This window comes from Campylobacter sp. 19-13652, assembly GCF_019702925.1.
Classification (GTDB): domain Bacteria; phylum Campylobacterota; class Campylobacteria; order Campylobacterales; family Campylobacteraceae; genus Campylobacter_A.
In genome coordinates, this window is record NZ_AP024713.1 from 1,033,084 (window position 1) to 1,090,754 (window position 57,671).

The following is a 57,671-nucleotide window of genomic DNA, read 5'->3' on the forward strand; positions in this document are numbered from 1 at the left end:
ATGGGTTTTGTGGGATTTTATCTGCTAACACGAGGGATTAGGATTTTAAGCTTTGAGCTATTTTTTGTCTGCGTTTGTGCGCTTGTGGCTTTAAATTTAAAGCTTATTTTTAATGTTGGATTTTTATTCTCTTGCTTTGGAGTGTGGTTTATCTACCTCTATCTGCACCATTTTAAGCCAAAAAATAGGCTCGTTTTTGCCGTTAATCTAAACATATATATCGCTTTTTGTATGACTATAATCACTGGATATTTTTTTGATTTTGCTAGCATTTGGCAGCTAAGCGGACTTTTATTAAATTTTATCTTTATACTATTTTATCCGTTAGCTGCGCTACTTCATATGCTGGGCTTTGGCGGTATGCTTGATTTTGCAATAGAGCCACTTTTAGAGTTTAAATCAACCAATATAAAAAGCCTAGATATACCACTTTGGCTGCTTATTTTTTACTCATTTTTAGCCCTCATTGCCCCAAAGTATAAACCCATAGCCCTGTTTTTGCCATCTCTCGGGTTTGGTGTATGGCTTAAGGCACTCTTAATTTAAAGCCACTCATAGCTAAATTTAACCGGCTCATCTCCAAAACACTACTAGGCTAAATAAAAAACTCAGGCTCTGGGAGCTTTTTGCCATTTACTCTTACTACTTTAGCTGGCACACCCACCACAGTAGCTCCGTCTGGCACATCGGCAAGTACGACTGAGTTTGCACCTATTCTAGCGTCCTTTCCCACGACTATAGCACCCAGCACCTTTGCGCCTGTGGCGATGACTACGCCGTCTTTTATAGTTGGGTGTCTTTTACCTCTTTCTTTACCAGTCCCTCCCAGCGTAACGCCGTGATACATCATCACATCATCACCTATTTCTGCGGTCTCACCTATGACTACACCCATGCCATGATCTATAAAAAATCTCTTGCCTATCTTTGCGCCAGGATGTATCTCTATGCCTGTTAAAAATCTAGCAACCTGCGACAAAAAGCGCGCCATAAAGATAAAGCCTCGCCCCCACAAAGCGTGCGTCATGCGATAAATAGCTACGGCGTGAAGCCCTGGGGTATTTAAAAGCACCGCCAAATCGCAGCACTCTCTAGCTGATGGGTCTTTTGCGCGCACTGTGGCAATGGCTTCACGTAAGCTTTTAAACATAATTTAAGCCTCGTATAGTTGTGTGCTTAGATATCTCTCACCATTGTCAGCGGCTAAAAATAGCACCTTTTTCCCCTCTCCTAGCTCCCGTGCTACTCTCCTTGCAGCCACATAAGCAGCACCAGAGCTAATGCCTAGCATAAGCCCATAGCTTTTAGCAAGCTCTCTAGCTGCTGCCATAGCTTCATCGTCTTTTACCTTTTCAATCTGATCAATCAAGCCTGTATCAGTCGTATCAGGTATAAATCCAGCACCTATGCCTTGAATTTTATGAGCTGATGGCTTTCCACCACTTAAAACAGGAGAACTTTCAGGCTCTACAGCTACCATACGTGTATTATAGCCACTTTTTCTAAGCTCTCTAGCTACACCAGTAATAGTTCCACCAGTACCCACTCCGGCTACAAACGCATCAAGAGTTGGAAAATCTGACATTATCTCAGGTGCAGTGGTAAGTTCATGAGCTTCTGGATTAAATTTATTCTCAAACTGACTAAGCATGACATATCCATCTCCTGCTGATAGCTCTTTTGCTTTTTCTATGGCGCCTTTCATTCCCTTTGCAGCTTCAGTAAGTACTAGCTGTGCGCCATAAGCAGCCAGTATGCGCCGCCTTTCTACGCTCATGCTCTCAGGCATAGTAAGTATTGCTCTAAGTCCAAAAGCAGCTGCTATTAGGGCTATTCCGATGCCTGTGTTTCCGCTTGTTGGCTCGACTATAGCATCGCCTTTTTTAATAAGCCCTTGTTTCATCATCTTATCTATCATGTTTAAGGCTATTCTGTCTTTGACTGAACCACCTGGGTTAAAATACTCGACTTTTACGTATATCTCAGCCTCTCCTGTTTGGCTTTTTAGCTTTATTACAGGCGTGTTTCCTATGGTTTGAGTGATGTTTTCATATATCATCGGCAATCCTTTTTTATTATTTTAATCATAAATTTATCAGAAAAAATATAATATTATTATTAAATTAAGGTTTAGGGGAGAGGTTATGCAAGCTATTTTAATGTCACTAAATATAGGTAAAATTTTAGAACTAGGCGATAAAAACTCAACAGATCCACTTAAAAAAGCCTACAAAAGCGCAATTATAAAAAATAGCATCAAAGGCGCACTTAGATGTGAGAGCGAGGGATTTGTGGGGGATTTTGTCGCAGATACAAAGCATCACGGTGGCAGAGATAAGGCTGTATTTGCAAATGCTTGCAGTAATTATGCTTTTTGGGAGGAGTTTTTAGGGCTTAAAAATATGCCACTTGGCGGAATGGGCGAAAACCTAAGCATAAAAGGGCTGGATGAGACTAGCGTCTATGTGGGCGACTGGCACCAAATAGGTAGCATAGTGCTTGAAGTCTCTCAGCCCAGAAAGCCATGTTTTACGCTTTGCAGACGCTGGGGTAGGGCGGATTTTGCCAAAGAGATATTTAAAAGTGGGCGTGGGGGCTGGTACTACCGCGTCGTGCAAACTGGAGAGTGCAGGGCAGGGGACGAGATAAAAATCGTAAAAAAAGCAAAAATCAGACTAAGCATAGCCCAGATAAACCGCGAATTTTATGCTCCAAGCTCCAAAGAAATCCTAGAAAAAATCCAAGCCCTAGAAGCGCAAAATATCCTAGCAGGCGAATACTCAAAAGCGATAAAAGCGAGATTAGACAATAGCTACGATGACACATATATGCACCAAGCGTAAAGCCAGCCCTAATGTAAAAATAGCTATAATTTGGGTTTTATTATCAAAATTTAAGGAAAAACAATGGCATTTGAAAAGGTAAAACAGGCCATAAACGATCTAAAAGCTGGCAAAATGGTCGTAATGGTCGATGATGAGGATAGAGAAAATGAGGGGGATATAGTCTTTGCCGCGGCGTTTAGTTCGGCTGAAAAGGTAAATTTCGCCATAACCCACGCAAAAGGCGTGCTGTGCCTAGCGATGAATGAATCAAACGCAAAAAGACTAAATTTGCCACTCATGGTAAGCGATAACACCTCAAGCCACGAAACAGCCTTTACAATCACCATAGACGCAAAAGAGGCAACCACAGGCGTGAGCGCACCAGAGCGAGATCTTACCATACGCCTAGCCGCAGACCCCACGTCAAAACCAGATGACTTCGTCCGCCCAGGGCATATATTCCCACTCATCGCTAAAAAGGGCGGCGTACTCGTACGCACAGGACATACGGAGGGCTCAGTTGATTTATGTAAGCTAGCTGGCATTGCGCCGATGGCGGCAATTTGTGAAATCGTAAAAGAGGACGGAAGTATGGCTAGGCGCGATTATTTGGAGGAATTTTGCAAAAAATTTGACCTAAATATAGTCTCAGTCTCAGACATAGTAAGCTACCGTCTATCACACGAAAGCCTAATAAACGTCTGTCCGCCAGAACCAGCCAGCCTAGCTGGGCTAAAAGCCCTAAAATACAGGATAAAAGACCACAAAGGACGCACTCACGAAGCCTACGCGTTTGGAAATATCGGCGAGAAAACGAGGGTTAAATTTCATCGCACAGCAAAGGATTTTGAGCTTTTAGAAAGTCCAAAATATAGCGAGTTTATGGCTCATCTATCGCTTTTAAGCGAGCAGGGCGGCATACTCGTATTTCTTGACACACAAGGCGCAAGCAGCGAGCTAATTAAAGACTACGGCATAGGCGCACAAATTATTAAGCACTTTGGCGTAAAACAAATCGAACTCTTAAGCTCTAGTAAAAATAGGGAATTTGTCGGAATTAGCGGCTTTGGGCTGGATATAGTCTCATATATCGGTTAAAATTTGGTTTAAATAAATTTAAAAGCTCAGCCTGAATTTTAAGCCTTGTAAAAGAAAGCCTAAAAGGCTGATGCTTTAATATTTTCTATAGCTCATTACTTGAAAACTAGGCTTAAAAAGCGGCTATAGTGTACAGCTGGGTGCGTATCGCTTTTTTGATGTAAATTTAAAGGCTAACAAATCGCCTTTTTAGACACTGTAAGCGCTAGTACCCCAAAAATTTCATCACACAGTAAAGGATTTTGAGCTTTTAGAAAGTCCAAAATATAGCGAGTTTATGGCTCATCTATCGCTTTTAAGCGAGTAGGGCGGAAACACGGGCTTAGAGCAATACTTACTATGCCTGAGAGCATGAGCGTAGAAAGGCGGCGCATACTGGCTGCTTATGGCGCACAGCTAGTACTTACTGAAGCTGCAAAGGGAATGAAAGGCGCCATAGAAAAAGCAAAAGAGCTATCAGCAGGAGATGGATATGTCATGCTTAGTCAGTTTGAGAATAAATTTAATCCAGAAGCTCATGAACTTACCACTGCACCTGAGATAATGTCAGATTTTCCAACTCTTGATGCGTTTGTAGCCGGAGTGGGTACTGGTGGAACTATTACTGGTGTAGCTAGAGAGCTTAGAAAAAGTGGCTATAATACACGTATGGTAGCTGTAGAGCCTGAAAGTTCTCCTGTTTTAAGTGGTGGAAAGCCATCAGCTCATAAAATTCAAGGCATAGGTGCTGGATTTATACCTGATACGACTGATACTAACTACTACTAACTACTCACACCTTCGTTTATCTCAGCTACAACTTCGGCAGCTATTTTTAACTTTTCATTGTTAAAGTGGGTGTAAATTCGTGAAGTATTTAGGCTAGCATGCCCAAGGGCTTCTTGTACCAAAACCAGGTCTTTTTGATTTTTATAAAGTAGGGTAGCAAAGGTGTGCCTAAGCATATGTGCGCCGTTTTTCGCCTTTCTTATGCCTGCTTTAAAAAGCACCTGTTCGACTATTCGGCTAACATATGCCTGAGTGAGTCTGCCGCCTTTTTTATTGATAAAAAGATAACCTTCTTTGTTGATATAGTTTATCGCAATGGCATCTAAATAAGGCTCTATGAGGTAGCGCTTTACCATTACGACGCGATATTTATTACCTTTGGCTCGTATTCTGATATTATAAAGCTCTCCATCTTCATATATGTCTTTGCGTTTTAAATTTAATGCCTCGCTGACCCTAATACCAGTAAAAATGATAATTTTAAGTATGAGCTTATTTCGATTAGTATTGTTTTTAAACTCCGCCTCATCTATGGCTTGCAAAAATCTCTTAACCTCGTCCTCACTCATATATTCAGGTAGCTTTGTCCCGCTATTTCCAGTGATGCCTTGCCAGTTTTTAAGCCCTATGTCAAATACGTGCGCCTTGCCATCCTCTTCGTTTTGTTTATCTAAAAATGAGAAAAAATTTATAATCGAAATGCGGTAATTTTTGCGACTTGCATCGCTTAAACCACCAGTAATGCTAGCCAAAATCTCGCTTATTAGCTCCTCGTCAATCTGCTTTAAGCTCCCAATAGGGTAGTATATGAGCGTATCATAAAACTTTCTTAACGGATTAAAGTACGTGCTTACACCAGTTAGCCCAGCATTTCTAGCCTCCTTTACCATACCATCAAGCTCATCTATACTAGGCACGCCCCTAGCTAACCTATAATTTACGCTACTTAAGGCATGCGGGTCTCTTAATTCTTTATTAGAGAGTGAATTAAGTTTAAATTTAACATATCTAGCCAACCAAAACATAAATGAGGTTTTTACATCTTCTTCACAGTCTAAAGGGTATTTCACAGAGTTCCTTGTTTTTGGCTTAATTATAACCTTTTTTTTCTAACAAGCCAATAAATAAACAAAAGACAAGTGCAGTAATTTTTGTTTTTTAAATACGTAAAATAATACATAAAATAAAAGTTAAAAACTATCATACTAAAATACAATAAATTTAATGGATAATTTCATTTCATACAAAAGGTAATATGGACAAAGGCACTATAAAATCGATACTTTAAATATGTTTATAATGACCAGAGTAGAGGTATATAAAAAAGTTTGAAAATTACAGTTTTCAATACAAAATACATAAAAAAGCCCATATTTTACCTTTTTATTTATTTTAAGCTATTTTTCCTATTTTAAAAAGCCATAATATATTTTCTTTCTCAAGATTTCTCGTAGCAAAAACAAAAGCCCTAATATTTGATATTTGTCTATGCTCTCCAGATTTTTATACTAATCCTATGTTGTAAAATGATAAAAATCGTACCGCGGCTTAAAAATGCCAATTGTGTTGTGTTTTTGGAGCAGATTTCATATATGAGCCCACTTCATCGCTACAGCTACGCCAAGAGCGACGACACTTTGAGTAATGACGTTACACCTACTATTTTCTATAATTGAAAACAGCATTATGCTTTTAAAAAGCCTAAATTTAATCGAAAGCTCGCTACATTACAAGCTACAAACAAAATGCGCCAATACAATATCATAATCAGAGTAAGATAAATTTAAAAGCTTTGCGGGGCAAATCGTATCACAACGTCCGCAAAGCCAAGAAATCAAAAGTAGAATAAGCCCTATTTCATAAGCTCTTTTGCGTATTTTAATCCTAGTACATAGGCTTTTTCATTTGCTGCTTTTACCTTTTCGGGTACAGTGCTTAGCATCTCATCACGCACTGCAGCCTCATCTATACACCCACTCATCCCTACAGCTACGCCAAGAGCGACGACACTTTGAGTAATGACGTTACCCACCTCCTCTTTAGCAATTGTGATGATGGGAATTTCATAGATTCTCCATCTCTTTCTGTCCTCTTCGCTAGCTCGCACTAGATTTGGTTCTATGACTATTATGCCACCCTCCTTTACGCCATCCTTAAACTGCTCATAGCTTATCTGAGCAGTAGCGAGCATAAAGTCTATCTCACCCTCGTTTGCGTAGGGATAGAGTATGTCTTTATCATCTAGGATAATGTCAACCTTTGTTGGACCACCGCGTACTTGTGATGTGTATGTAGACGCCTTTATGCCATATCCACCTGCTTCTATCTTTGCAGCAGCCAGTATCTCTCCAGCTAGTATAACACCCTGCCCGCCTACTCCGACAAATCTAAGCTGCGCCTTCATACTATCTCCTTAAAATCTACCTTGCCGCCACTTTGAGCCGCTTTTATCACCATATCATAGGCTTTTGTGTACTCGGTTCTTGTAGTGTCATGATGAAGCACACCCATAGGAAATAGCCCCAATTGCTCCTCGCTTGAGAGTTGGTCAAATTTTATCTTGCTCGTAGTGCGAGCTTTTATCCATTCAAGCATCTGTGTGGCTTCGCCCATTTTATTTTTACGTCCTAAATTTATATGGCAGTTTGAGAATATATCAAAAAAGCTATACCCCTCATGGCTAAAGCCCTGTTTTAAAAGCTTAGTTATGCGCTCTGGATTTATCACGCTCTCACGCCCGACAAATGTCGCTCCAGCCGCTGTTGCAAGCTTTGCAGCGTCAAAGTTATTCTCGATATTTCCCCACTGAGCCGTAACAGTCCAAAACCCACGCGGAGTGGTTGGGCTAGTCTGGGAGTTGGTAAGCCCATAGATGAAGTTATTTATCAAAATGTGGTTAATGTCTATATTTCTACGACAGCCGTGTATAGTGTGATTTCCACCTATTGCTAGTCCGTCGCCGTCGCCTGTTACGACTATTACTTTTTTGTCTGGATTTGCAAGCTTTATACCGGTGGCGTAGGCTATGGCACGTCCGTGTGTGGTGTGAACTGTATTACAGTTTACATACGAGCTAAAGCGTCCAGAGCAGCCTATGCCACTTACAACGCACACATCATTCATATCCCAACCTAGCTCGTCTATGGCGCGGATTACGCTTTTTAGTATCACTCCGTCTCCGCAGCCCCAGCACCAAAGCGTTGGCATCTTGCTAGTTCTTAAATAGTTATCATAATTAAACGCCATAGGTTTGCTCTACCTTTCTTTGTATTTCTTGTGGACTTAGTGGGCGACCGTTTGCCTTTAATAGTGTAGCAAAATCATCGCGCAAGATAGCCTTTTTAATCTCGCCGCTATACTGCCCTAAATTTAGCTCACACACTAAAAGCTTTTTAAATTTATCCCCAATAGTCTTTAGCTTTGTCTCATCAAGTGGGAAAAGCGTGATAGGCTTAAACAGCCCTACTTTCACGCCATTTTGGCGCAAATTTAGCACAGCCTCTTTTGCTGCACGAGCCACAGAGCCAAACGCCACTATGCAAATCTCAGCATCATCAAGCATAAACTCCTCGCTTAAGCTTACCTCGTCAAGATGGTGATTTACCTTATTAAATAAGCGGTTTATGTTATACTCAACTATCTTGCCATCCTCAGTCGGAAAGCCAGTTTCACCGTGGTGAAGCCCAGTGATGTGGTAGCGGTAGCCTTTAAAGAATTTATTAAGCGTAGCTGGTTCATCAGGGGCTGCGGCATATGGCTTATACTCAGATGGATCTCCATCAAACTCTCGTCTTAAGATTATCTCAAGCTCGCTTACTTCAGGTATTACAGCGCGCCCTTGCATATGCCCTATCGTCTCATCAAGCAGCAGCATAACTGGCGTCATAAAGCGCGCAGCTAAATTAAACGCGCGCACCGTCTCGGTGTAACACTCCTCTAAGCTTGCAGGAGCTAGGACTATCATATTCATATCGCCGTGGCTTGGGTTTTTAGCCTGCAACAAATCCCCCTGCGCCACACGAGTAGGCAACCCAGTACTTGGGCCTCCACGCATTACGTTTACGATTACTAGAGGGATTTCAGCGATAAAGCCTAAGCCTATCTGCTCCGCTTTTAGCGATATACCTGGTCCTGAGCTAGCAGTCATCGCTTTTGCTCCGCTCATAGCAGCTCCCAAAGCCACGCTAATGCCGCCTATCTCGTCCTCCATTTGGATAAATTTACCGCCATTTTTTGGCAAAAGCGTGCTAAGCTCGTGGGCTATTTCGCTACTTGGAGTGATAGGATACCCACCGAAAAAATTGCACCCGCACTCAATAGCCGCCTTTGCGACTAGCTCATTTCCTGTTGCTATTAGCTCTCTCATCGCCCTCTCCTAAAGCTTTACAAATTTATTAGCTTTTACAGCCGCAGCTCGCTCTTTTGCCTGAGGCGTAAGAGTGGCAAATTTAAAGCCCTTTGGCGCAACATAAATGGCAAAATCAGGGCAGTGCAACTCGCAATCCCTACACCCTATACAGGACTCAGGGTGTACGACTGTAATCATCTTACCCAGCACCGCATGCGGATCTTGGCGCATACCTAGCACACCTGCAGGACAGTAGCTCACGCAGATGTCGCAAGCCTTGCACCTGCTCTCATCAGTCCAAACAGGAACATTTTCTTTGATTATCATTTTTTTCCTTAGATATTTTGTTTTAAAAAATTTATATTTTCTCTGATTTTTGCTTCACTTTTGCTTAGTGTTTTAAGCTCATCATCACTTAGATCAAGCTTTAAAATCTCGCTAAGCCCTACTCTATCAAGCCTTACAAGCCGTCCAGAAACTAGCTCATCATCTACTAAAATACTGGCAACCACCTCTCTTTTTAGCTCGCCAGCTACGCTTTCACACATTGCGACAACACCAGCTGCTGGTGCGTAATAAGCCGACGTGCCTAAAAGCTTTACTATGCTAGCTCCGCCATTTATCGTGCTCTCACGCGCTTGATTAAACTCATCATCGCTTAAGTTTAGGCTTAAGCTACCACGCACAAGCGTCATCATATCGCTGTGTGAGCCGATGACTATGCCGCGCATCTCGCTCTCATCTGCACCAGCCACAACCGCCGCCTCATAGCGATACCTAGCACTATCAAGCTCGCCAGCCATACCCAAAACTCGCTCTTTGGCAAAGCCACTAGCCTTATAAGCCACCCAGACCATCTCATCGAGTGGATTTGTAACGACTACGATTATGGCTTTTGGAGCGTAAACCGCTATATTTTTAGCGCACTCTTTTACAACCGAGGCATTTTTAAGAAGTAAATCCTCCCTGCTTTGTCCCGCTTTTCTAGGGCTTCCAGCAGTGATAATCACCATATCACTACCAGCTAGACGCACCCACTCATCGCCGCCACTTATGCGCACCTTTGTGCCAAAAATTTGAGAAGCCTGAGCTATGTCTATGGACTTTGCCTTAGCCACATTAGCCACCACATCAAGCAGTACGATCTCCTCGCACACTTCGCGCATACAAAGCGCATAAGCGATAGAGGCGCCGACATTACCAGCGCCGATTATGGAGATTTTCATATCTGGCTCTTAATTATTGAGTTTAACGCTGGACTTGGGCTCATAACAGCCGTAGCCATCATATCATCTAAATGATAATAGCCCCCTAGCTGCACGCTAAAACCCTGCACCGCCAAAAGCCCTCCAGTGATGCTTTGTTCGTTTTTAGCCAAAGCCGTGGCTAGATCTTTAAATTTATCCCCTAGCTGCGATTTTGCAAGCTCGTTTGCCCAGTAAAGAAGTAGGTAAAAATGGCTCGAGCGATTATCCATCTCGCCCACCTTGCTCTTTGGCTCGCGCTCGTCATTTAGCCACCTAGCTATGGCAGCATCTAGGGTATTTGCTAGAATTTTAGCGGCTGGCTTTTTAGAGCTTAGATGCTCCAGGCTTGCTGCAAGAGCTAGGTACTCGCCCAGACTATTCCAGCGTAGGTGATTTTCATTTATTAGCTGCTGGGCTAGCTTTGGCGCTGAGCCACCAGCCCCTGTTTCAAACAGCCCTCCGCCATTTAGTAGCGGCACAATACTTAGCATTTTTGCACTAGTGCCAAGCTCGAGGATAGGGAAAAGATCGGTAAGATAATCACGAAGTACGTTTCCAGTTACGCCTATGACATTCTCGCCATTTCGTATCGCAGCTAGGCTCGCTCGCATCGCGCTTACATAATCAAGCACTACATAAGCGCCGAGGAATTTAAACTCCTGCATATAATAGCGCACTTTTTTAATCATATTTGCATCATGCGCCCTAGCTTCATCTAGCCAAAATATCAGCCGCTCGCCGCTTGCATTATGCCTATTTATAGCTAGCTTCACCCAGCTTTTTATAGCCTCGTCTTTGGCTATCATGGCTCTAAAAATATCCCCAGCTTTTACATTAAATTTAAGCAAACTCTCGCCATTTGAGCCAACTAGCTCGACCTCACCATCCTCTTTAACTACAAAAGTCTTATCGTGGCTTCCATACTCCTCAGCCTTTTTGGCCATTAGACCTACGTTACTCACACTTCCAGCTGTACTTACATCAAGCGCACCGTTTTCTTTCATATCGTCTATACAAGCCGCATAAAGCGTCGCATAAGTCCTATCAGGGATAACAGCAAGTGCATCCTTAAGCTCGCCATTTTTATCCCACATTTTTCCACCAGCACGTATAAGAGCTGGCATACTAGCGTCTACGATGACATCGCTTGGCACATGAAGCCCAGTGATACCAGCGTCGCTATTTACCATTGATAGGGGTGCTTTTTGGCTTATGATTTGATTAAGCTTATCAATTATCTTTTTACTTACTTCACCAGGCAGGCTTTTTACTCGCTCAAGCAAGTCCCCAAGCCCATTATCAGCCATAACACAAGCCTCAGCTAGCTCAGTTTCAAACTCGCCAAAAAGCTCGCTAAAATAGACTCTAAGAGCGCGTCCAAATATAACTGGATCAGAGACCTTCATCATCGTAGCCTTTAAATGAAGGCTAAAAAGCAACCCCTCATCTCGCGCCTCTTTCTCTGCTTTTTTAATAAATTCATCAAGCCTAGCCGCGCTTAAAAATGTAGCACTTAAAACATCGCCCTCACCTACTTTTATCCCCTCTTTTAAAAGCACGCTCTCGCCATTTTTTGAGGTAAATTTAATCGCTATCTCGTCATCTTTTTGGCATATCAAAGACTTTTCATTTTCATAAAAATCACCCTCGCTCATGCAAGAGACCCTAGCCTTACTATCCCTACTCCAAGGCGCCATTTTATGCGGATGAGTTTTAGCATAGTCTTTAACCGCTTTTGTGCTTCGTCTATCGGAGTTTCCCTCTCTTAGGACTGGATTTACCGCACTTCCTAGCACCTTTGCGTACTTTTGGGCTATATTTACAGCCTCATCACTATCTAGGCTATCTGGATACTCTGGCACGTCATAGCCATTTGCTCTAAGCTCCCTAATAGCGGCATTTAACTGTGGTAAGGAGGCTGAAATATTTGGTAATTTTATGATATTTGCCTCTGGTTTTTTCACAAGCTCAGCTAGCTCAGCCAGCCCATCACTAGCCAGCCCAAAAGCCGCCAAAATCCTGCCAGCCAGGGATATATCCACCTCTTTAATACTTATCTCAGCACGCTCGCACACAGCCTTTATACAAGGCAAAAGTAGATAGCTTGATAGTAGTGGGGATTCGTCAGTTTTTGTCCATACTATATCACTCATTTACTCTCCTTTTAAATTTTGTTTAACTCTAGCACTTTTTTGCATTATTTTTACTTATATCACGCTTAAAAATACTAATTTTGCCCTTTTATGTTTCGATTATGCTCATTTAAGCTTTTACTAAATTTATGCGCGCCAGTTTTTCTATCTAGCACAAAGTACAAAAACTCACTTTTTGCAGGCGAGACAGCCGCTCTAATAGCTGAGGTCGAGACTGCGCATACTGGATACGGCACCAGCCCTTTATTAATGTAAGTATTAAAAGCACTTCTATCGTTTCTAATACGCTCAGGGGTTATTTTCTGATGAGAGTACGCGCCATAGTTTAAAGTTCCGTCCATTTGCAAAGGCATACCAAGCTTTAGCCTATTATAAATCACGCTTGCAACAAGAGGCATTTCAGCCTCGTTTGCTGCCTCTTTTTGCACTATGCTAGCCACGGTTAGCACCCTGGCCCACTGCTTTTTGTCATACTTACCAAACGCCCTTTTTGCAAGCGCTTCATGATAGCGCGCCGAATTTCTTAAAAGATACGCCACCACGCCACGCTCGCCTATGCCCTTTGGCACGCTATAAGTCTCAGGCACGATAAAGCCATCAGCCATAGGAGCAAGCGCCTCATATTCGCTATTTAGCCTACTTTCGTTTAAGTTTAAGCTTTTGCTAAGCTCTTTAAAAAACATAACCCTAGTTTCACCAGGAATTAACGTAACGTTCACAAGCGCAGCCTTTGCCTTTGTTAGAGCGTATAAAAAATCGCCATGGGTTAAATTTATTAAGCCATTTTTAAGCTCTCCGTACCCCCTTAGCCCTATCCAACCAGACTGCGGACGCCCCAAAATTCGCAGGCTATATTTATCGATTAAGCTTAAATTTATCTGATGATTAGATAAATAGGCTATAATTTCACCCACGCCACCCTTTGGCACGTAAAGAACGGCTGGTACGCTTATGGCGCTAGAGAGATAAAAAAGGACTGATATTATCAAAATGAGAGCTAAATCGATAAAGCTAAAATATAAATTCATCTTACTTTTTTTCATTTTTTTGCTTTCTATTTTTATTATGCTTTTACGTGGCATTAATATTTCCAATTTTCAAGCTGGTAACGTAAAAATCTCGCAATTATACATAAAACTAGATAAAAAACTCATTCTCAAAGCAAAAAATATCTATCTTAAAAGCTCCAAAAATAATAGCGACAAATTTAATCCAGCCATACTTGCTGGACTTAGCACGAAAATATATTTTTTAAATTTATTATTTAAGCAAATCGAGCTAGATACCCTAAAAATAGGCGATAAAAACATACTTTTAAGCTATGATGGAAGCAGGCTTTTTGTGGATACTGATACGCTAAGAGCTAGCCTTAGCCTACAAAAGCAAGACAACGAACATATCGATTTTATCGACATCAAGAGCCTAAGCTTAAAGGATTTTGATTTAAATTTAAAGGGCACAGCAAGCATAGAAGCACTTAAGGAGAGGTTTAAATTTAACGGAGAGTTTAAAAGCTATGAGATAAGCGGCAAAATAAGCGCAGAGCTTCACTTTAGTGAGCTAAAATATAAAATTTATGACACAAGCGCAAGCGAAATAAAAGAATTTATGGATGCAATAGAGCTAAAAGCTGGGCTAAATCACGAAATAAGAGAGTGGATAGATGGTAATATAAAAGCCAAGCACTACAGCCTAGAAAGCCTAAGTGCAAGGGCAAATTTAAAGAGCAAAAATCTCTATTTAAACGAAATAAAAGCAAGGCTAAAAGCAGATAATCTAAGCGTTAAATTTAATAACTCCCTGCCTCCAGCCACCGCAAAAAGCGTGGACATAGAACTTAAAGGCGGCAAGCTTGATTTTAGCCTGCATGAGCCAAAATATCAAAGCCATGAGCTAAGCTCAAGCTCTCTTTTTATTCACGATATTTTTAATAATAAAGCCGGGCTTGTGCTAAATATCCGCACGAATGCACCCTTTAAAGATGATATAAAAAGCATACTAAAAGCGTACGATATAAACGTGCCGCTTTTTCAAAACTCTGGCAATTTAAGTACAAATTTAACCATAAAAATGGCTTTTGAGCCTTTTAATGTCGTGGCTTTTGGGGAATTTGAGGCGACAAAAAGCGAGCTAAATATAGGCAAAATGAGCCTAACTGTAAAAAAAGCGAGGGTGAGCTTAAACAAAAACTCAACACTTTTAATAAATGCAAAAGGGGCTAGCTTAGGATTTTTAGAAGCGGACATAAAAGCAGATGTGGATTTAAGGCAAGATAGAGCGAATTTAAACGCGCAGAATTTAAACCTAAACATAGCAGACATAATAATCCTAAAAGATAAGCAAGTAAGCGCCGCACTTCGATTTAGCGATGGCTTAACTAAGCTAGAAGTACCACAATATGGCGTAAAACTAGATACTGGCAAAGGGCTAAAAATAGAGCTTAATTCAAAAAACGTGCTTGAGTATTTTAGTCTTAAGGATACGCTTGGGATTCATGATTTTAAAAGCATTCATGTCGCTAGCGATAATTTAAGCAGCTACGAAATAAGAGTAAATGAGGCTGGCTTTAAGCTTCCGCTTTTGCTTAATGGTGCAGCATATGACACGGCTAGCTTTGATATTAGTCTTAAAAACGATAAAGTAAATGCAAAAACTAGCGACGGCAAACTAAGGCTAGAATACGCAAATAACACCGCTAATATATGGCTTAACGGTCTTGATGTAGATGCAAAAGAGCTGCTTAACGATAAAGAAAAATCAAACCCTAGCGATAAAGTCATGCTAAAAATAATCGGCAAAGATTCAAATTTGGTTACCAAAAATGGGACGCTAGAGTTTAGCAGCTATGAAATAATCAAAAACGGAGCGAGCATAAACCTAAACGCAAGCCCAAAATACTCAGGTAGCATAAGGCTAAACAAAAACGCTACCTCCTGGCATCTAGCTGCGAGCAATCTAACTGCGGCTAGCGTAAATAGCTTAGGCTTAAAGGATAGCTTTGACGATGGCAGCTTTGATTTAGTCGCCTCAGGCTCTAATGAGGATCATTTTAAAGGCGAGTTAAACGCCAAAAATACCTACCTAAAAGACTATGTTTTTTACCAAAAGCTCTTAAGCTTTATTGACACTATACCTTCGCTTTTAAGCCTAAAAACGCCCGATTTTAACGAAAAAGGTTTTAAGGTAAATAGCGGCAAAGTTCGCTTTAACAAAGATGGCGATGAGCTTAAATTTGATGCTATTTATCTAAGCGGCACTAGTTCGGATCTGCTGGGAAATGGAAGCATAAATCTAAAAACAGATGCACTTAATTTTACACTTGAGCTTAGGTTTTTAAAAGCGGTGAGTAACACAATCGGACAAATTCCGCTACTTGGGCATATAATCCTAGGCAAAGACCGCTCGCTCTCGACCGTGATAAAAGTATCTGGCACCACGAGCGAGCCGACTTATGAAACGCAGGTGCTTACAGATACGCTTTTAAGCCCGTTTAAGCTCATTCGCAACATCATAAGTGCGCCGTTTAATTTTTAAAAACTCCTTTAATACTACTATCACCTTACCTACAAATTTAATCCACAATAAAAGCCAAACACCACTACCTTATACGTCTAATATCACACCCAACTAGACTACATAGTAAAAACTATATGTTTGTCTACTCACACTTTATTTACAGTTATCCTGCTAAGCCACCTTATGGCCTTTATGCACTCCTATGCCGTAAGTCAAAGCTTAGCTTTTTGTACCACTTCATGGATTAAACCACTAAGTCTAAGTAAAGTAAAGCTAAACTAGATGTTAGTAAGTATATTACAATGCAATGCAAGTAAAATAAATAAGCCACTTATATATGTGACATAGGGATTGCTTTTGGAGTTTTATAAAGCGAGGTTATTGCTTAAAGGAGATTTTTTAAATTTCCAGCCATATTTTTAAATCTTTGCTCAATTTAAGCAAAAAATAAAAAAAGTGGGGGGGGTGCATAAGATTAGCTTCTATTTTACACAAGGAGACATTATGAAAAATCTTACTAAGCAGTTTTGTGATTGCTGGACTTGCTAGCCAAGCTATGACACAAGGCGCATTTGCCCAATTTGGCAGCGGATTAACACTTTTGACACAAAGATAAAGACAGCGATGGAGCAAAAACTGATTTTAAAAAGGAGAAGTTTAACTTAGGGTTAAAAGTGGATTATGATTTTGACATTGCTAGGGTTTATGGCGGCTATAAGTATGATTTTAAGGCTAAAAAATCCATCGCAGACAGCTACGGCGATGTGGAGCTTGACTTAAATCGCATAAATTTATAAGTGGTGTAGGCTCTGATAGTGGTAGCGATGGGGGGGTATTTTGGGCGCAAACTCGGCGGAGTTTATGATATAAACGAGCATAATGGGCTTGAGTTTGGCTTTAAAGCAGGCACCATACACTACGGTAAAAAACGATAAATTTGAGCCAAGCAAGGTAAAAGAGCGAAATGCTGGAGTTTATCTGGGGTATAATTATAAATTCTAAAACTTTGTTTAAAAAGAAACATCTATTTTGAAAAGGTGTTGCTTTTAAGCGTGTTGCAGTAATTTAAAAGCTTTTAATTCGTTATTGCGGCTTTGGCACTACCGCTATTATGCGTCTTTAAAATCTAAAAGCCAGCCTTTGAGCCGGCTTGAAAACCAGTAAGAGTACGGCAGTGTATGGCTTAGCAGGCGCAAAACTTGAGAAGTTTTTAAAGTGGCTAAAGTTTGGTTTTAGCAGCAGGTGCTATAAGCTAGGTAAAAAATGAAGCAAAAAATTTAATCATTACTTAAATTTTATTTTTACCGCATTACTTTCGCACTCTTTAAATGAAGGTAAAGACTTAGTCTAGCAAAACTTGCACCATTAAAGCCGCCTATACGAGATAAATTTAATCGACTGTGCGTAAAGCCCTACGCTAAATTTGTCCCCAAGCAGTCCAAATAAATCAGTATGATTTTTAGTGCTTTGCGGGTGGACTTAGCACAAAATCTATGAAGCATCAACAAAAAAAGGGGGGGCACAAGCCCAGCAAATCTACCGCTATTATGCGGCTTGCATTATGCCACGACAGACAATAAATAAGCCGCCAAAAAGTAGCTATTTTCAAATTTAAAAAGCAATATCACTATCCAAAAAAGCCCTAAAAAGCAAGCAAAGCCAAATTTCTGCGCCTATTCGTGGCTTTAGCTTGCCACTAAAGCAAAACCAAACGCAAACAATCACACAGCTTGCAATAAGACATATTTAAGGCAGCGGGATAAGTGGGGCAAGTTTGATAAATTTATGCGCTCAAAAACCCAGTTTTTACGCACGTAAATAAAACGGTTTTACCTAATCTAGCTAGTTTAATTTCGACTACAAACCAAGCAAAAACAAACCACTTGCACGCAAAAAGGGCACATAAAATCAAAGTAAGGCGGATAACCCACCCTGCCCTTAAGAAAATTTAATGCAAAAAGTGTCTAACGCCAGTAAAATAAAGCGCCATGCCATTTTCGTTTGCCGCCTCGATGACTTCGCTATCTCGTATGCTTCCGCCTGGTTCTACGATGCATTTTACGCCTACACGTGCAGCTATGTCTATGCTATCTCTAAATGGAAAAAACGCCTCGCTAGCCAGCACACATCCACTTAAGTCTATGCCCATATCAGCGGCTTTAGCGCAGGCTGCACGAGCGGCATCTACGCGAGAGGTCATGCCCATGCCTATAGCCAGCATCGCACCATCTTTTACATAGACTACACAGTTGCTTTTTGTAAGGGCAGCCACCTGCCAAGCTATCCTCATATCTGCCACCTCACTGTCGCTAGCTATGCGCGAGCTGACACATTTAGCATCATCTATCTCGCTTTGCTCTACAAAGTCGCTAGTTTGCAGGATATATCCACCCTCGATATGTTTAAAGTCGTACTTATCAATAGGCGAGACTAGGAATTTATTATCCTGAGTGAAAATTTTAATCCGCTTTTTACCCTCAAAAACGCCCAGCGCCCCATCAGTAACGTTTGCTGCAATTATGACTTCGACATAAATTTCATTTATCTTTTTAGCAAGCTCCTCATCTAGAGTGCCATTTATAGCGATAACTCCGCCATACGCACTGACTGGATCAGCTCTAAGTGCTGCCTCGTAGCTTTTTAGCAGGCTATCTTTTACAGCAAAGCCGCAGGGATTTGCGTGCTTGATAATAGCCACTGCTGGCGCGTCATCAAAGCTAGCAGCGAGCTTTACAGCGGCATTAATGTCTGTTAGGTTATTAAAGCTCACTTCGCCCTTAAGTGCTCTAAAATTATTACTAAAAAAGCCGTTAAATTCATAAAGTGCGCCTTGTTGGTGTGGATTTTCGCCGTATCTTGTGCGAGTTACGCGCTCACCAAATATAAAATGTCTCTCGCCAAAACCACCGTAAAATCGCTCGTTTAGATAATTTGCTATGGTTGCATCATACTGAGCGGTGTGGCTAAATGCTCGAACTGCCAGCTCTTTTTTAAACTCCGCACTCACTCCGCCAGATTTTAGCATTTTAAGCACTCTTTCATAATCAAACGCCTCGCACACGACGATGACGTCATTGTGGTTTTTGGCTGCACTTCTTATCATAGTAGGTCCGCCGATGTCGATATTTTCTATGATTTCATCAAGATTATCAGTACTAAGCGTGGTCTGCTTAAATGGATAAAGATTAACACAAACTAAATCAATCCTACCTATACCAAGGGCTAAAGCTTCATCCCTGTGCGCATCTCGCTTATGCAGTATGCCTCCGTGGATTTTTGGGTGCAAGGTCTTTATACGTCCGCCAAATGCCTCTGGGCTTGCGGTATATTCACTCACCTCTTTTACCTCAATGCCCTCTGATTTTAGCAGGGAGTACGTCCCACCCGTGCTTAGTATCTCCCAGCCAAGGCTCGCTAGCCCTGCGGCAAACTCAGCCACACCGGTTTTATCGCTTACACTAATGAGTGCTCTCATACTTGCTCCTTTGTTGGTTGAATTTAATCCTAAGCCTTTCAAAAAGCTTAAGGCTAGCTAGGCTATCCTTACTAAAATAAAGGTAAGCCCCAGTAATAAATAAAAATATAGCACACAATAAAATCTCATCACTAAATAAAAACTTAGCCACACCAAAACTCATCGCACAAAGCCATAATTTCACATTTTTCAATGAGGTTGTTTTACCTAAAAATATACAAAAAATCCATAAAAATATAAATAAATTTAAACCAAAAAATATAGCAGCACTAAGCCTAGTAGGAAGTGGCATGCAGGATATAAAAATACCACCCACAACTGAAAAATAAGCAGACACAAAGCCTGATAAATCCCTTAGGGCTTTAAAAATTTCATCCGTGTAAATAAATAAAGTCTCACTCATTAATAATCTCTTTTATCTCTTGTAATTGTGCGCCATTTGGTTTTATAACCAAAGCCCAAATAAAGCCAGAGGCAATAATAGTAAAGAATACACCTTTTGAGATATTTAAATTTGTAAAGCCATCTAAGAAAATAGCCAAAGCAATGCTAAAAGATAGTGTTAAAACGGAAAGAGTGGTCGCTAAAAATCTCCTTAAGCTTAAACGCTTTTTAATATAGCAAGACAGCTTGCAAATCTCGGAAAAATCGCGCTCGTCAATAAGCCCCTCCTCAAAAAGCTCACTAGGCTGCCCTATTTGCACTGGCACGCCCCTAGCCCTCCAGCGCATAAAAAATCTCTCCAGCCTATAATTAATAATTGCGTTTGCGCCCATAGCGGCTGCGTGCTTGCGTAAATTTGTCGTAGCTACGGTTTTGTTTAAATTTGGCTCGCCGATAAGCTCAAATTTGCTCTTATTTATACTTTGCCAGCCTCTAACTTCGGAACTAGTACTTAACATAAACGAATCAGGCACTTTATAGCGCTTTGAAGCCTCAAAGGCCTTTAGCCCGCTAGCCCTGCCCTGCTCGTCAAGACAAAACTCAACTATGACGCCATTTTTAAGCTGCCCTGCACCCTCAGCTATCTCATACACCTCGCCACTATCTGTGCGAATTTGCTTAAAATCCTCAACAAAGCCACAAAGCCTACTCAAGCCCAACCTCTTTGTTTTTTAATGTTCTCATACGCTTCGTTTATCTCTTGTAGTTTTTTTGTCGCTTCGCTCACAACACTCTCGCTCGCGCCTTTACCCATTAAAAGATCTGGGTGATTTTCTCTAACAAGCTCTTTATATCGGCGTTTTACCTCGTTTTGATCTACGTTTTGGCTAATGCCTAAAACCTCATAGGGAGACTTTTTTTCTTGGGTTGAAAATCTATTATTAAACTCCGCCTCAAATCTAGCAAATATTACAGATTTTTGGGCGTCATTTAGACCTAATCCATAAGCTATCTCGGTTAGAATTTTTTTCTCACCCTGGCTAAAAACCCCATCAACGTAAGCTAAATTTAACAAAAATGCAAGCACACCAGTGGCTTCATTTGTATCTGCACCTGTGTTAAATCTATATTCAAGAGCTAAATTCCTAGCATTATCAAGCCTGGTTTTTTCACGCTCGTAAGTACTTTTTAAAGCATCACGGCTTATGCCGAAGTTGGCTGAGAAATCGCTTAAAATTTGCCCTATTAAATCGGCTTCTTCATCACTTACCACACCATCGCTTTTAGCGACTTTAGCGATCATTCCAACTAATAAATGCGCACTTTGACCGCTATTTGCTCGTCTTGCGGCGTTCGATTTTCTACTGCTTGCACTTAAAAAATAAAATGCCACAACAGCTATAAAAAAAATCCACAAATAGCTCATTTTAGCCCTTTATTAGGCGTTTAAATTCATTAAAATACACATCCCTTAGCTCACATAAATCCATACTAATACTATCAAGTATAAACTTATCTCCGCCACTTACGCCAAGCCTAGTAGCCTCTACGCCAAACTTTTTGCATGTGCTTAAAAACAAAGCCTCATCCTTTACGCCTACTATCGCACGGCTTGCACTCTCGCTAAAAAGCAACCTTTCGTCGCCAAAGCCACTTTTTAAATTCACTCCAACTCCGCCATATGCGCTCATTTTGGCCAGCGTCATAGCCACACCACCGACTCCAACGCTATTTGCAAACTCTAAATTTGACTTAGCAGATACCAGCACTTCCCAAAGTGCGCGCTCGTAGCTAAAATCAATCTCGCTCACTTCGCCCCCAACCTCGCCATAGAGGTTTTTTAGGTACAAAGAAGCGCCGAATTCATCGCTGGTTTTACCTAGTAAATATATAGCTATATTCTCTTTTGTGATAAACGAAGGCGTAACTTCGCCATCTCCTGCGCCCACGCTTACTATGGTAGGGGTTGGTTGTATGCTTACGCCGTCTGTTTGGTTATAAAGGCTTACATTGCCACTTACTACCGGGGTGTTTAGCTTAGAGCAGGCTTCTTTGATGCCTTCACAACCCATTTTAAACTGCCACATTACCTCAGCGTCCTCTGGGTTGCCGTAGTTTAGGCAATCCGTTATGGCTAGCGGCATAGCCCCAGCTGCAGCGACTTTTCTGCCAGCAGTAGCTACTGCTAGTGCGGCACCGTTAAACGGCGAAACATAGCAAGCCCTAGTATTGCACTCGCTAGCCATAGCCACATAGCGCCCATTTTCACGCACTCTAAGCGCACCAGCGCCGAGACTACCAGCTGGCTTTATAGTGTTTGCACCTACGGTACTGTCGTATTGTTCGTAAATGTAAGCTTTATCTAATATGTTTTCATCTTTTAAAAGCGCCCTAAAGGCTTCATTTGTAGGGATGGATTTGTTTAATTTTATATCTTTTATAGAGTTTAGATAGGTTGCTTCTTTTACAGGTCTATCAAGCACTGGAGCAGCCTCACTAAGTGGCGCAATAGGTATCTCGCCAGCTATTTCGCCATGCCATATAAGCTGCATTATACCGCTATCTGTAACCTCGCCGACTACTGCCGCGTCAAGTCCATATCGCTTAAATAGCTCTATGACTTTACCCTCATAACCTTTCTTAGCGCAAATTAGCATTCGCTCTTGAGATTCGCTTAGCATAAGCTCATAAGGAGTCATGCCCTCCTCTCTCATAGGCACCTTATCGAGCTCTAGGCGCATTCCACTTCCGCTTCGTCCAGCCATTTCAAAGCTAGAGCTAGTAAGCCCAGCCGCGCCCATATCCTGAATGCCGACTATATAATCATGCTTAAAAAGCTCAAGGCAAGCTTCCATCAAAAGCTTCTCAGCAAATGGATCTCCCACCTGCACTGTTGGGCGCAGACTTTTGCTGGCTTCGTTAAAACTATCGCTTGCCATTACAGCCCCACCTAGTCCGTCTCTGCCAGTTTTACTACCTACATATATGACTGGATTTCCTACGCCCTCTGCTTTAGCGTAAAAAATTTCATCACTCTTACACACCCCAAGCGCAAAGGCATTTACCAGTATATTTCCGTCAAAACTCTCATCAAAGCTAGTCTCGCCAGCTACCATAGGTATCCCCATGCAGTTGCCATAGTGGGATATGCCGTTTGCTACGCCTTTTAGCAGGTGGCGCTGATATTTTGCGCTTTTGCTATCGCCTTTTATGTTACCAAAGCGCAGTGAGTTGATATTTGCCACACACCTTGCACCCATGGTAAATATATCTCGTAAAATTCCACCCACGCCAGTTGCTGCCCCAGCAAATGGCTCAATAAAGCTAGGGTGATTGTGGCTTTCTACCTTAAATACAGCCGCATATCCGCCGCCTATGTCTATTACGCCTGCATTCTCACCAGGGCCTTGTATAACCCAAGGTGCAGATGTGGGAAAGCCACGGAGATATTTTCGGCTTGATTTATAGCTACAATGCTCGCTCCACATAGCAGAAAAGACGCCAAGCTCTAATAAATTTGGCTCTCTGCCTAGGATATTTAGGATATTTAAGTACTCTTCTTCGCTTATTTTGTGTGCTTTTACGACGTCTTTTGTCATCTAAGGCCTTTTAGTAGGTTTGATGTGATGTTGGCATTTTACTAAAAAAGATTAAAACTACGTTTAAATTTATCCAAGCTTTGCCTTAACCTCATCACTAGCCATGCTTATATCCCATGCAGGCTCCCAAACTAAATCTATCTCGCACTCACCCACGCCCTCCACGCTCAAAGCCGCCTCACGTACCCAGCCTAAAATAAGCTCATGAAGCGGGCAGGACTTTGTCGAAAGTGTCATGGTTACTACCGCCCTACCCTCAACAACCTCTACACCATATATAAGTCCAAGCGAGACTATATCAAAGCCCACCTCAGGGTCAATTATCTCGCTAAGTTTTGCATAAATTTTATCTTTCATTTTTTATCCTTTAAATTTAACATACCTAGCTATAAAAAGTATATTTATAGCCAAAAAGCTAGCTGCAATTAGCTGTAAAAAAGCAGAAAACAAAAAGCTATTAAAGCCAGCCAAAATAAGAGAAACGGTACTAAAAGCAATCTGCAAATAAGCAAGTGGCTTATTTATCATCTCATCAAGCAGCGGCACCTTTGCCTTACCAACAAATGGACTAACAAAATGATACCACACCAAAAACGGCACTATCTTATAAAGATGAGCGATGATAAAGCAAGACAAAAAGCCAAAGCAGAATAAAAACAGCGCCCTATTTGTATAGTCAAAAAATAGACAAACAAGGCAAGCCATAACCGAAATAGCAGCAATTATAATGTTAATATTCCAATAATCAAGCGCCTTTCTTACCCTTTTAAAAAATATCAAAGCCATCTCAGCCACAAAGCAAAAAATAGCCAAAATCACAAACAATAAAACAATATTTTCATCTATAAAAAACCCCACAAAAGCACCAAAATATAAACCCATAGCAATCTTGCTAAAATATAGCTTAAGCCCATGCGCTAGGCTAAACATCGGCAAAAGTACGCTAGCAGCCCCCACAATGACAAAAAACATAAATCCAAGTACAAAATAAATGTGAAGCTTAATAACGGTATCAAAATCAAAGCTAAGTGCGAGAACGCCGTTAAGAGATAGCACCAAAGCAAAGCCCAAGAAAATGCCTATAATAAGATAAATAGATGAAATTAAAAGCGCTAAGCAGGCAAAATTAAGCTCCTTAAGCCCCAAAAAGCTAAGCGCATAAGCAATGCCAAAATAGCAAAGTGAAGCAAAAAGCAAGCCCCCACCAAATAGCAAAAGCAAAGAATTCCCAGCAAAAAACCCACCCACAAAAGCCACCAAAGCCAAAGCGTAACAAAATAGGATTAAATACGCCCCCTTAAGCGTAAAAAAGGGCTTTTGAGTGATGACTGAAGTAAGCTGATAAAGCGCGCCTATAATAATGCTAAGCACGAAGCCAAGTAAAAATAGGTGCAAAAATCCAGCCGCACTAAAGCTAAAAATCGCATCAAAATCGGCAAAATAAAAGCCAAAAATACTGGCTATTAACCCAAGCACACCAAGCGAAAAATATCCGCCCACCAAAGAAAATGGCGGCGCAAAAGTCCCAAGTGCGACCATTATTTACATTCCATCTGGCTGGCTTTAAATTTCTCTATCTCTACTCCTGCTTTTGGGCTAAACTCAAGCTGTACGCCGCCTTCAAACTCGCTTTGGGTGTAGTTAAAAAACGGCTCAATTTTTGGGATTAGCCCCACTGGGAAGCGGTGATTTAACATTATTACTTTATCATTTTCGCCGCTTATTAAATTTAACGCAAGCATAGCATTTATCATAGGCTCGGGCGGCACGCAAGCCCTGCTGTCAAAGCCTATAATACGTGAGTTGCCACTTTTTTTCTCATAAAACTCAACCGTAGCGCCATCTACTTTGATGGTGTTAAAACCTACAAATTCATTCATCTTGAACCCTTTTTAGATTAATTTAAAGCAAATTATACCCCTTTAAGAGTTTTATTGTCTTGATTTATCTCAATGAAAAATTCTCATTTTACCCCTATAATTTCGCCAAATTTTAAAAGGAGAAAAAATGAGCGAAAAAGCTTTAAAAATGTTCTGTCATCAGTGCGAGATGAGCGCACCAGGCGGCTGTGGTAGCAAAGGGCAAGATAAGGGCACCTGTGGCAAAGATAGCACAAAAGCTAGACTTCAGGATATGATGATATTTGGGCTAAAGGGGATGAGTGCGTATCGTCATCACGCTAACGAGCTAGGCGCAAACACCAAAGCAGTAGATGATGTCATCGCTCAGACGCTTTATTTTACGCTAACAAATATGAACTTTAACTTTAACGAACACATTGAGCAGCTTTTGCGAGTGGGCAAGGCTGGCGTGGAAGTAATGGATCTATTAAGCAACGCCCACACTAGCACCTACGGCGTGCCAAGCCCAGTTAGAGTAACGCAAAATAAAGCCCAAGGTAAGGGCATACTCGTAAGCGGACACAACCTACATATGCTAAAAGCCCTACTAGAGCAAACCGAAGGCAAGGGCATAAACATCTACACCCACTCAGAAATGCTCCCAGCCCACGCCTACCCAGAGCTAAATAAATTTAAACACCTAAAAGGCAATATCGGCAAGGCGTGGTTTGACCAGACTAAGCTATTTAACGAGTGGCGGGGCGCAATCATAATGAGCACAAACTGCATCGTCCCACTACGTGCAAACTGCGAGTATGCTGATAGATTATTTGGCTACGACATAGCAGGCACTGAGGGCGTAACACACATAAATGGCGATGACTTTAGCCCAGTCATAGAAAAAGCCTTAAGCCTGCCTGATGTAGATAACTTTAACTCAGATGAGACAATCGTAACAGGACACCACTACAAAGCCGTCCTACCAATGGCTGGCGAGATACTTGAGGCTGTAAAAAGCGGAAAAATTCAAAGATTTTTCGTAATCGCAGGCTGCGACGCACCAGGCAAAGATAGGGATTATTACAGAGAGCTAGCCACGAGCCTGCCAAACGACTGCGTGATCCTTACTTCAAGCTGTGGTAAATTCCGCTTTAACGACGTGGATTTTGGCACAGTTCCTGGCACAAACATACCTCGCTACCTAGACCTAGGACAATGCAACGACAGCAACGGCGCCGTTAAAATCGCCCTAGCCCTAAGCGAAGCCACAGGCATAGCCATAAACGACCTACCAATCTCAATCGTGCTAATGTGGATGGAGCAAAAGGCTATCATAATCCTGCTCGCCCTACTCTACCTAGGCGTGAAAAACATAAACGTAGGTCCTAGCTTGCCTGAGTTTTTCAACGAAGAGATATTAAACTTCCTAGTCGAAAACTATAACATCGCTCTAATCAGCGGCGACGCACAGGCTGATATGAAAAAATTCCTAGGCAAATAATCGCTCATTTTACCCCAGCTACTGCTTAGGTACGGCTGGGGTAACGCCAAAAATACTCTGCGCAATCCTGTAGAATATATTTAATTTTATAAATCAAATTTAAAATTTTATAAATTTAAAAAATATTCATTAAGAATATCTATTTTTAAGCTTTTATGCTCCAAAAATATGCTGATAAATTTATAATTTAATATAAATAAAATTTAATAAAAATTAAATATAATTATTTAACTTTAAGTTTTAAATTAGTATTATTTCCTAAGAAATTATAAAGGAGTAGTAATGGAATTTTTAACGCTTACACTATTTGCCATTTGTGTGTTAATAGTTTTAATCAAGCCCTCAAAAGAGCGGCTTGCGTGGGGGCTTTTTATGGGGGCGACGGCGATTTGCTACATTATGTTTTTCTTTGCAAGCTGGACGTCAGTACTGCCGTTTATAGCATACTAGGAGGGCATAATGCTAAATCAAAAATCATTTAATTTTATAATGGCAACTGCCGTATTTTTAGTCCTAGCCCTGCCTGTTGGCATAGCAAATTTCTACCTAGGATACGTCGTGGGCGAGGGTCCTTGCACCCTGTGCTGGCAAGAGCGCATAGGCATGGTCGTAACTGGCGTAGCAGGCATACTCATACTGCGCTACGGGTTAAAACTACGATATATTGCCGCAGTATTTATAAGCGGCGGATACGGCATGTTTATGACGCTTAGACACACGTCATTTATGTCTAGTAGAGACATGGGAATGGGCTTTGGAGGAGATATTTTTGGCGCACATACTTATACATGGGGAGTGCTGGTTTACTGGGTAGTCATTATATTTATGGGCGTACTTTTACTACTTGTTAAAAAGGGCGATTTTAAAGATGAGATAACCTCAAACGATACAAAAATAAAGCCACTAAGCGCATATTCTAAATTTGTCATATTTTTAAGCTTTATAGTCATCGCCTCAAACGCCGTTCAAGCCTTTATTTCAGCTGGTCCACCACCATTTGTCGGCAAAGGCAGCCCAGAGCGCATAAGCCTAGAGAAAAACACCTGGATACTTAACGTTTGGCCAAAGCTGAAAAAGCCGCTTAGCTTTACTGGCGCAAACGTCGTCGAGACTCCGTATATGGCTGGCGTAAATGAAGCTTCAGCCATTAAATTTGATAAAAATCCACAAAATGGCGCTTTTAGCGAGCTTTTAGCCACACCTAAAATAATAAATAGCAAAAAGCTACCATTTAAGGCCACTGGGATATTTGACAAAGGCGGAGCTAGTGGGCTAGCATATGACGCGCTTAATAACGAATTTGCTGTGGTTAATAGCGACGGCGGGGTATATTTCATCGATGAAAATCTAAACCCAACCGCAAGTGCCATCATAGATATGCCAAATGGCAGGAATTTAAAGCTATTAGCAGACGCCACGTTCGTAAATGGCACTCTAATCATAACAGGCATAAATAAAACCCTAGTCGCCATAAAGCGCGCCTCAAAAGAGCAAGTTGACACTTACAAAGAGTGGGTAACGCTTAGAAACACAACTGGCGGACTAGTGCTTCCATGGCAGCAAGACCGCCCTTACGTGCTAACAGTGCGTGCCAAAAAAAGCTACGTCGCAACACTAGCGAGCGAGCCAAACAACCACTACATGTATATGCTAAGCGTGCCAAATGAAAAAAGCAAAAAGCAAACCCTGATCAAAATAGACACAAACGATCGGCTATTAAGCGCTGAAACGCCGCTAAACTCAGCTGTACCACTAAAAGACGGACGAGACTTAGGGGATTATTACATCACAGCAGCGGCATTTAGTGGTGATATGCTTTATGCTTACTCAAAAAATTACAACACTCTTATGCAAATCAATAAAGACAGCGCAAAGGTACTCAAAGCCTATGGTATGCCTGATGTTGGGGATGTAATGAGCATGGAGATAGTGGACGAGAAGCTTTATTTGCTTAGCAAAAATCAAAGCCAAGATGAAATTTTCATACTAAATATGCCAGAGTAATAAAAATCCGCCATGAATTTGGCGGATTTGACACATTTTATACCAAAAAAGTATGATTTTATTTTCCAAAAGCGACAAAAATAAAAATATTAATATAATAATAGCTATCTTTTAATAAAGGAGGTGAGATGTTTGGCTTTTTAAGCTCAAAACAGGGCAAAACAGTGCCGCCAGCACAGGTGCTTGATACCTACAATCGCTTGCGATGGAACGCTATTTTTGGCATATTTATAGGCTATGCGGCATATTACATTATACGTAATAATTTCATTCTTTCAACACCATATTTAAAATCTGAGCTAGGTTTTGATAAGGCCGATATTGGGCTAATTTCTGGCACTTCGCTTGTAATTTATGGGCTTAGTAAGGGATTTATGTCTGTGCTAGCTGATAAATCAAATCCAAAGTGGTTTATGATTTTTGGACTTTTGCTCTCAGCGCTTGTAAATTTAATGATGGGTTTTAGCACCGCATTTTGGCTATTTTTCATTTTAGTTTGCGCAAACGGACTATTTCAAGGTATGGGCGCAGGTCCTGCTTACGTGGTGCTAGCTAGCTGGTACCCTAGAAAAGGTAGGGGGTTAATCACCTCAATCTTTAATAGCTCGCACAACGTTGGCGGCGGACTTGTTGCGCCCATTACTGGCGGGGCGATGGCATGGCTAGGAAGTGATGCGGAGTTTTTTGGGATGCATAGCTGGCAGATGGCAAATTTTATAGTGCCAGTTGCAGTGGTGCTTTTTATAGCGGCGATTTTTGCTATCTTTGGTGTGGGCAAAACCTATAACGAGGGCTTACCACCGCTAAATGAGATACTGCATAATGACAAAGATGAGCTAGTCGTAGCTAAAGAGGATGGCGAAAAGCTAAGTAGTTGGCAAATTTTAAAAGGCTATATATTAAATGATAAAAACGTCTGGTTTGTGAGCTTTATTGATGTCTTTACCTATATGATACGCTTTGGGGTGCTTACGTGGCTGCCGCTTTATTTGCTTGAGACAAAGGGCTTTAGCAAAAAGGATATGAGTGTGGCATTTGCGATATTTGAGTGGTCGGCCATCATATCAACAATCGCTGCTGGTTATCTTACAGATACATTTTTTAAAGGGCGCCGTATGCCGCTATCGATTATATGCTTAGTCATCGTTGGCGCTGCTATGTTTATCTATAAAGGTGGCGATACACTAGGCGTTGTTACGCTTGGAGCTGGCATTATAGGTTGCTTTATCTATGTGCCGATGTTTCTTAGCTCCTTGCAAACCATCGAGCTTGTGCCGCCGTTTGCAGCTGGGTCTGCTACTGGATTAAGGGGGCTTTTAAGCTATGTGCTTGGTAGCTTTTCAGGTACGGCGCTTATTGGCTACGTGGCGCAGCACTATGGCTGGGACTGGGGATTTTACCTACTTATGTTTGCTGTGGTAGCTTGCATATTTTGCTGCTATATGGTTCATTTAGGAGTACTTAGGCTAGAAGCAAAGAAAAAAGCTGGAGCATAATATTTAAACTTATGGCTGCTATTTTTGTGGCGGTCATAAGGTTTTTTAAATTTAAAACCTAACAAGCTGCAATATTTTAAAAAATTATTAGAAAAATGGCGCAAACTAAAAAGACTAGCTGCTATAATTTTAAAAGGACGTAGTCCTGGCAAGTATGTTGCTTCGCTTACTTATTACCTTAAATTCAAACTCAACTCTTTAAGTGCCGTGATTTAAATTTTCCGCCTCGCCCAGGTCTAACAGATTTTATAAAAAGACAGTCCAAGCAAACAAAAAATAAGTGGCATCTACAAGAACTACACCTACATAAAAGTACACCATTTTGGCTAGTCGCAATAATAACCAGTCCATATAGATAAAATTCCAGCTGCATAGATTTAAATTTGAAGTGGATAAATTTATAACATATATTAAATAAGCTTCTTTGGTTGCTAAAGACTATTCCTATCGCAAAAATCAATTTAAAACCTTAGCATAATAGAACTAAGGTTTTTATGGTTTAAAAATTTAATAGGCAAAATAAAAATTAAAAAGCTTTCCAAGTCCGATAAAGCCCAAGCAAAGTAAGATATGCGGGCTAAAGAGGTGTAGTATCACTTTTTATCTTGCACTGAAGTGCCTCATGTACGAGTATCCTAGCCACGGCTCGCTCTTCGCGCACAAGATGGAAATGATCACCCAAATCAGAAAAAAGCTCTTTTTCGTCATTGCCACGAAATCGAATTACGCTTTGCACATTTGGTGCGTAGTGGGATAGACTTTGCGTGATTAGCTCTAATTTTTGTTCGTTGCTTACCGTTACTATCACAGCAGCAGCAGTGTTTATGCAGGCATTTTCAAATGTGCTTTGCTGGGTTGCATTACCCAAAAATACATTCTCCCCACGACTTCTACCAAGCTCGACTAAATTTATATCGCTTTCAAGCACGAGGTATAATAAATTCTGCTCTTTCACCCGCAAAACCACCTCCTGCCCTAACTTTCCATAGCCAAAAATGACTATGTGATTTTTGATTTTTTGCGGCTTTGTAAGCTCGTTTTGACGTGGTGTCTGGACTTCGCGCTCTATTAAATTTGCTATTTGGTTTAAATTTTTAAGCACAAAAGGGGTAATAAACATAGAAATAACAGAAACTGCGATTAAAATTTGTGCCGTATCAGAAGCCAAAAATCCGCGCGAAACCAAAAGCGCAAAAATAGCAAGCGCAAACTCACCCACCTGAAATATAGCAAGCGCAGCCTTAGCCGATGTGCGGCGGTTTACGTAAAGAACCAAAATAGCAAAAACCACAACCGCCTTTATAGCAAGAGCTACTACTAAAAGCACTAGGATTAAGGAGATGTTGCTAGCTATCATAGCAAGGTTTAGCTGCATACCTACGGTAACAAAAAATAGCCCCAAAAGAAGGTCACGAAACGGTATAAGGTCGGCTTCTATTTGGTGCTTGTATTCAGTTTCAGCTAGTAGCATTCCTGCTAAAAACGCTCCCAACGAGTAAGAAAATCCAAAAAAATGCGCAAGCGAGCTAGCCCCAACAACCATAAAAAGTATGGTCGCTATGAAAATCTCTTGAGAATTTGTCTGAAGAACCTTATAAAACACCCAGTTAATAACATATCTGCCTATTAAATAAAGCAGCACCAAAAGCACGCCAGCACTAAGCGCAGTCTGCAAAAGCAGCTCTTTTACGCTTGCATCCTTATTTGAGAAAATGTCAATCATAAGCAGTATTGGGATGACGGCAATATCCTGAAATAGCAAAATCCCAAGCGATTTGCGCCCATATAGCTGGGTTATCTCTCCACTGTCATTTAGTGTCTTTAGCACGATAGCAGTAGATGAAAGCGCTAGAGATAGCCCCACTATTAGGGCTGATTTTTCGTTTAAATTTAAAAGATAATACGCCAAAAGTCCGAGCAATCCGCCACATAGCAAAAACTGAAGCGAGCCGTTGACAAAGACTTCACGGCGCATTTGCAAAAGGTGCTTAAAGCTAAACTCAAGACCTATTGTAAACATCAAAAACACAATCCCAAACTCAGCCAAATGAAGCACCTCATCGCTGCTTTTAAAATCAAATGCCTCAGAAATAAGCGTACCTGTAACTATGTAGCCTATGATAGTTGGTATACTAAAGCGCTTAAAGATGAGATTTAGCACTACAGTAAGCGCTGTTGTCAGCAAAAAAGCTACAAGGATTTTATCCACTATTTTTCCTCGTAAAATATAAGATCAAAGTTGCTCTTACGCTTTACTAGCGACTTTTTAGTAGGTATGATAGTGCCTATTTTTTCTAGTTCAGCCCTTAGCTCATCTATGGTATTTTGATGCTCTTCGATGCGCTCTTTTAACTGAAGTATCACGTCAACACCAGCTAAATTTACGCCCAAATCGCGAGTTAGACGCAGTATCATCTTTACACGGTCTACATCACGCTGCGAGTAAAGCCTCATGCGTCCATCCGTACGAGAAGGCTCTATAAGTCCCTCTTTTTCGTACTGACGAAGGGTTTGGGGGTGTATGTTTAGCACCTTTGCGACGACGCTTATTAGATAGACTGGTTCGTGATATTTGTTTTGCATTTTTTACTCCGGTAATTTTTCTTTCATAAGCTCCACTAGCTTATCATCAAGCTTATCCACATCAGGTAAGCCTACTCTAGTGCGCAAGTACAAATCTCCATAAAGCTTGCTTTTGCGGTTTTGTACGCCGTAGCCTTTTAGGCGAATTTTAGCGCCTGTTTTTGTGCCTGCTGCTATTTTGACTGTTACCTCTGGCTTTTCTTTTTTAGGAGTTGAAACTGTAATTTTACCGCCAAACAGCATGGTTTTTAAAGGAATTATAACATCTTTATATAAATCATCGCCATCTCTTTCGTATTCGCTACTTGCCTCAAGGCTGACTGTTAAAATTAAGTCTGCGCCGTTTCGCCCCTTGCCCTTTATGCGTAGCTTTTCGCCCTCATTTATACCAGCTGGAATTTTTATTTTTATGCTATCGCCGTTTAAATTTATAGAGTGCTCCCCACCGCTTATAGCGACGTTAAATGGTATTACAATCTTAGCCTTTGTGTCTAAGTCTGTATCACTAAATCTATCTGAGCTAAATGAACTAAATCCTCCGCCAAAATCTGCCCCAAAAGAGCCAAAGCCTCCAAATCTAGCCCCACCAAAGCCACTACCTCCAAAGATATTTCTAAGTATATCATTTAAATCATCGCTGCTGCCAGCACTTCTGGTAAAATCGCTAAAGCTCTGTCCACCAAACATACTATCACCATAACGGTCATACTGCGCCCTTTTTTGCTCATCGCTTAGGATTTCATAGGCTGCATTTATCTCCTTAAATTTCTCCTCCGCCCCTGCGTCTTTATTTATGTCTGGATGGTACTTGCGAGCCAAACGCCTGTATGCTTTTTTAATCTCATCAGCACTAGCAGACTGGCTCACGCCTAAAGTCTCGTATAAGCTATTACTCATTTATATCCTTTTATTAATCTTTTTGCTATAAATTATAGCATAAAACTTGAGCCAAAGTCAATCAACTTTATAAATTTTATCGCATTTACATTTTAGTTACAGCCGTTAATAATTAAGTTATATAATTTCTTACCAAAAAATATCTAACGAAAGGAAGGCAATCCATGAAAAAAGCCTACTTATTATCTTGTATACTAGCAGCCTCTCTTATGGCTGGTGAGATTAAATTTATTGACGCTCCAAGCGATTTTAACCGCATAGACGCAAGCAAAAGCGACGCCGTGCTTTCATATCATAACTCCATAAAAGACGCAAAAGCCTCAGTCGTAAACATATCAACAACGAAAACAATGCTAGGTAGTAGCGGTATTGAGGGGTTATTTCCTGATCCATTTTTACGAGACTTTTTCAATCAATTTCTACCAAATTTAGATCAAAACAAAAAGCAAAAACTACACTCGCTCGGCTCTGGCGTAATAATATCAAATGACGGATACATAATAACAAATAATCATGTAATAGATGGCGCTGAGGAGATAAACGTAACTCTAGCAAACGACGGAATGGAGTATCAAGCAAAGCTAATAGGTACTGACGAAAAAACAGACATAGCTGTGATTAAAATAGACGCTAAAGACCTGCCTAGCATAAAAATGGCTGATAGCAGCAAGCTTCTTGAGGGCGATGTAGTATTTGCCATAGGAAACCCTTTTGGCGTTGGCGAGAGTGTAACGCAGGGCATAATCTCGGCCTTAAATAAAGACAACATAGGGCTAAATCAGTATGAGAATTTTATCCAAACAGACGCCAGCATAAACCCTGGAAACTCAGGCGGTGCACTAGTGGATACTAGAGGCGCATTAGTGGGGATAAATACCGCTATTTTAAGCCGAAGTGGCGGAAATAACGGCATAGGATTTGCGATACCTTCAAATATGGTTAAGCAAATCGCAACCCAGCTAATCACAACAGGAAAGATAGAAAGAGGCTACATCGGCGTAGGCATATCAAACCTAAACCGGAAACAAAAAGAGATATACCAAAACAAAGACGGAGCCTTGATAAATAGCGTAGAGGCTGGCTCTCCAGCAGATCAAGCTGGGATAAAGCGAGGAGATTTAATCATAAAAATAGATCAAACACCTATAAAAAATGTAACAGACCTTAAAAATACAATAGCCGCAAAACCAGCAGGAAGCAACATAAAAGTAGAATTTGAGCGAGCCGGAAAAGTGTCAAGCACCACAATAAAAATCATAAGCATGGATAAAGCCCAAGGCGCAATAAGCGCAAAGTCATTTTATGGACTAAAAGTAAAAGAACTAAGCAAAGAGTTGCGCTACCAGCTAAGGATAGATAAAAGCGTAAACGGCGTATTAGTAAGCAACGTCGCACCAAATTCAAAAGCAGAAGCTGCGGGCTTTGAACCAGGAGATATAATCGTGCAAATTGCAGAAAGCACAATCTCAAACGTAGCTGAGTTTGAAAAAGCTATGTCTGAAATAAGTGGCAAAAAAGCCATAATCTGGGTAAGACGCAAAAATGGCGCAACAGAGGGACTAGTGCTAAAATAGTCTCTTTGGCTCTTTGGTGCGTTAGCTCTCTTTAACATGCCTACAAGCCTAGCCTACGTGGCTGGGCTTGGACTTCATATGCGCTGACTTTAGCTGCTTAATTTAAAATATAGATAAAATTAAGTAGCATATTATGAAAACTTTTAAAGCGCTTTAATATAACGCCCTACTTTACCATGCCCCATTTTCCCTCTTGAAAAAAAAAAAAAACGATATACTCAAAGACATTTTTTAAAAGGAGCTTAAAATGAAAAAGATATTAATCTCAAGTACGGCTGCTTGTGCGGTAGCATTTATGCTAGCAGGATGTGGCAGTGGTGAGATAAGTGCCGTAAAAGATGGCACATTTAAGTATGATGAGAGCATAAGTGTGGGAGATGCGATAGAAAATAAGCCCTACTGCGCGGACGTAAAATGGAACAGCCAAAAAGAGGGCGGCAGGCTAGTGGTAAGTGCAAGGTGTGAGATAGATAAGCGGATAACGCAAGAATATATAGACGATAAATTGTCAGATTATAATAAAAAAATAGCAGAATTACCACAAGAAATAGCAAAACTTGAAAAAATGATACAGCCATACAATGAACCCAAAGATATTCTATAAGCCATATCAAAATATCAAAAAAACTATATAGAACAAGGTAAAAGCATAACAAATATTCAAGAAAGAGAGGAATGGAAAAAAGCTGTAAAAAAAGAGTTTGAGTTTTTAAACATCTCTTTATGTGCGTATCTAGCAAACATATACAGATACCCTCAAGATCAAGATTTAAGAAGAGCAAGTGATTGCTTTAACTATATCAATAACTCTATTGATAGCAACAAAAGAGAACTCATAAATTCTCAAAACCGCAAATCGTGGCTAGAGCAAGCCCTGTCAGAAAATGCCAGTGAAATTTATCATTTTAACATCAATAAAGACGGCAATAGCTTTACACTTTCTGATATTCAGGCTGAGTTTGACGGAAGTTTATTTAGCATAAATTACGGCGTAGATTATATCTACTCTAATCAAAATCCACCCTATCTAAAAGAATTAATCAATGATTTATTAAAGCAAGTAGATTAAAACATACTAGCCCCAGCCAAAACTGGGGCAAATACGCCTAGCAGCTTACCATTTTGGCAAGTCCACCTAGGCTTGTCTCTTTGTATTTTGAGTTCATATCCTTACCGGTTTTATACATCGTGATGATGACCTCATCTAAGCTTACACGAGCTGTCGCATCGCCATCTAGTACCATTTTAGCGGCACTTATCGCTTTTATAGCGCCCAGTACGTTTCGCTCTATGCAAGGAATTTGCACCAGCCCACCCACAGGGTCGCAAGTAAGCCCTAAATGATGCTCCATAGCAATCTCAGCAGCATTAAAGACCTGCTGCGTGCTAGCTCCGCTAACCATCGCCATAGCCGCTGCTGCCATAGAGCTAGCCACGCCTATTTCAGCCTGACAGCCAGCCTCGGCTCCGCTTATACTTGCGTTTTTCTTGTATAAATAGCCGATTGCTGCTGCGGTTAGGATAAAATCAATGATTTTCGCTTCGTCCATGTAAAATCGATGATTTTGGATATACAAAAGCACCGCTGGTATGACACCACACGCCCCATTTGTAGGAGCAGTTACGACCTTACCACCACTTGCATTTTCCTCACTTACCGCTCGAGCATACATAGACACATAATCAATCATCGCAAGAGGATCCATATCCTCTTTTTCATTTGTATCAAGCCGCTTTTTAATAGCTGGAGCTAGGCGGTTTAGACGGATAGAGCCAGGCAGTATACGCTCAGAGCTTGTTATGCCGTTATTATAGCACTCCATCATCGCCTCATACACCTCTAAACAGTAATCCTTTACCGCCTTTTTGCTCATGCTTTCGCTCTCTCTAAGCATCACTATCTCAGCTATGCTGCAGTTATGAACGCTGCATAGCTCGGCTAGCTTTGAGGCACTATCAAAATCAAATTTAAGATTTGCCTCATCTAGGCTTTGGCCATCAGGGCTACTAAGCTCTTGCGCAGTGGAGACAAAGCCCCCACCAGTGGAGTAGTAAGTCTGCTCTACGATTAGCTCATTATTTTCGTCATACGCCCTAGCGATTAGGCCATTTTCATGAAGCGGAAGCATGCTATCATCAAAAAATATATCCCTATCATAGATAAAATTTATCTCATGCCTGCCAGCTAGATTCAGGGTATTTTTGCCAAAGACTGCATCTATTATAGCACGCTTTTTTTCAGGTGTTACATCTTTTGGTGCCAAGCCGCAAAGTCCGATGATACAGCCTATGTCGGTTAGGTGCCCTTTGCCAGTTAAGCTTAGCGAACCATGAAGTACGACTTGTACGCGGCTTACTAGCTCCACTCTATCCCCCAAAAGCTCACAAAAGCGGTTCATCGCAACGATAGGACCTATGGTGTGCGAACTGCTTGGACCCACACCTATTTTAAATATAGATAAGATACTATCCATTTTTATACCATTTTATAAACTACGCTTAAGATTGTAAGCACGCCCATTAAAAGCACAAATCCATCAAGGAGAGGGTTTTTAAATTTAGCCATTGCTGGGACTTTATAAATAGCAATTATAGGCATTATAAATAAAATAGCTGCAATTATCGGACCACCCAAATCCTCGATAAAGCCTAGGATATTTGGATTTATATAGCCCACCACAACGGTGCTAATATATAAAAATAGTGTTGCACCCACTTTTACTGCTCTGCTATTTGGCTTACCATCATCACCTTTTGCCTTTTTAAGCATGCCACAAAGCCCCTCATATGCGCCATAATAATGTCCAAAAAACGACGACGCAATCGCAAGAAGCGCCACAAGTGGACCAGCGTATGCGATTATCGGACTATCAAATTCATTTGCAAAGTATGAAAGTATAGGGATATTCATCTGTCTAGCTTTTGCAAACTCATCAGGGTTTAGACACATAACACTAGAAAAGACAAAAAACATAACAAAAATAAGCAAAATAACACTAGCGCCAAATTCTATCTTATTGACGTTTTTATCCGTATCTTGTGGATATTCGCGCTGTACGCTTTGAGCAAATGTCGAGATTATCGGACTATGATTAAATGAAAAGACCAAAACTGGCAAAGTAAGCCAAATGACGCTTGCAAACTCACCAAAAGACGGCACATTTGAAATGGCTTCAAATTTCCAATGCTGCATTAGATAAATAGAAAAAATAAACAAAATCGCACAAAGCGGATAGACCAAAGCAGAGCAGATTTTTGTAACTATCTCCTCACTAAACACGAGCACAAACATCATCGTACTAACCAGCACAAACGCAAGGAAAAAGCGGTGTGGCTCAGCCCAGCCTAGCTGATTTACGACGAATGAATTTATAGTATTTGTAATACCAACTCCGTAAGCTAAGCATATAGGAAAAATCGCAAAAAAATAAAGCACTGTAATAGCACCACCCCAGCCACTACCAAAATGCTCTGTAACAACTTGTGTTATATCCATTTGCGGTCTTGAGCCTGAGTTTACAAACCTAGCTAGATTTCTGTGCGATAAATAAGTCATCGGAAAAACCAAAAAGCACATCACCACAATAGGCCAAAACCCGCCAGTACCAGCGCGAATAGGCAAAAACAATATTCCCGCTCCAACAGCGGTACCAAAAAGGGAGAGCATCCAACGAAGATCAAAGCTTTTGAAATTCATACAAAACCTTTCAATAAAAATTCATCTACATTGTAAGGCTTAAAATATTAAATAATACTTAAAAATTTATTTTTTATTATTTTTATAATTAATAATGTGTATTTTAGTAGTCAAATTTATAAAAATAGCCTTTAAATTAGGAAAAATAAAGACTATTTTTGTTTAAGTTTTAAACAATATTTGAAATTTAATCAATGACTTATACCAAACTCTCCAACCTTGCCGACAAGGCTCTCGCCACTGTATAAAAACACCTCATAGCTCATAGTTGGCATCATGCACATAGCTGGGATAAATTTAAACTCATATTCACCATTTTTCAGCGCTTTTACGCTCACTGGCATATCACCCATATCCATTTGAATACCCTTTATTTTTATGTTTGGCGCTATTATTTCACCCTTTAGCAAAAGCGTATTTTCCCGCATGGCTTTTAGATTTTTATCCCTTAGACTTACGCTTACGCCAGCAATACTGCAATCTCGCTTTAAAAGGTCGCATTTATGGCTATTTGTCTCATCGCTAGAGGCGTACAAAAACTGCGTAGCAAGACAAAAGCAAAGCGTAAAAACTCTAAATTTCACCCGCCCTACTCCTTGCTAAATTCATATCCATCCACGCCAAGCTTTGCCACGCCACCATCTAGGCTAACAGGCTCCTTAAAACCGACTCTAGCCAGTATCTGCGCAGCTGCCTGACTGCGTACACCAGAGTGGCAAATCACATAAAGCGGCTCATCTTTATTAAACCCTAAGTCATCGACCTCGCTTACAAAGTTTTCATTCATAAGTCCATCATCATTATAAAGGCTTACCTTTTTACAGCCCGCTATAACCCCAGTGTCATCCCACTCAAATGGCGAACGCACATCAAGTATCTGCGATGCACTATCGACCAGTTCCTTTGTCGCTAAAAGCCGCTTTATCTCTTTCATTTTTATCCTTGAGTAAATTTAAAATAAATTATATCAAATTTAAATATTTATTGCCTGAAAATAGCAAAATGCCACGACAAGAACACCTCCTATAAGTGCCATGATTGCCGATTTTTGGTATCTTTTACACCATGCTGTAACTATAAAACCGCTTAAATAAACAACCAAAATAAAGGCTGAAAATATAATGGCTAGCCAGTTAAAAAGCTTACTTCCATGCCCAAAATGCATGCTATACATAGTACCAAACCACGTGCGCTCGCTATATTCGACCACCATTTTGCCGTCTTTGTTAAATATACTGGCTGCATATTTGGCGTTATTTAGGCTAAATTTACCATCTCTAACGCGCTCATATCCACCTGGTATAAAAAGCTCATGCGCTTTTAACGTATCAATAAGCACACCTTTTAATTCATCCTTGGCGCTAGTAGGGGCAATATTTAACTCAAACACCTGCTTTGACGAGCCAGAAAACTGGTTAAATCCTAGCAAATGCCCTACCCCAGTAGCAGCAAAAAGCAGCATAAATGGAAGAAAAAATATCGCTATATAGGTATGTATTTTAAGCCAAAACTGTTTTTTCATAACTCTTTCCTTTTTGAGAATAAAAATCAAAACTTTGATTATATAATCCATTTATTAATGTTTTTTAAACTCCATAAATATTAATCGAATTTTAAGTTAGGGGGGGGTCATAGTAAAACCATATAAATTCATTATAAGGATAAAATATGAAAAAATAATTCTAGCAATTGGTGCAATAATAACCATCACTGCTTCACTAAAAGCAGTAAAGTTTCCTGCTAAAATAACAAATTCCGCAAGCAAACATTCTAAAGAAAATCTACTAATAACAAAAAGCTGTAGCGATACTAACAGCAGCTGCGTAAAATTATTCTCTGTCTATGACGGAGTTTTAAGCATAGAACATAGCAAAATAATAGTAAACAAATGGGGTAAGTGCGATGGCATTAGTTTTTTCTCCAAATAAATGAGCCAAGAACTAAGAAAAAAGTGGCTAAATTTGATGATATAGACTGCGTGTATAAGAATTGCAGTAACGCAAGAGTAAGCGAGCTTGGCCACGGAAACTCGGTAGAGACACTGGTAGTTTGTGAAGGATTTTTGGATGTTAGCGCACCTACAGACAGAGGTGCGAAGAGTTTTAGATAAAATTTGCTAGCCCTAAAAGCTAGCAAATTTAAATGGCTAATTAAGCTTTTTTATCACGATTTTTTCATCATTTGCGTCGATTATTATCTCATCGCCGCTTCTTAGCTCATCACGCAGGATTTTCTCTGCCAGTGCGTCTTCTACCAGCTCATAAAGTGCCCGTCTAAGCGGCCTTGCGCCGTAATCTGGATCAAAGCCCACCCCTGCGATTAGTTTTTTAGCGCTCATACTTAGGCTAGCCTTTATGCCACGTTCAGCCAGCGTCTTAGCAAGCCCAGCAAACATAATGCCCACAATTTTAATGAGCTCATCCTCGCTAAGCGGATTAAAGGTGATGACATCATCAAGGCGGTTTATAAATTCCGGCTTAAAATACGCTCTAAGTGCCGCATTTACCGCCGCTTCTCGCTCATCGCCGCTTAAATTCATAATCGCATCGCTTGCTATGTTTGAGGTTAGGATTATGATGGTGTTTTTAAAATCGACCACCACGCCCTTATTATCCGTCGCTCTGCCATCATCAAGTATGCCCAAAAGCACGTTAAATACGTCCTTGTGAGCCTTTTCAACCTCGTCAAAAAGTATCACACTATAAGGGCGTCTACGCACCGCCTCGCTAAGCTGTCCGCCCTCGTCATAGCCCACGTAGCCTGGAGGCGCACCTAGCAGGCGGCTGACGCTATGCTTTTCCATATATTCACTCATATCAAAGCGAATGAGCGCCCTTTCATCGTCAAATAAAAACTTAGCCAGAGCCTTTGCACTCTCGGTCTTACCTACGCCAGTTGGCCCAAGGAAAAGGAAGCTTCCTATCGGGCGGCTTTGGCTGCTTAGCCCTGCTTTATTTCGCTTGATAGCGCGCGCTAGGGCGTGCAGGGCGGCGTCTTGCCCCACGACATTTTCACGCAGATGATCTTCGATTTTTAGGTACTTTTCGCGCTCGCTAGTTAGCATTTTTGCTACGCTTATACCAGTCCATTTACTAAGCACCCCAGCGACCATATCCTCATCGACCTTGTTTTTTAGCAGTGTGCCCGCACTGCTTAGGGCTTCCCAGCGTGCTTCTAGCTCGGCCACCTTTGCCTGTGCGGCTGGTATTTGCCCATACTCTAGCTCGGCTGCCTTGCTTAGCTCGCCGTTTCGTCTAGCGATGGCGGCTTCGTTTTTTAGGCTATCTATGCTCTTTTTTGCCTCGCCTATGCCGTTAAAAACAGCCTTTTCGTTTTCAAATTTAGCGCTAAGAGCGTTTTTCTGCTCGTTTAAATTTGCTATCTCTTTATCGATCTCGGCTAAGCGTGGGCTGTTTTTATCCTCCATTTTTATGGCTTCAGCTTCGACTTGGAGATTTACTATCTCACGCTTAACTTTGCTTAGCTCAAACGGCTCAGACTCTATTTGAATTTTTAGCTCAGCTGCTGCTTCGTCGATTAGATCTATCGCCTTATCTGGCAAAAATCTCTGACTGATGTAGCGATCACTCAGCTTTGCCGCAGCCACAAGCGCGCTATCAGTTATGCTTACATTATGATGCACTTCAAGACGCTCTTTTATCCCACGCAAAATTTGCAGCGCCTCATTTACGCTTGGCTCAGCGACATTAACAGGCTGAAAACGCCTTTGTAGCGCAGCGTCTTTTTCAAAATATTTGCGGTATTCTTTTAGCGTCGTCGCCCCTACAGTGTGCAGCTCGCCACGTGCTAGGGCTGGCTTTAGGATATTTGCCGCGTCCATACTGCCTTCGCTTGCCCCAGCGCCCACGATAGTGTGAATTTCATCGATAAAGAGTATCACGTCGCCCGCTTTTTTGACTTCGTCAATGACCGCTTTTAGCCTGTCCTCAAACTCCCCACGATACTTCGCCCCAGCTATTAATGCACTCATATCAAGGGCGATGACTCGCTTATTTGCTAGGCTTGTAGGCGTCTCGCCACGCACTATTCGCTGGGCAAGTCCCTCTACGATGGCGGTTTTTCCCACGCCTGGTTCGCCTAGCAAAATTGGGTTATTTTTGCTTTTGCGGATTAGGATTTGCTCCATTCTTAATATTTCTTCATCCCGTCCGATGACTGGGTCAATGGCGTTTTCACGGGCTTTTTGCGTGAGATCTATGCCGTATTTGGCTAGGGTTTCTAGCGTCTCATCGGCGGTTTGGCTGTCGATTTTCTTGCCACCCCTGATAAGCTCAAACTCCTTTTTTAGCTCACCAAGGTCAATAAATTTATCAAGAACATCCTTAAACCACGCCTCGCCAGCATTTGCCACTATCCACGTATCCACAGCGATGTAGCTATCACCTAAGCTTACCATTAAAGCCTCAGAAAGCTCTAATGACTTAACGGCTGCGTGGCTAAATTTAATACTTTCTTTACTTACATTTGAACTACTTGGAAGCCGCAAAACAGCGCTTTTTATCTCAAGCTCCACCGCCTCGCGACTAGTGCCTAGCTTGTTAAAGACTTGATTTAAAAGTGAGCTACTATCAGCCACCAAAGCCCAAAGCAGGTGCAAAGGCGCCACTTCTGGGTTTTTATTATGTATCGCAAGGCTGACTGAGTTATCTACTATACTAGTCATTTGCGATGTTAATTTTTCAGCTATATTTGCCATATAATTTCCTTTTAACTTTTATAATGATGGCATTATACAACTTTAGTCTATTAATGTCAAGTTTTTTTATTAAATTTACTTAATTTTGGTAAAATTCTAAAACATTTATATATTTTATGCTTTTTTTAGCCAAAAATAACTAAAATAGCACCCAAAATCTCACTAACTCTAGGAGAAAAGTTGAAAACCCTAAATAAATTTATCACAGCAGCAATTACTTGCTCAATTGCAGCATCATTTGCAATAGCTAAAGACACTACAAGCGAAAAAGAGCGCCTAGAAGCCCTAAAAAAGCTACAAAATGCGATTAATAAAGTAGAGACTTACTACGTAGATGATATTAAATTTAACGACATAATAGACAAAGCCATAACTGGGCTTATGCAAAATCTTGACGCACACTCTAGCTTTTTAAATGAAAAAGCCCTAAAAGATATGCAAGTGCAAACCAGTGGCGAGTTTGGCGGACTTGGCATAACAGTAGGCATAAAAGATGGTGCACTTACAGTAATAGCCCCCATAGATAATACCCCAGCCTATAAAGCTGGAATAAAAGCTGGAGATATAATCTTAAAAATAAATGACGAGGCAACACTTGGCATTACTATAGATGAAGCGGTAAATAAAATGCGCGGAAAGCCAAAAACGCCTATTACCTTAACAATAGTACGAAAAGGCGAGCCAAAGCCGTTTGACATAAAGCTCACAAGAGATATAATAAAAGTAGAAAGCGTAAGCTCAAAACTCATAAAAAACGACAATATTTTGTATATCAGGGTTAGTAATTTTGATAAAAACGTAACTCAAAAGGCACGCGATGCGATAAAAAAATATCCAAATGTCGATGGAATTATATTGGATTTAAGAAATAACCCAGGAGGGTTATTAAATCAGGCTGTTGATTTAGTGGATCTTTTTGTAGATGATGGCGTAATAGTATCACAAAAAGGGCGCAATGAGGGCGAAAACCTAACATATAAAGCAAGCCCTAGAAATACTTTAACAAAAGCTCCTTTAGTCATTTTGGTAAATGGTGGAAGTGCAAGTGCTAGCGAGATAGTAAGCGGTGCACTGCAAGACACTAAACGTGCAATAATAGTGGGTGAAAAAACATTTGGCAAAGGTAGCGTACAATCAATAATGCCTATAAATAAACTAGAAGCTCTAAAGATAACAATAGCAAAATACTACCTTCCTAGCGGACGTAGCATACAAGCAGTTGGAGTAGAGCCAGACGTCGTAGTATCAGCAGCAAAGGTACCACAAAACGATAGCGATAACTTCTCAATCAAAGAAAGCGAACTAAAAGCACACCTTCAAAACGAGCTAGAAAAAATAGAACCGAAAGAGAAAAAAGAGGAAATAAAACAAGAAACAGACAAAGACCAAATAAGCCAAAAACAGGTCAATGATGATTTGCAATTAAAAACAGCCATAGACACGATCAAAGTATTAAAAATCAAGTCCAAATAAAGGAAAAAGCAGCATGCAAAGGATAAATTTAGCCTATGAAGGAAAGGCAAAACGCCTCTATACAACAGATGACAAAGATCTTTTAATAGCAGAATTTAAAGACGACCTAACCGCATTTAACGGAGAAAAAAAAGGCTCAGAAATCGGGAAAGGTGCGCTAAATAATAAAATTAGCACTCAGATTTTTAATCTGCTAAGCGAGTATGGCATAGCCACCCACTTAGTAAGAGTACTAAGCGAAAATGAGCAGCTTATAAAAAAAGTAGACATAATTCCACTTGAGGTAGTCGTAAGAAACATAGCAACTGGCTCGCTAACCAAAAGACTCGGGATAAAAGACGGTACAGTTTTGCCTTTTAGCTTAGTTGAGTTTTACTATAAAAATGATGATTTAGGCGATCCTTTGGTAAACGACGAACACTGCCTTATAATGGGGCTAGTAAAAAGCGAAAACGATCTAAACACCCTAAGAAAACTGGGCAGAGAGATAAATTCTGTACTTGTTAAATTCTTTGAAGCTAGAAGTTTAAAGCTAGTTGATTTTAAAGTCGAATTTGGCGTAGATAAAGGCGGAAATATCCTATTAGCTGATGAGATAAGCCCAGATAGCTGTAGATTTTGGGATGCAAACAGTAATGAAAAACTAGACAAAGACCGCTTTAGACAAGGGCTTGGTGATGTAAAGGTCGCCTACGAAGAGGTTTTACGCCGCATACTATCTTAAAAAAGGAAAAAAATGAAAGCTATCATAAATATCTCGCTAAAACAAGGCGTGCTAGACCCTATAGCAAAGACAACCGAACAAGCACTTCAAGCGCTTGGCTTTGATAGTGTCAAAGGGGTAAAAATGAAAAAACAAATAGTCCTAGAATTAGACGCCGCAGACAAAGACGCAGCAAGAATCCTGTGTGAAAAGATGTGCGAGGAGCTTTTAGCAAATCCTGTAATAGAAGAGTATGAGATAGTCTTATGAAGGTAGTTATAATAAATTTCCCTGGCACAAACTGCGAAAGAGATACGGCTTATGCCTTTGAGTTATTAGGAGCAAAATGCGAAATAATATGGCACACTAATAGCTTTGCAAACGCTGATTTAGTCGTACTTCCTGGCGGCTTTAGCTACGGAGATTATCTGCGTACTGGAGCAATAGCAAAGCTGAGTCCAGCCATGAAATCGCTGTTTTTACATGTAAAAAAAGGTGGATATGTGCTTGGAATTTGCAACGGATTTCAGATACTTTGCGAAGCTGGTCTACTACCAGGCGCACTACATAGAAACAGTGGACTTGATTTTATCTCTAAAATGCACTTTTTAAAAGTCGCATCAAATGATAATAAATTCCTGCAAAACTGCGAAATATCAGAGGTTCTAAATATACCCATAGCTCATGGTGAAGGCAATTATTACATAGATGAAAATGGGCTTGATAAATTAAAGCAAAACAATCAAATTTTACTAACCTACTGCGACAAAGACGGCAACAATCTAAACCCAAACGGCTCAATAGAAGCAATCGCTGGCATATGCGATACAAATAAGAGGGTATTTGGGCTTATGCCGCACCCAGAAAGAGCTTGCCAGAAAGTGTTAGGCAGTGATGATGGGGTTAAAATGCTTAAGGGATTCTTATGCTAAAAAAGCTTTTGGTGCTAATTTTAATAAACGCCTTATACGAAGTCGTGCTTGCACAAGATATTTTTGACATAATAGCAGAAAGTCCAGCTGCAAGCGCAAAACAGCAGCCAAAAATAGGACAAGAGATAACAGAAGTAATACGCGGAAGCGACTTAAAATTTGCCCCAACCGATGAAGTAAATGTCCCAGATGAGCAGCTTTACGAGCACTTAAAAGCCCCTGAACTGAAGCTAAAAGTATCAGGTATGCCTGAGTCTGTTTATGTTGGGCAGGTCTTTAGCATGAAAATCACAGCCGACACTCAAAGTGATTTAAGTCTCAAATTTGAAACAAGCATAGAGGGGCAGAGCCTATCTTGGCTAAACCACAAAGGCGTAAAATGGGCGCATATAGGCAATGGTCTTTACTCAAGCACCCTGTACTTTCAAGCAAATTCAAGTAGCCTAAAAAGCTTTGCACTTAAGTTAAAAGTCTTAGCAAATCAAGACACATTCCAGCAAAAAACAATAAACGTATTTTTGCCACAAATTAAGGCTGTCGATTTTGAGCAAACCAGATATAGCCATATTGTAGCAGACGACCTACAAGCCAGCTCTTTTAGATTAAAAAAATTTGATGATGAGCATAATATAATAATGATTGAGCTTAAAGGCTCTAATGTAAATTTAAGAAACTTTCACATAGACAATCCAGATATAATAAGACAAGATATAGATACTGTAGTCGGAGATTTTAACAAACAAAGTGCTTATTATTTTGCTGTTATAAAAAGCGGGATTAAAAACTTCTCATTTACCTATTATAATCTAAAGCAAAATAGAATCAAAATAATCGAAAAAATGGGGCTTAAGCTAGAAAATGATGAGGTAAGCACACAAGTTGGACTAAATCCGCAAGAGGGATATTTTGAATTTTACAAAAACACCATAATTTTTGCACTTGCGGCGCTATTTTTAGTGCTATCAATATGGAAAAAAAGGCTCATTTATATAGTTGGATTAATATTTTTTATATTTTTGGGCGCTTATGTTTATAATCCATTAAATATCGTTGTACTAAAGGCAGATACGCAGGTAAGAATACTACCTATATCCTCATCAACTGCATTTTATGAGCAAACTGGCAGGGTGCAAAAAGGTGTAAAAATACTAGATTCTGCTGGTGATTATTACAAAATTAAATTTAACAAAGACGGGATCAGTCAGGTAGGTTGGGTAAAAAGAGATGATGTTACGAAAAATTAAGGCGCTATTTTTTTCTATTGAGTTTATCATATCCATAATCAGCGTAGTTATCTTTATGTTTTGCTTTCGAAAATCAATACATAAAATAAGGCAGATTTGGGCTAAAACTCAGAGATTTTTTGGAGGATACAGCCTAAAAGTAGAGGGCAAGCTCGATGAAAGCGCAAATATGGTCATACTAAATCACGCAAGTATGCTTGATATTGTAATAATGGAGGAAATAAGCCCAAAAAATCTCTGCTGGGTCGCCAAAAAAGAGATAGGAGAGATACCAATAATAGGGCAAATCCTCAAAATTCCAAAAATGATCCCTCTTGAGAGGTCAAACCCTCGCGCTGTGGTAAAAATGCTAAAAGAGGCAAAGGAGCGTGTAAGCGAAGGGCGAGTTATAGCCATATTTCCAGAAGGCACTAGAACAGACGGTATAACAATTGGCAAATTTAAAAATGGTGCAAAAATGCTAGCCGATAAGCTTGATTTAAATGTACAACCAGTGTTGCTTGTAGGCACAAACATCATGGATTCAAAGCGCTTTAGCTTTGGTAGTGGGGAGATAAAAGTAATATTCTTACCTATTGTTGACACCACTGATGAAAACTGGCTACAAAATACCAAAGAGATGATGCAAGCAAGGCTTGATTTAGAATTAAGCAAAAAATAGGCTTTTTGCAGTAAGCTAGACGTTAAATTTATTATCCCAATTTAAAAAATGCAAGAATAAAACTAGATGTTAACCCACATATAAATGTGGGTTTTATTTGGGGATTAAGCTTCGTGTTCTTTTTTATATTTTAGTATCATAGAATAAATTTCATCTTTTACTAAAAGCTTCTCTTTTTTAAGCTTCTCAAGCTCCATATCAGATAGCGCAGCACCATTTTCTATGGCGTCATCTAGTGAGTTATGCTTCTCCCAAAGAGCTGCAAAATGGTTGTTTTCATTTTTTAAAGCTTTTATTTCTTCTCTGTATTCGTGTAGCATTTTTATCCTTTCAAATGATGTAGTATTTATTAATTTTCTCTAAAAATTCCTAAATAATTGCTGAATTAAATACAAATAGCATATTTATAGATAAATTTTAAATGGTAATTAAAGAAAAATAAATATAATATCATGATTTTTAATAATGATAATATGCTCTATTAAATAAATTTAAAAGTAGGTCTAATATGGTGGAAAATAATGCTTAAGCAAGAGTCCTTACAACAAAAAGCACTCCACATAATCTCACAGTTGCCAAAGCCAGACAGTAGCGCAAAAGAGTGCGAAAGCGTGCTAATGCAAGGAAACTTAAGCGCAGCCATAGCAAAGATAAAGCAAGATACAGAGCTTTCAAAATTTATATCCTCCATAAATTCAATCCACAAAAAGCTAAAAAATACGCCTCTTTTATCTAAGCAAGGCAAGCTTGATGAGTATGGAAATAGAGTGATGCTAGACGCTATTAGGCTTTATTACGTATATAGCGCAGCCCCAAAGCAGTGGAAGCTTTTAAAGCTAAATCCAATAAATTTCAGGCTATTTATATGCTATTTTTTGTTTGATTTTTATGATATTAAAACCCCAGATAAAAATAATCAAATTTTTGTATTTTTACCGCTTATGCTAGGGATTTGCGAAGCTGTACTTAAGGATATACTAATAGACCCTTGTGCGCTTACATATATGACAAATTTAAGCTACAACAAGCTCCTTAAAGCCACAGCTAAAGTAAATGGCTTTGAGCTTCTTTATGAGACACTAAAAATTTGGGATATGGACGCTCAAATATTAGAGCAAGCCCAAAAGCTATCAGAGTGTGCAAATAAAGGTAAAAACGAAATGCATGCCGATTTTATGCTATCAAAAATGCTCTTTGGGTTTGAGTTTAGTCGAGAAATTTTTAGCACTACAAATTTAAGATACATATTTGATTTTGATGATGAGCTAAATTTGGGCGAAGTAGAAAAAATAAAAGAAAAACTGGGCGAGGCAAATGAGGATACACTATAAGGGCGCATTGACTATTTTAAGACCTTTTGGCTTTTTAAAAAACAAAAGCATAAAGATAGGCGAAACAGAGATAAATACCATACTAGCTAGACAATGCGAATGCGTTTTGGTTTCACTTAGAGACGTCATCTATTTTGACAAACAGTGGCTAATGCAAACAGTAACAATGCTACAAGACATAGCCGCACGCACTGGGCTTAGCGTAGGGATTTGCGATTACACTACATACAAGCATCAAATCATACTCAAAAATCTGGGCGTAATAGTCGCATTTTCGCTATTTGAAAGCCACAAGGAAGCGGCTTTGTTTTTTGGTAGGGTAAGTAGCGCAAAACTTGCCAAAGAGGTACTTTTATTTAACAACAATGTCCAAAAGAGAGAGCTTATACAAAGAAGACTTGCTGATAGAGGATATGAGTGCGTGGTGTGTAAAAACTTTCGTGAATTTATCCAAAAAAGGAGCGAATATAAATACGCAGTAGGTAGCTGGACTACACTAAATATCGCAAAAAAGATAATAGAGACATTTAACCATGATGATATAATAGTCTACAAAATAAGCGGACTTATAGATTCTGAGTTTAACTTAGAATTTGACATGGAATACCATAAAAGCCTAATGGCATCTGGATTTAAATTTTTCGCCCTTATTGTGGATGCAGCAAGCATTACAAATATACTCGGTGCAAATTTTTTGGTATCATTAGCAAAAATAAGCGCAACCAGAGGGGCAAGCCTAGCCATATGTGGAATCAATAAAAGCTCAGTACCAGCAGGTATTATCTCATTATTGCAAGAGGCTGAGATACTGCTTTTTAATAGCTTTAATGATTTTATAAAGTACAACGAAAACTCATACCCTACAGGAAAAACATACGAAAGCGGACAAACGGGAATTACAAAACTGATAGTCGAATACCTCCCAAATATCATAGAAATAAACCTAAATACACTAAGCGTGGTGTCAAATTTGATAGTCTGTCGAGGCGATGTAGGGCTTAGAAGCTATGATATATACGAAGGCTACATATGTGGCTCAATAGCCTTTTATGGAGCTATAAATTTTAAAATAATGCTCTCTTTGCCACCAAGTATAGCCAGCATAATTAAAGATAGATTTAATGATGAGATGGAGGATTCTATCGTAGAGTTTATGAATGTCATAGGGCTTAATATATTAAAATATTTTTTAAGTATGGGTGTGGATATAAAATCATCTATGCCAAAAGTCTTTATCCTTCAAAAAGAGGTAGATACAGGTAGTACTGGAGCTTGCGTTGATTTAGAAGTTGGTGGAGAAAAGGCTCTTTTATTCATAGCTAGATAAATTTAATCAGCAGATGATAAAAATAATGGCTTAAAAATTTTAAAGCTATCTGTGGATTTAAAAATAAAATTATAAAGAAATTCAGGACTCTTTAAATCATAAAAAGCAAAGAGGCGCACAAAAAGTACGCCAAAGCATAATTATAAAGACTAAATTATTTTGACTCTTTTTTCATGGTGCGTAATGTAGAGGCGGCTACACGAATTTTTTGAGTGGTGCCGTCTTCTAGCATTACTCTAATTGTTCTTAGATTTGGCATAAATCTTCGCTTAGTCTTGTTGTTAGCGTGGCTTACGTTGTGTCCGACCATTGGACCCTTGCCAGTTACCATACATCTTTTTGCCATTTTGCTGTCCTTTTACAAAAATTTTAGCTTGGATTTTACCTAAAAAAAGCAAAATATTAACTTAAATTTAAAGATTTTATATTTTATCAAAGCTTAGTAATGTTAAAATATGTGCCAAAATTATTTATAAATTACGCTCGGAGCAGGTAATCAATGTATGTAGCACCCAGTATTTTATCGGCTGATTTTGGTAGGCTAAATGAAGAAATAGCGGCTATTTGCGACTCTGGCGCAGATCTCATACACGTAGATGTGATGGATGGACACTTTGTACCAAATTTAACTATAGGTCCGCTAGTCGTGGAGGCTGTAGCCAAAGTCGCTACAAAGCCACTTGATATACATCTAATGGTGGAAAATATACCATTTTTCGTGGATCTGTTTTTGAAATTTAATCCAAAATTTATAACCTTTCACATAGAGGAAGAAAAGCACCCTCTACGTCTCATACAATACATAAGAGATAAGGGCATAAGCCCCGGCATAGTGCTAAATCCTCACACTCCAGTATCCACTCTAGAACATATAATCACAGAGGTTGATATGGTGCTGCTAATGAGCGTAAATCCGGGCTTTGGCGGACAAAAATTTATGCCTGTAGTATACGAAAAAATCCGCGCCCTACGAGAGCTAATAGAGCGCAAAAATGCTAAATGCTTAATAGAAGTAGATGGCGGAGTAAACGGATTAAACGCTCCAGAGCTTGACGAAGCTGGCGCAGACGTGCTAGTCGCAGGCAATTATATATTCTCCTCAAGCTCATATGAGGAGGCCATACGTGCGCTAAAGATGCAGTTTTGAAGCAAAAGCTAGAAAATTTTTTAAATATCATAGCTCACTCAAGCCTAACATGGCAAGAGCTAATCAGCAAGGCCGAACATATAGGTGAGATCTCCGATTTTATCAACATTAGAGATCTGTGTGAGTGGCAGGGGCTTGGACTTGAGATAGCTAAAGACAGTAGTGGGCGCTACGAGCTAGCCACTAGAAAAAGAGCCATAAGCGAGCAAATTTTTTGCGTGGTAGATATAGAGACTACAGGTAGCATAAAAAGCGGACAAATCATAGAAGTAGGAGCCGTAAGAATACAAAATGGCAAAATACTTGATACATTTGAAAGCTTTGCCTTTGCCGCGAGTGTGCCTGATGAAATTACAGAGCTAACTGGCATTACAAGCACAGATTTAGTCGACGCACCACCGCTTGCAACCGTTATGGAAAGATTTAAAATTTATCTAAACTCCGCAGTCTTTGTTGCGCATAACGTAAATTTTGACTTTACATTTATCTCACAAACCCTCACAAACCTTGGCTATCCAGAGCTTTTAAACCGCAAAATCTGCACTATAGACCTAGCTAGGCGAACGATACCAAGCCATAGATATGGGCTTGAGACGCTAAAGCAGATTTTAGGCGTGCAAAACACCCATCATCGCGCACTTAGCGACGCGATAGCTGCCACGCAGATTTTTACGCACTGCCTAAATGCACTGCCTTTTAGTATTCAAAGTGTGGAGGATTTGATAGACTTTAGCAAAAAAGCTCCTATGATCCGCCAAAAGATAAAAGAACCACACCTTCTTGTGCAATAAAACTCAGCTTAGAGGCTTTTATTAAAGCTGCGGAATTTAAAAAGATATGATTTGGCACCAATAAGCCCCATAAACACAGAGGCTTTGGCTTTTACGATGAGCTTTAAATGAAAAAACGTTAGATAGCCTTGGTGTGGTTGTGAGTAAATTTAAATGTTGACCACGATTTATAAAGGGAATAAATTTATCCAGCCAAATAAGATTGCAAAGGCTTTATTGCACCAAAACGGTGTTTAGCTTGCTTTTAGTCTTTTATGCTTGCAGCTTTATAGCAAGTCTATACCAAGCTAAACGCTGATTTTAGCACATCTTTAACCCTTGCCTCATCAAATTTAAGACGATAATACGCATTAAATTTGGCTTTGCCACTCTTAAGCAGGTGTCTTTTATAGTTGGCAAAAGTAATAAATAAGGCTTTAAATTTAAACTCTAGCAAAAATCGATACATTCTATTTAATATAAAATAAATAAATTTGATATAATAACGCAAAAAGGACAGAGCATGAAGGACAAAATCCTAAAACATATCTTTATAATATCAAAACAGCCAATACTTTTTCGTGATTTACTTGAGGCAAACTGCCTTTATAACGAGGGTATGCTAGTAGATGGAGCAAAGCTTAATTTCCGCTTTAACCACTACAAAACCTATCAAATTTATGGGATATTTTGCGTACTAATACTCCTGCCGCTACTTATTTTGACGCATTACGGACTAAGTAAAATCGACCCACATATCTCTATATTTTCAACCGTACTTGTAACATCCTTTGTCTTTATTGGATTTGATCTGTTTAAAGTCTGGGCTAGAAAAGAGATAAGTAAAATACAGATAAAAAAGGCGTGGACTGTGCATTTTCCATACTTTGCATACGAAAAATACTCAAGCAAGGTAGAGGAGATTTATAACGAAGCAATAAAGCACGACATACCCAAAAAAGAGCTAGAACAATATGTCCTATCAAGGCTTTTAGACGCTCAAAGGAGCGAATAAATTTCATTTTGTAGATTTAAGACGCGAGTTATTAGATAGTTTAGCTTTGCGTCATCTGCGCTTAAGATTTTCTCATTTGCCTCTTTGACAAAATAATAAGGTAGCGAGTTTAGCTTTTTGCTCATCATCTCAAATCTACGCTCAAGCATAGCTAAATCGCTATCTATCGCAGCCTGTCTTTGCTCCCTATCCCTTAGGGCTTTTATGTAATTTCTAAGGCTAATTAGATCCGTATTAATAAATTCCAAAAGCCTAGCTATCTGCCTAGCCTTGTCATTTTTGCTCACCAACGCAGCACTTCTAAGAGCAAGAAGCGCACTTAAAATCCTCTGCTCGCTTGGCACAAAAGAGCCTTTTTTATGTCCTATCAGAGTATCATCAAAAAATCCTATAAAGCTATCAAGGGCTGTTTTTACCTTCACTTTAAGATCCTCGCTATCCTTTGGCAGAGTAAAAAGCGAAACCACATAAACCACCACAAATCCCAAAAATACATCAAAGAGCCTATGTAGCATAAGCGTCATAAAATCGTCTTTTATAAAATAAAAAATGGTACAAAACTCAAACATAAATGCCATAGCAAAGGCAAATTGTGAGTAGTTTTTAAGATAATAAACCAAAAACATTCCAAAAGCTGCCAACACATACATAACAGGCAGACTGCCAAACAGGCTAATAGCTCCCATAGCCAGCCCAAACCCCAAAAGTCCGCCCATTATGTTATCCCTGCCAGCTGCTTTTAGAGTGTAGCGATTTGTGCGATTTAAACTAAAAACCGCAACCGCTATCCAAACGCCGTGATCTAGCTTAGTAACCTGCGAAATAAAAATTGCGATACTAACACAAAAAGCAAAACGAAGCGCAGCTAAAGTCTTTGCGTCATGCAAGCTTATACCCAAAAACCACTGCTTAAGACTGATTTGATTTTGCCCTTTTAGTGAAATTTTATCCTCACCGCCCTCTTTTATTAAATTTACATGTGAATAAAGCACCTCAAGCGCACTTGCAAGTATGCTAAATCGGCTCTGTTTTACAGCATTTAATGCGCTATCTTTTAGCCTAGGACTTTTGCCCTCAAGCAGACGGCTTAGCTCACGTAGATTATGGAATATCTCCCAGCGTACAGACGAGAGAAGCTGCTTGTCTGGGATATTTAAAAAAAGCCCCCTAATCGATATAAGCGAATAATAAATCTCCTCCATTTTATACAGGTAAAATACCGCTCTAGCGTGGTTTCTAATAAGCCTAGCGTCTTTTAAATTTATACTATCATTTTTAAACATCGCTTTTAGTGAGTTTATGTGAGATATGGTTTTATCGCTAGCACTGTTAAACTCCCTCTGGCTTGATTTTAGTGCGCGAGTCATATCACAAGCGTCATTTATCATAGTCTGCATACTTCTAAAAACAAATGCGCCATATCTATTAAATCTACCAAATTTAATACTAACCGAAACTCCCCAGCCTACCCAAAGACCAGCCACAGCTCGCCAAACATCAAGTATTCCGCTCTCATAGGCTATAAACCCGACAAATCCAGTTGTGCTAACAACGAGCAAGATTTTATTTAAATTTACATTATAAGCCACGCTGTAACTAACAAAAAATATCCAGATAAAAACAGGCAAAAATAGCCAGTGCCTAAGCGCCATAAAATAATGCACCATAGGCAAAAAGCAGCTTGAAAGCACAAGATAAAGCGCCAAAAAGCCAAGCTTGTGCCTATCTGTGGTATCAAGGTCGCCTAAGAAAAATATCCCCATCGTGATATTTAACGCAAATATCGCCCCACTCATGCCAAGTCCGCACACAAACGCAAGTGTAGCGGCTAGCGCCATGGCAACGGTGGCTTTAAGCGCATAAATAAGGTAAAATCTAGCTGGGTCGTACTTTGCTAAAGATAAGGCAGCGCGAGAAAATAAAGCGCCAGGGCTAATCCCTCTCATTGCCGCCCTCGATAGCCCTAAAACGTGTCAAAAGCACCTGTGAGCGCGCGTCAAGTACACTTAAATCATTAATAGCCTTTTTAAGCGCCTTTGCAAGGCTTACCCTAGCACTCTCATATTCACTAAAATCCTGCGCTAGCTTTGAAATTTCAGCCTTTACCTCATTTGCATGCTTTGCCAAAGAAACATCTCTTACAAGCAGCTTAAGCGAGTAAATAAGAGGCATAAGAGTGCTAGCTGAAGCAATAAATACGCCTCGCTCAAGCGCATACTCAAGCAGCCCGGCACTCTCACTAATACGCAAAAACACCGCCTGGGCTGGCACAAACATCACTGCATACTCAAGCGTCTGCGGCGGCATGATATAGCGCGATGATATGTCTAGGATATGCTTTTTGACGTCTTTTTCAAATTCTTTTGTGGCAGATTTTAAAGTCGCCTCATCATCAGCATCGACCATACGACGGTAGTTTTCAAGCGGAAACTTCGCATCTATGCAAACAATCTCATCATGCGCTAACTTTAAAACGCAGTCTGCAATCCTGCCATTATCAAGCCTATGCTGAAGCTCATATAAATTTGACGCTGCACCAAAGCCCACGCTAAGCACTCTCTCAAGCTCAAACTCACCAAAGTTTCCTCTAAGTTTTTGCGAGCTAAAGATACGACTAAACTCATCTATACTATCACGCAAATCCCCCAAATGCTCGATACTAGCGACCTTTTCTCTGACTGCCTTAAAGCCATCGTCTATGTTTTTTAAACTATCTTGCAAAAGCTGCTGAGTGTTTTGCTGAGATTTGCTTAGACTTGAGTTTAGCAGGTAAAAGCGGTCTATTAAGGTATCAGATAACGCAAGCGCCGACTCTGCGCTACTAGCCTTTATCTCACCCAAAGCCCGCTCGGTCTGCCCTGCTCTAGCCTCACTTAGACTTCTAAGTAGCTCAAGCTGCCCTGCTCTACTCTCCCCAGAAGCCCTAATGGCCTCTATCTGCGCACTGATTGCGCCTTGCCACTGCCTAAGATCCGCCTCACGCCGCCTAGTACTAAAAAAGGCATACACAAAGGCTAAAAAAATCAAAAATGCCACCCCAGAAAAGCCCCATATTATCGCTACTTCGCTCATCTTTGCTCCACCATTGGTAAAATTTGCTGCTTGTAGCTTATCTCCTCTATTTTTGAGTTTAGTAGGCTCTTTTCCTCCAAAAGCACATCTTTTTTACTATTTAGCTGGCTTACCTCTTTACTTAGGTAATAAATTTGATTTGAAATATAAACCTTTGGTAGCAAAACCACAAGAGCTATAAAAATCACCAAAAATACCAAAAGAAGCTGATAAAAACTGATATTCTCCTCCGATTCGTCAGCTTGGTTTAAAAGCTCTATTTTTTCATCGGTG

At 40.1% G+C, this 57,671-nt stretch carries 56 protein-coding genes (2 of these 56 only partly in view); 24 read left to right on the plus strand and 32 right to left on the minus strand.

The features are described 5' to 3' along the window. Window positions 1-546 carry the end of a ComEC/Rec2 family competence protein gene (locus tag LBC_RS05030; RefSeq protein WP_221253123.1) on the plus strand. The gene continues 786 nt to the left of window position 1, outside the view, so the window shows 546 of its 1,332 coding nt (coding positions 787-1,332); the start codon falls outside the window, past its left edge; it ends in the stop codon at window positions 544-546. A gap of 49 nt (window positions 547-595) precedes the next feature. On the opposite strand, the gene cysE is transcribed toward LBC_RS05030, so the two are convergent. After that, a complete protein-coding gene (cysE, locus tag LBC_RS05035) occupies window positions 596-1,150 on the minus strand; it encodes a serine O-acetyltransferase (protein WP_221253125.1) in 555 nt (184 codons plus the stop codon). A 3-nt stretch (window positions 1,151-1,153) separates the two neighbouring features. Beyond that, on the minus strand, window positions 1,154-2,059 hold the full coding sequence (gene cysK / locus LBC_RS05040) for a cysteine synthase A (RefSeq protein WP_221253126.1): 906 nt from the start codon (window positions 2,057-2,059) through the stop codon (window positions 1,154-1,156). Window positions 2,060-2,144: 85 nt separating this feature from the next. Between cysK and LBC_RS05045 the strand changes: the two genes are divergently transcribed. From LBC_RS05045 to LBC_RS05055, 3 genes are all read left to right on the plus strand, one after another. Continuing rightward, complete coding sequence (locus LBC_RS05045; RefSeq protein WP_221253127.1) at window positions 2,145-2,843, plus strand: MOSC domain-containing protein; 699 nt, start codon at window positions 2,145-2,147, stop codon at window positions 2,841-2,843. A 63-nt stretch (window positions 2,844-2,906) separates the two neighbouring features. Further along, entirely contained in the window at window positions 2,907-3,923 is a 1,017-nt protein-coding gene (locus LBC_RS05050) for a bifunctional 3,4-dihydroxy-2-butanone 4-phosphate synthase/GTP cyclohydrolase II (protein ID WP_221253128.1), read from the plus strand. A 288-nt stretch (window positions 3,924-4,211) separates the two neighbouring features. Then, complete coding sequence (locus tag LBC_RS05055; RefSeq protein WP_260173462.1) at window positions 4,212-4,691, plus strand: pyridoxal-phosphate dependent enzyme; 480 nt, start codon at window positions 4,212-4,214, stop codon at window positions 4,689-4,691. Here LBC_RS05055 and LBC_RS05060 read toward each other — a convergent pair. The 8 genes from LBC_RS05060 to mltG all read right to left on the minus strand — a co-directional run bounded on the left by LBC_RS05060 (window position 4,688) and on the right by mltG (window position 13,482). Then, complete coding sequence (locus LBC_RS05060) at window positions 4,688-5,761, minus strand: tyrosine-type recombinase/integrase (RefSeq protein WP_221253135.1); 1,074 nt, start codon at window positions 5,759-5,761, stop codon at window positions 4,688-4,690. The two genes, LBC_RS05055 and LBC_RS05060, sit on opposite strands and share 4 nt — an antisense overlap. A 782-nt stretch (window positions 5,762-6,543) precedes the next feature. Then, window positions 6,544-7,095, minus strand: coding sequence for a 2-oxoacid:acceptor oxidoreductase family protein (locus tag LBC_RS05065; RefSeq protein WP_221253139.1), 552 nt, complete (start codon window positions 7,093-7,095; stop codon window positions 6,544-6,546). Further along, entirely contained in the window at window positions 7,092-7,937 is an 846-nt protein-coding gene (locus LBC_RS05070) for a 2-oxoglutarate ferredoxin oxidoreductase subunit beta (protein WP_221253140.1), read from the minus strand. The genes LBC_RS05065 and LBC_RS05070 overlap by 4 nt, the downstream gene beginning before the upstream one ends. Further along, window positions 7,927-9,057 (minus strand): 2-oxoglutarate synthase subunit alpha, encoded by a 1,131-nt coding sequence (locus LBC_RS05075; protein WP_221253141.1) that lies wholly within the window; start codon window positions 9,055-9,057, stop codon window positions 7,927-7,929. Before LBC_RS05075 ends, LBC_RS05070 begins: the two co-directional genes overlap by 11 nt. Window positions 9,058-9,066: 9 nt before the next feature. Next, window positions 9,067-9,366, minus strand: a complete 300-nt coding sequence (locus LBC_RS05080; protein ID WP_221253142.1) for a 4Fe-4S binding protein — start codon at window positions 9,364-9,366, stop codon at window positions 9,067-9,069. A gap of 8 nt (window positions 9,367-9,374) precedes the next feature. Next, the gene (locus tag LBC_RS05085; RefSeq protein ID WP_221253145.1) at window positions 9,375-10,265 is read right to left on the minus strand and encodes a lactate/malate family dehydrogenase; all 891 of its coding nucleotides are present in this window, start codon (window positions 10,263-10,265) and stop codon (window positions 9,375-9,377) included. Then, complete coding sequence (locus LBC_RS05090) at window positions 10,262-12,439, minus strand: NADP-dependent isocitrate dehydrogenase (RefSeq protein WP_221253153.1); 2,178 nt, start codon at window positions 12,437-12,439, stop codon at window positions 10,262-10,264. Before LBC_RS05090 ends, LBC_RS05085 begins: the two co-directional genes overlap by 4 nt. Before the next feature lie 74 nt (window positions 12,440-12,513). Next, window positions 12,514-13,482 carry an endolytic transglycosylase MltG gene (mltG, locus tag LBC_RS05095; protein WP_221253155.1) on the minus strand — a complete coding sequence of 323 codons (969 nt, stop codon included), beginning with the start codon at window positions 13,480-13,482 and terminating at the stop codon, window positions 12,514-12,516. Between mltG and LBC_RS05100 the strand changes: the two genes are divergently transcribed. Continuing rightward, complete coding sequence (locus LBC_RS05100; RefSeq protein WP_221253157.1) at window positions 13,430-15,973, plus strand: AsmA-like C-terminal domain-containing protein; 2,544 nt, start codon at window positions 13,430-13,432, stop codon at window positions 15,971-15,973. The genes mltG and LBC_RS05100 overlap by 53 nt on opposite strands. A gap of 656 nt (window positions 15,974-16,629) precedes the next feature. Next, window positions 16,630-16,752, plus strand: a complete 123-nt coding sequence (locus LBC_RS09030; RefSeq protein WP_260173284.1) for a hypothetical protein — start codon at window positions 16,630-16,632, stop codon at window positions 16,750-16,752. A 1,151-nt stretch (window positions 16,753-17,903) separates the two neighbouring features. Here the strand turns inward: LBC_RS09030 and purH are convergent. From purH to LBC_RS05140, 8 genes are all read right to left on the minus strand, one after another. Further along, window positions 17,904-19,430 (minus strand): bifunctional phosphoribosylaminoimidazolecarboxamide formyltransferase/IMP cyclohydrolase, encoded by a 1,527-nt coding sequence (gene purH, locus LBC_RS05105; protein ID WP_221253159.1) that lies wholly within the window; start codon window positions 19,428-19,430, stop codon window positions 17,904-17,906. Then, window positions 19,414-19,833 (minus strand): hypothetical protein, encoded by a 420-nt coding sequence (locus tag LBC_RS05110; protein ID WP_221253161.1) that lies wholly within the window; start codon window positions 19,831-19,833, stop codon window positions 19,414-19,416. Before LBC_RS05110 ends, purH begins: the two co-directional genes overlap by 17 nt. Then, window positions 19,826-20,527, minus strand: coding sequence for a hypothetical protein (locus LBC_RS05115; RefSeq protein ID WP_221253163.1), 702 nt, complete (start codon window positions 20,525-20,527; stop codon window positions 19,826-19,828). The genes LBC_RS05110 and LBC_RS05115 overlap by 8 nt, the downstream gene beginning before the upstream one ends. Next, window positions 20,524-21,240, minus strand: coding sequence for a DnaJ domain-containing protein (locus tag LBC_RS05120; RefSeq protein WP_221253165.1), 717 nt, complete (start codon window positions 21,238-21,240; stop codon window positions 20,524-20,526). The genes LBC_RS05115 and LBC_RS05120 overlap by 4 nt, the downstream gene beginning before the upstream one ends. Before the next feature lies 1 nt (window position 21,241). After that, a complete protein-coding gene (gene purL, locus LBC_RS05125) occupies window positions 21,242-23,413 on the minus strand; it encodes a phosphoribosylformylglycinamidine synthase subunit PurL (protein ID WP_221253167.1) in 2,172 nt (723 codons plus the stop codon). A gap of 69 nt (window positions 23,414-23,482) precedes the next feature. After that, a complete protein-coding gene (locus tag LBC_RS05130; protein WP_221253169.1) occupies window positions 23,483-23,770 on the minus strand; it encodes a metal-sulfur cluster assembly factor in 288 nt (95 codons plus the stop codon). A 3-nt stretch (window positions 23,771-23,773) separates the two neighbouring features. Then, on the minus strand, window positions 23,774-24,952 hold the full coding sequence (locus tag LBC_RS05135; protein ID WP_221253171.1) for a peptidase M50: 1,179 nt from the start codon (window positions 24,950-24,952) through the stop codon (window positions 23,774-23,776). Then, window positions 24,952-25,293, minus strand: a complete 342-nt coding sequence (locus LBC_RS05140; protein WP_221253173.1) for a hypothetical protein — start codon at window positions 25,291-25,293, stop codon at window positions 24,952-24,954. Before LBC_RS05140 ends, LBC_RS05135 begins: the two co-directional genes overlap by 1 nt. A 127-nt stretch (window positions 25,294-25,420) precedes the next feature. Here LBC_RS05140 and hcp point away from each other — a divergent pair, with 127 nt between their 5' ends. The 4 genes from hcp to LBC_RS05160 all read left to right on the plus strand — a co-directional run bounded on the left by hcp (window position 25,421) and on the right by LBC_RS05160 (window position 30,255). Then, on the plus strand, window positions 25,421-26,755 hold the full coding sequence (hcp, locus tag LBC_RS05145; RefSeq protein ID WP_221253175.1) for a hydroxylamine reductase: 1,335 nt from the start codon (window positions 25,421-25,423) through the stop codon (window positions 26,753-26,755). A 282-nt stretch (window positions 26,756-27,037) separates the two neighbouring features. Next, window positions 27,038-27,205, plus strand: a complete 168-nt coding sequence (locus tag LBC_RS05150; RefSeq protein WP_221253177.1) for a hypothetical protein — start codon at window positions 27,038-27,040, stop codon at window positions 27,203-27,205. A 9-nt stretch (window positions 27,206-27,214) separates the two neighbouring features. After that, a complete protein-coding gene (locus LBC_RS05155; RefSeq protein ID WP_221253179.1) occupies window positions 27,215-28,759 on the plus strand; it encodes a disulfide bond formation protein B in 1,545 nt (514 codons plus the stop codon). A 128-nt stretch (window positions 28,760-28,887) separates the two neighbouring features. Continuing rightward, a complete protein-coding gene (locus tag LBC_RS05160) occupies window positions 28,888-30,255 on the plus strand; it encodes an MFS transporter (protein ID WP_221253181.1) in 1,368 nt (455 codons plus the stop codon). 577 nt (window positions 30,256-30,832) lie between these two features. Here the strand turns inward: LBC_RS05160 and LBC_RS05165 are convergent. From LBC_RS05165 to LBC_RS05175, 3 genes are read right to left on the minus strand one after another with little or no spacing between them, the layout of a single operon-like run. Further along, window positions 30,833-32,464: a cation:proton antiporter gene (locus tag LBC_RS05165; protein ID WP_221253183.1), complete on the minus strand. Its 1,632-nt coding sequence runs from the start codon at window positions 32,462-32,464 to the stop codon at window positions 30,833-30,835. Next, a complete protein-coding gene (locus tag LBC_RS05170; RefSeq protein WP_221253188.1) occupies window positions 32,464-32,838 on the minus strand; it encodes a heat shock protein transcriptional repressor HspR in 375 nt (124 codons plus the stop codon). The genes LBC_RS05165 and LBC_RS05170 overlap by 1 nt, the downstream gene beginning before the upstream one ends. A 3-nt stretch (window positions 32,839-32,841) precedes the next feature. Next, window positions 32,842-33,735 (minus strand): DnaJ C-terminal domain-containing protein, encoded by an 894-nt coding sequence (locus LBC_RS05175; RefSeq protein ID WP_221253189.1) that lies wholly within the window; start codon window positions 33,733-33,735, stop codon window positions 32,842-32,844. Between the two features lie 164 nt (window positions 33,736-33,899). Here LBC_RS05175 and LBC_RS05180 point away from each other — a divergent pair, with 164 nt between their 5' ends. Beyond that, window positions 33,900-35,309 carry a Do family serine endopeptidase gene (locus LBC_RS05180; protein WP_221253192.1) on the plus strand — a complete coding sequence of 470 codons (1,410 nt, stop codon included), beginning with the start codon at window positions 33,900-33,902 and terminating at the stop codon, window positions 35,307-35,309. Between the two features lie 247 nt (window positions 35,310-35,556). Continuing rightward, window positions 35,557-35,913, plus strand: a complete 357-nt coding sequence (locus LBC_RS05185; protein WP_221253193.1) for a hypothetical protein — start codon at window positions 35,557-35,559, stop codon at window positions 35,911-35,913. 502 nt (window positions 35,914-36,415) lie between these two features. Here LBC_RS05185 and LBC_RS05190 read toward each other — a convergent pair. The 5 genes from LBC_RS05190 to LBC_RS05210 form a co-directional block, all read right to left on the minus strand. Next, complete coding sequence (locus LBC_RS05190) at window positions 36,416-37,783, minus strand: L-serine ammonia-lyase (protein ID WP_409240979.1); 1,368 nt, start codon at window positions 37,781-37,783, stop codon at window positions 36,416-36,418. 2 nt (window positions 37,784-37,785) lie between these two features. Next, window positions 37,786-39,006 (minus strand): aromatic amino acid transport family protein, encoded by a 1,221-nt coding sequence (locus LBC_RS05195; protein ID WP_221253194.1) that lies wholly within the window; start codon window positions 39,004-39,006, stop codon window positions 37,786-37,788. Between the two features lie 191 nt (window positions 39,007-39,197). Next, a complete protein-coding gene (locus LBC_RS05200) occupies window positions 39,198-39,590 on the minus strand; it encodes a hypothetical protein (RefSeq protein WP_221253196.1) in 393 nt (130 codons plus the stop codon). 5 nt (window positions 39,591-39,595) lie between these two features. After that, window positions 39,596-39,940, minus strand: coding sequence for a rhodanese-like domain-containing protein (locus LBC_RS05205; RefSeq protein ID WP_221253198.1), 345 nt, complete (start codon window positions 39,938-39,940; stop codon window positions 39,596-39,598). A gap of 39 nt (window positions 39,941-39,979) precedes the next feature. Continuing rightward, complete coding sequence (locus tag LBC_RS05210; RefSeq protein WP_221253200.1) at window positions 39,980-40,528, minus strand: PepSY domain-containing protein; 549 nt, start codon at window positions 40,526-40,528, stop codon at window positions 39,980-39,982. 429 nt (window positions 40,529-40,957) lie between these two features. Here LBC_RS05210 and LBC_RS05215 point away from each other — a divergent pair, with 429 nt between their 5' ends. Beyond that, complete coding sequence (locus LBC_RS05215) at window positions 40,958-41,116, plus strand: hypothetical protein (RefSeq protein ID WP_221253201.1); 159 nt, start codon at window positions 40,958-40,960, stop codon at window positions 41,114-41,116. 36 nt (window positions 41,117-41,152) lie between these two features. On the opposite strand, the gene LBC_RS05220 is transcribed toward LBC_RS05215, so the two are convergent. After that, window positions 41,153-43,723 (minus strand): ATP-dependent Clp protease ATP-binding subunit, encoded by a 2,571-nt coding sequence (locus tag LBC_RS05220; protein WP_221253202.1) that lies wholly within the window; start codon window positions 43,721-43,723, stop codon window positions 41,153-41,155. 180 nt (window positions 43,724-43,903) lie between these two features. On the opposite strand from LBC_RS05220, the gene LBC_RS05225 reads away from it, so the two are divergent. From LBC_RS05225 to LBC_RS05250, 6 genes are read left to right on the plus strand one after another with little or no spacing between them, the layout of a single operon-like run. Next, window positions 43,904-45,196, plus strand: a complete 1,293-nt coding sequence (locus LBC_RS05225; RefSeq protein WP_221253205.1) for a S41 family peptidase — start codon at window positions 43,904-43,906, stop codon at window positions 45,194-45,196. Between the two features lie 13 nt (window positions 45,197-45,209). Further along, on the plus strand, window positions 45,210-45,920 hold the full coding sequence (purC, locus tag LBC_RS05230; protein ID WP_221253206.1) for a phosphoribosylaminoimidazolesuccinocarboxamide synthase: 711 nt from the start codon (window positions 45,210-45,212) through the stop codon (window positions 45,918-45,920). Window positions 45,921-45,932: 12 nt separating this feature from the next. Beyond that, complete coding sequence (gene purS / locus LBC_RS05235) at window positions 45,933-46,169, plus strand: phosphoribosylformylglycinamidine synthase subunit PurS (protein WP_221253208.1); 237 nt, start codon at window positions 45,933-45,935, stop codon at window positions 46,167-46,169. Continuing rightward, on the plus strand, window positions 46,166-46,831 hold the full coding sequence (gene purQ / locus LBC_RS05240; RefSeq protein ID WP_221253210.1) for a phosphoribosylformylglycinamidine synthase subunit PurQ: 666 nt from the start codon (window positions 46,166-46,168) through the stop codon (window positions 46,829-46,831). Before purS ends, purQ begins: the two co-directional genes overlap by 4 nt. Then, window positions 46,825-48,075 (plus strand): SH3 domain-containing protein, encoded by a 1,251-nt coding sequence (locus LBC_RS05245; RefSeq protein ID WP_221253212.1) that lies wholly within the window; start codon window positions 46,825-46,827, stop codon window positions 48,073-48,075. The genes purQ and LBC_RS05245 overlap by 7 nt, the downstream gene beginning before the upstream one ends. Next, the gene (locus LBC_RS05250) at window positions 48,056-48,736 is read left to right on the plus strand and encodes a 1-acyl-sn-glycerol-3-phosphate acyltransferase (RefSeq protein WP_221253213.1); all 681 of its coding nucleotides are present in this window, start codon (window positions 48,056-48,058) and stop codon (window positions 48,734-48,736) included. Before LBC_RS05245 ends, LBC_RS05250 begins: the two co-directional genes overlap by 20 nt. Window positions 48,737-48,840: 104 nt before the next feature. Here the strand turns inward: LBC_RS05250 and LBC_RS05255 are convergent, their stop codons facing one another. After that, window positions 48,841-49,056 (minus strand): YdcH family protein, encoded by a 216-nt coding sequence (locus LBC_RS05255; RefSeq protein ID WP_221253214.1) that lies wholly within the window; start codon window positions 49,054-49,056, stop codon window positions 48,841-48,843. Between the two features lie 201 nt (window positions 49,057-49,257). Here LBC_RS05255 and LBC_RS05260 point away from each other — a divergent pair, with 201 nt between their 5' ends. Both LBC_RS05260 and LBC_RS05265 read left to right on the plus strand, forming a co-directional pair. Then, window positions 49,258-50,067, plus strand: a complete 810-nt coding sequence (locus LBC_RS05260) for a hypothetical protein (RefSeq protein ID WP_221253215.1) — start codon at window positions 49,258-49,260, stop codon at window positions 50,065-50,067. Next, a complete protein-coding gene (locus tag LBC_RS05265; protein ID WP_221253216.1) occupies window positions 50,051-51,394 on the plus strand; it encodes a hypothetical protein in 1,344 nt (447 codons plus the stop codon). The genes LBC_RS05260 and LBC_RS05265 overlap by 17 nt, the downstream gene beginning before the upstream one ends. 154 nt (window positions 51,395-51,548) lie before the next feature. On the opposite strand, the gene rpmB is transcribed toward LBC_RS05265, so the two are convergent. After that, window positions 51,549-51,740 carry a 50S ribosomal protein L28 gene (gene rpmB, locus LBC_RS05270; protein ID WP_221253217.1) on the minus strand — a complete coding sequence of 64 codons (192 nt, stop codon included), beginning with the start codon at window positions 51,738-51,740 and terminating at the stop codon, window positions 51,549-51,551. Between the two features lie 153 nt (window positions 51,741-51,893). On the opposite strand from rpmB, the gene rpe reads away from it, so the two are divergent. The 3 genes from rpe to LBC_RS05285 all read left to right on the plus strand — a co-directional run bounded on the left by rpe (window position 51,894) and on the right by LBC_RS05285 (window position 54,326). Next, window positions 51,894-52,541: a ribulose-phosphate 3-epimerase gene (rpe, locus tag LBC_RS05275; protein ID WP_221253218.1), complete on the plus strand. Its 648-nt coding sequence runs from the start codon at window positions 51,894-51,896 to the stop codon at window positions 52,539-52,541. After that, window positions 52,538-53,332 (plus strand): 3'-5' exonuclease, encoded by a 795-nt coding sequence (locus tag LBC_RS05280; protein WP_221253225.1) that lies wholly within the window; start codon window positions 52,538-52,540, stop codon window positions 53,330-53,332. The genes rpe and LBC_RS05280 overlap by 4 nt, the downstream gene beginning before the upstream one ends. 502 nt (window positions 53,333-53,834) lie before the next feature. Then, window positions 53,835-54,326, plus strand: coding sequence for a hypothetical protein (locus tag LBC_RS05285; RefSeq protein ID WP_221253226.1), 492 nt, complete (start codon window positions 53,835-53,837; stop codon window positions 54,324-54,326). Here LBC_RS05285 and LBC_RS05290 read toward each other — a convergent pair. The 3 genes in view from LBC_RS05290 to LBC_RS05300 are tightly spaced (each overlapping or abutting the next) and all read right to left on the minus strand, a layout consistent with a single transcriptional unit that may run on beyond the window. Further along, window positions 54,311-56,272: an FUSC family protein gene (locus LBC_RS05290; protein ID WP_221253228.1), complete on the minus strand. Its 1,962-nt coding sequence runs from the start codon at window positions 56,270-56,272 to the stop codon at window positions 54,311-54,313. The two genes, LBC_RS05285 and LBC_RS05290, sit on opposite strands and share 16 nt — an antisense overlap. Beyond that, on the minus strand, window positions 56,259-57,398 hold the full coding sequence (locus LBC_RS05295; RefSeq protein ID WP_221253230.1) for a DNA recombination protein RmuC: 1,140 nt from the start codon (window positions 57,396-57,398) through the stop codon (window positions 56,259-56,261). The genes LBC_RS05290 and LBC_RS05295 overlap by 14 nt, the downstream gene beginning before the upstream one ends. Further along, window positions 57,395-57,671, minus strand: the 3' portion of a protein-coding gene (locus LBC_RS05300; RefSeq protein ID WP_221253234.1) for a hypothetical protein. Its footprint extends 209 nt past the window's final position; 277 of the gene's 486 nt are visible here — the last part of the coding sequence; the start codon falls outside the window, past its right edge — the gene reads right to left on this strand; its stop codon occupies window positions 57,395-57,397. The genes LBC_RS05295 and LBC_RS05300 overlap by 4 nt, the downstream gene beginning before the upstream one ends.

Coding starts and splice junctions, on each gene's coding strand:
- LBC_RS05290 (WP_221253228.1), bottom strand. CDS start 56,272: ATGAGAGGGATTAGCCCTGGCGCTTTATTTTCTCGCGCTGCCTTATCT.
- LBC_RS05075 (WP_221253141.1), bottom strand. CDS start 9,057: ATGAGAGAGCTAATAGCAACAGGAAATGAGCTAGTCGCAAAGGCGGCT.
- LBC_RS05180 (WP_221253192.1), top strand. CDS start 33,900: ATGAAAAAAGCCTACTTATTATCTTGTATACTAGCAGCCTCTCTTATG.
- LBC_RS05045 (WP_221253127.1), top strand. CDS start 2,145: ATGCAAGCTATTTTAATGTCACTAAATATAGGTAAAATTTTAGAACTA.
- LBC_RS05085 (WP_221253145.1), bottom strand. CDS start 10,265: ATGAAAATCTCCATAATCGGCGCTGGTAATGTCGGCGCCTCTATCGCT.
- purQ (WP_221253210.1), top strand. CDS start 46,166: ATGAAGGTAGTTATAATAAATTTCCCTGGCACAAACTGCGAAAGAGAT.
- LBC_RS05050 (WP_221253128.1), top strand. CDS start 2,907: ATGGCATTTGAAAAGGTAAAACAGGCCATAAACGATCTAAAAGCTGGC.
- LBC_RS05110 (WP_221253161.1), bottom strand. CDS start 19,833: ATGAGTGAGACTTTATTTATTTACACGGATGAAATTTTTAAAGCCCTA.
- LBC_RS05285 (WP_221253226.1), top strand. CDS start 53,835: ATGAAGGACAAAATCCTAAAACATATCTTTATAATATCAAAACAGCCA.
- LBC_RS05205 (WP_221253198.1), bottom strand. CDS start 39,940: ATGAAAGAGATAAAGCGGCTTTTAGCGACAAAGGAACTGGTCGATAGT.
- LBC_RS05150 (WP_221253177.1), top strand. CDS start 27,038: ATGGAATTTTTAACGCTTACACTATTTGCCATTTGTGTGTTAATAGTT.
- LBC_RS05155 (WP_221253179.1), top strand. CDS start 27,215: ATGCTAAATCAAAAATCATTTAATTTTATAATGGCAACTGCCGTATTT.
- rpmB (WP_221253217.1), bottom strand. CDS start 51,740: ATGGCAAAAAGATGTATGGTAACTGGCAAGGGTCCAATGGTCGGACAC.
- LBC_RS05160 (WP_221253181.1), top strand. CDS start 28,888: ATGTTTGGCTTTTTAAGCTCAAAACAGGGCAAAACAGTGCCGCCAGCA.
- LBC_RS05210 (WP_221253200.1), bottom strand. CDS start 40,528: ATGAAAAAACAGTTTTGGCTTAAAATACATACCTATATAGCGATATTT.
- LBC_RS05100 (WP_221253157.1), top strand. CDS start 13,430: ATGAGAGCTAAATCGATAAAGCTAAAATATAAATTCATCTTACTTTTT.
- LBC_RS05130 (WP_221253169.1), bottom strand. CDS start 23,770: ATGAAAGATAAAATTTATGCAAAACTTAGCGAGATAATTGACCCTGAG.
- purC (WP_221253206.1), top strand. CDS start 45,210: ATGCAAAGGATAAATTTAGCCTATGAAGGAAAGGCAAAACGCCTCTAT.
- hcp (WP_221253175.1), top strand. CDS start 25,421: ATGAGCGAAAAAGCTTTAAAAATGTTCTGTCATCAGTGCGAGATGAGC.
- mltG (WP_221253155.1), bottom strand. CDS start 13,482: ATGAAAAAAAGTAAGATGAATTTATATTTTAGCTTTATCGATTTAGCT.
- purL (WP_221253167.1), bottom strand. CDS start 23,413: ATGACAAAAGACGTCGTAAAAGCACACAAAATAAGCGAAGAAGAGTAC.
- LBC_RS05135 (WP_221253171.1), bottom strand. CDS start 24,952: ATGGTCGCACTTGGGACTTTTGCGCCGCCATTTTCTTTGGTGGGCGGA.
- rpe (WP_221253218.1), top strand. CDS start 51,894: ATGTATGTAGCACCCAGTATTTTATCGGCTGATTTTGGTAGGCTAAAT.
- LBC_RS05195 (WP_221253194.1), bottom strand. CDS start 39,006: ATGAATTTCAAAAGCTTTGATCTTCGTTGGATGCTCTCCCTTTTTGGT.
- purH (WP_221253159.1), bottom strand. CDS start 19,430: ATGAGAGCACTCATTAGTGTAAGCGATAAAACCGGTGTGGCTGAGTTT.
- LBC_RS05250 (WP_221253213.1), top strand. CDS start 48,056: ATGATGTTACGAAAAATTAAGGCGCTATTTTTTTCTATTGAGTTTATC.
- purS (WP_221253208.1), top strand. CDS start 45,933: ATGAAAGCTATCATAAATATCTCGCTAAAACAAGGCGTGCTAGACCCT.
- LBC_RS05120 (WP_221253165.1), bottom strand. CDS start 21,240: ATGAGCTATTTGTGGATTTTTTTTATAGCTGTTGTGGCATTTTATTTT.
- LBC_RS05245 (WP_221253212.1), top strand. CDS start 46,825: ATGCTAAAAAAGCTTTTGGTGCTAATTTTAATAAACGCCTTATACGAA.
- LBC_RS05070 (WP_221253140.1), bottom strand. CDS start 7,937: ATGGCGTTTAATTATGATAACTATTTAAGAACTAGCAAGATGCCAACG.
- LBC_RS05295 (WP_221253230.1), bottom strand. CDS start 57,398: ATGAGCGAAGTAGCGATAATATGGGGCTTTTCTGGGGTGGCATTTTTG.
- LBC_RS05260 (WP_221253215.1), top strand. CDS start 49,258: ATGCTTAAGCAAGAGTCCTTACAACAAAAAGCACTCCACATAATCTCA.
- LBC_RS05170 (WP_221253188.1), bottom strand. CDS start 32,838: ATGCAAAACAAATATCACGAACCAGTCTATCTAATAAGCGTCGTCGCA.
- LBC_RS05185 (WP_221253193.1), top strand. CDS start 35,557: ATGAAAAAGATATTAATCTCAAGTACGGCTGCTTGTGCGGTAGCATTT.
- LBC_RS05175 (WP_221253189.1), bottom strand. CDS start 33,735: ATGAGTAATAGCTTATACGAGACTTTAGGCGTGAGCCAGTCTGCTAGT.
- LBC_RS05265 (WP_221253216.1), top strand. CDS start 50,051: ATGAGGATACACTATAAGGGCGCATTGACTATTTTAAGACCTTTTGGC.
- LBC_RS05190 (WP_409240979.1), bottom strand. CDS start 37,783: ATGGATAGTATCTTATCTATATTTAAAATAGGTGTGGGTCCAAGCAGT.
- LBC_RS05080 (WP_221253142.1), bottom strand. CDS start 9,366: ATGATAATCAAAGAAAATGTTCCTGTTTGGACTGATGAGAGCAGGTGC.
- LBC_RS05065 (WP_221253139.1), bottom strand. CDS start 7,095: ATGAAGGCGCAGCTTAGATTTGTCGGAGTAGGCGGGCAGGGTGTTATA.
- cysE (WP_221253125.1), bottom strand. CDS start 1,150: ATGTTTAAAAGCTTACGTGAAGCCATTGCCACAGTGCGCGCAAAAGAC.
- LBC_RS05140 (WP_221253173.1), bottom strand. CDS start 25,293: ATGAATGAATTTGTAGGTTTTAACACCATCAAAGTAGATGGCGCTACG.
- LBC_RS05255 (WP_221253214.1), bottom strand. CDS start 49,056: ATGCTACACGAATACAGAGAAGAAATAAAAGCTTTAAAAAATGAAAAC.
- LBC_RS05220 (WP_221253202.1), bottom strand. CDS start 43,723: ATGGCAAATATAGCTGAAAAATTAACATCGCAAATGACTAGTATAGTA.
- LBC_RS05090 (WP_221253153.1), bottom strand. CDS start 12,439: ATGAGTGATATAGTATGGACAAAAACTGACGAATCCCCACTACTATCA.
- cysK (WP_221253126.1), bottom strand. CDS start 2,059: ATGATATATGAAAACATCACTCAAACCATAGGAAACACGCCTGTAATA.